At 64.4% G+C, this 57,671-nt stretch carries 50 protein-coding genes and 2 pseudogenes (1 of these 52 running past the window's edge); 21 read left to right on the forward strand and 31 right to left on the reverse strand.

All coding sequences use genetic code 11. From position 1 onward, the window contains the following. Positions 1–1,672: pseudogene (locus tag FJ940_RS26265) on the reverse strand (autotransporter outer membrane beta-barrel domain-containing protein); the annotation flags it as partial. A gap of 455 nt (positions 1,673–2,127) precedes the next feature. Here FJ940_RS26265 and xylB point away from each other — a divergent pair. Next, positions 2,128–3,582, forward strand: coding sequence for a xylulokinase (gene xylB, locus FJ940_RS26270; protein ID WP_140658412.1), 1,455 nt, complete (start codon positions 2,128–2,130; stop codon positions 3,580–3,582). A gap of 197 nt (positions 3,583–3,779) precedes the next feature. Here the strand turns inward: xylB and FJ940_RS26280 are convergent, their stop codons facing one another. Next, positions 3,780–4,142: a nuclear transport factor 2 family protein gene (locus tag FJ940_RS26280; RefSeq protein ID WP_140525794.1), complete on the reverse strand. Its 363-nt coding sequence runs from the start codon at positions 4,140–4,142 to the stop codon at positions 3,780–3,782. A 110-nt stretch (positions 4,143–4,252) separates the two neighbouring features. On the opposite strand from FJ940_RS26280, the gene xylA reads away from it, so the two are divergent. Next, complete coding sequence (gene xylA / locus FJ940_RS26285) at positions 4,253–5,578, forward strand: xylose isomerase (protein WP_140491093.1); 1,326 nt, start codon at positions 4,253–4,255, stop codon at positions 5,576–5,578. A 307-nt stretch (positions 5,579–5,885) separates the two neighbouring features. Next, positions 5,886–6,095 (forward strand): hypothetical protein, encoded by a 210-nt coding sequence (locus FJ940_RS26290; protein WP_140517775.1) that lies wholly within the window; start codon positions 5,886–5,888, stop codon positions 6,093–6,095. Between the two features lie 57 nt (positions 6,096–6,152). Here FJ940_RS26290 and FJ940_RS26295 read toward each other — a convergent pair whose 3' ends face one another. After that, the gene (locus FJ940_RS26295) at positions 6,153–7,133 is read right to left on the reverse strand and encodes a GlxA family transcriptional regulator (protein WP_140491100.1); all 981 of its coding nucleotides are present in this window, start codon (positions 7,131–7,133) and stop codon (positions 6,153–6,155) included. A gap of 79 nt (positions 7,134–7,212) precedes the next feature. On the opposite strand from FJ940_RS26295, the gene FJ940_RS26300 reads away from it, so the two are divergent. The 7 genes from FJ940_RS26300 to FJ940_RS26335 all read left to right on the forward strand — a co-directional run bounded on the left by FJ940_RS26300 (position 7,213) and on the right by FJ940_RS26335 (position 15,046). Continuing rightward, positions 7,213–8,130 carry a 3-keto-5-aminohexanoate cleavage protein gene (locus tag FJ940_RS26300; protein ID WP_140491102.1) on the forward strand — a complete coding sequence of 306 codons (918 nt, stop codon included), beginning with the start codon at positions 7,213–7,215 and terminating at the stop codon, positions 8,128–8,130. 15 nt (positions 8,131–8,145) lie between these two features. After that, on the forward strand, positions 8,146–8,769 hold the full coding sequence (locus FJ940_RS26305; protein WP_140491104.1) for an HD domain-containing protein: 624 nt from the start codon (positions 8,146–8,148) through the stop codon (positions 8,767–8,769). A gap of 2 nt (positions 8,770–8,771) precedes the next feature. Next, positions 8,772–9,866, forward strand: coding sequence for a carnitine 3-dehydrogenase (locus FJ940_RS26310; protein WP_140491107.1), 1,095 nt, complete (start codon positions 8,772–8,774; stop codon positions 9,864–9,866). 4 nt (positions 9,867–9,870) lie between these two features. Then, a complete protein-coding gene (locus FJ940_RS26315; RefSeq protein ID WP_140658338.1) occupies positions 9,871–11,034 on the forward strand; it encodes an acyl-CoA dehydrogenase in 1,164 nt (387 codons plus the stop codon). A gap of 3 nt (positions 11,035–11,037) precedes the next feature. Next, positions 11,038–13,116, forward strand: a complete 2,079-nt coding sequence (locus FJ940_RS26320) for an acetate--CoA ligase family protein (RefSeq protein WP_140554543.1) — start codon at positions 11,038–11,040, stop codon at positions 13,114–13,116. Then, complete coding sequence (locus FJ940_RS26325) at positions 13,109–13,891, forward strand: carnitinyl-CoA dehydratase (protein ID WP_140517770.1); 783 nt, start codon at positions 13,109–13,111, stop codon at positions 13,889–13,891. The genes FJ940_RS26320 and FJ940_RS26325 overlap by 8 nt, the downstream gene beginning before the upstream one ends. Positions 13,892–14,107: 216 nt before the next feature. Then, the gene (locus tag FJ940_RS26335; protein ID WP_140658340.1) at positions 14,108–15,046 is read left to right on the forward strand and encodes an alpha/beta hydrolase; all 939 of its coding nucleotides are present in this window, start codon (positions 14,108–14,110) and stop codon (positions 15,044–15,046) included. Positions 15,047–15,110: 64 nt separating this feature from the next. On the opposite strand, the gene FJ940_RS26340 is transcribed toward FJ940_RS26335, so the two are convergent. The 5 genes from FJ940_RS26340 to FJ940_RS26360 form a co-directional block, all read right to left on the reverse strand. Beyond that, the gene (locus FJ940_RS26340) at positions 15,111–16,769 is read right to left on the reverse strand and encodes an FAD-binding dehydrogenase (RefSeq protein WP_140658342.1); all 1,659 of its coding nucleotides are present in this window, start codon (positions 16,767–16,769) and stop codon (positions 15,111–15,113) included. Between the two features lie 59 nt (positions 16,770–16,828). After that, positions 16,829–17,815, reverse strand: coding sequence for a Gfo/Idh/MocA family oxidoreductase (locus tag FJ940_RS26345; protein ID WP_140491121.1), 987 nt, complete (start codon positions 17,813–17,815; stop codon positions 16,829–16,831). 102 nt (positions 17,816–17,917) lie between these two features. After that, on the reverse strand, positions 17,918–18,493 hold the full coding sequence (locus tag FJ940_RS26350) for a YceI family protein (RefSeq protein WP_140658344.1): 576 nt from the start codon (positions 18,491–18,493) through the stop codon (positions 17,918–17,920). Positions 18,494–18,561: 68 nt separating this feature from the next. Continuing rightward, the gene (locus tag FJ940_RS26355) at positions 18,562–19,134 is read right to left on the reverse strand and encodes a cytochrome b (RefSeq protein ID WP_140517768.1); all 573 of its coding nucleotides are present in this window, start codon (positions 19,132–19,134) and stop codon (positions 18,562–18,564) included. Between the two features lie 59 nt (positions 19,135–19,193). Then, entirely contained in the window at positions 19,194–20,084 is an 891-nt protein-coding gene (locus tag FJ940_RS26360; protein WP_140658346.1) for a LysR family transcriptional regulator, read from the reverse strand. Between the two features lie 96 nt (positions 20,085–20,180). Between FJ940_RS26360 and FJ940_RS26365 the strand changes: the two genes are divergently transcribed. After that, positions 20,181–21,176, forward strand: a complete 996-nt coding sequence (locus FJ940_RS26365) for an aldo/keto reductase (RefSeq protein ID WP_140658348.1) — start codon at positions 20,181–20,183, stop codon at positions 21,174–21,176. A 262-nt stretch (positions 21,177–21,438) separates the two neighbouring features. Here the strand turns inward: FJ940_RS26365 and FJ940_RS26375 are convergent, their stop codons facing one another. The 8 genes from FJ940_RS26375 to infC form a co-directional block, all read right to left on the reverse strand. Next, complete coding sequence (locus tag FJ940_RS26375) at positions 21,439–22,041, reverse strand: nucleotidyltransferase family protein (protein WP_140658350.1); 603 nt, start codon at positions 22,039–22,041, stop codon at positions 21,439–21,441. Between the two features lie 48 nt (positions 22,042–22,089). After that, the gene (gene pheT, locus FJ940_RS26380) at positions 22,090–24,498 is read right to left on the reverse strand and encodes a phenylalanine--tRNA ligase subunit beta (RefSeq protein WP_140658352.1); all 2,409 of its coding nucleotides are present in this window, start codon (positions 24,496–24,498) and stop codon (positions 22,090–22,092) included. Further along, a complete protein-coding gene (locus FJ940_RS26385) occupies positions 24,495–24,917 on the reverse strand; it encodes a GFA family protein (protein ID WP_140517763.1) in 423 nt (140 codons plus the stop codon). Before FJ940_RS26385 ends, pheT begins: the two co-directional genes overlap by 4 nt. Next, positions 24,914–26,011 (reverse strand): phenylalanine--tRNA ligase subunit alpha, encoded by a 1,098-nt coding sequence (gene pheS / locus FJ940_RS26390; protein ID WP_140491135.1) that lies wholly within the window; start codon positions 26,009–26,011, stop codon positions 24,914–24,916. Before pheS ends, FJ940_RS26385 begins: the two co-directional genes overlap by 4 nt. A gap of 142 nt (positions 26,012–26,153) precedes the next feature. Continuing rightward, positions 26,154–26,555 (reverse strand): 50S ribosomal protein L20, encoded by a 402-nt coding sequence (gene rplT / locus FJ940_RS26395; protein WP_006201247.1) that lies wholly within the window; start codon positions 26,553–26,555, stop codon positions 26,154–26,156. Positions 26,556–26,646: 91 nt separating this feature from the next. Then, positions 26,647–26,850, reverse strand: a complete 204-nt coding sequence (gene rpmI / locus FJ940_RS26400; RefSeq protein ID WP_006201248.1) for a 50S ribosomal protein L35 — start codon at positions 26,848–26,850, stop codon at positions 26,647–26,649. Positions 26,851–27,056: 206 nt separating this feature from the next. Beyond that, on the reverse strand, positions 27,057–27,683 hold the full coding sequence (locus FJ940_RS26405) for an isoprenylcysteine carboxylmethyltransferase family protein (RefSeq protein WP_140517762.1): 627 nt from the start codon (positions 27,681–27,683) through the stop codon (positions 27,057–27,059). A gap of 140 nt (positions 27,684–27,823) precedes the next feature. Beyond that, positions 27,824–28,360: a translation initiation factor IF-3 gene (infC, locus tag FJ940_RS26410; RefSeq protein ID WP_140491142.1), complete on the reverse strand. Its 537-nt coding sequence runs from the start codon at positions 28,358–28,360 to the stop codon at positions 27,824–27,826. A 218-nt stretch (positions 28,361–28,578) separates the two neighbouring features. Between infC and FJ940_RS26415 the strand changes: the two genes are divergently transcribed. The 4 genes from FJ940_RS26415 (at position 28,579) to FJ940_RS26430 (ending at position 31,948) form a co-directional block, all read left to right on the forward strand. Beyond that, on the forward strand, positions 28,579–29,343 hold the full coding sequence (locus FJ940_RS26415) for an alpha/beta hydrolase (protein WP_140625496.1): 765 nt from the start codon (positions 28,579–28,581) through the stop codon (positions 29,341–29,343). 2 nt (positions 29,344–29,345) lie between these two features. Then, entirely contained in the window at positions 29,346–30,488 is a 1,143-nt protein-coding gene (locus FJ940_RS26420; RefSeq protein ID WP_140554552.1) for a benzoate/H(+) symporter BenE family transporter, read from the forward strand. Positions 30,489–30,605: 117 nt separating this feature from the next. Beyond that, positions 30,606–31,088: a DUF2852 domain-containing protein gene (locus FJ940_RS26425; protein WP_140658354.1), complete on the forward strand. Its 483-nt coding sequence runs from the start codon at positions 30,606–30,608 to the stop codon at positions 31,086–31,088. A 101-nt stretch (positions 31,089–31,189) separates the two neighbouring features. Further along, the gene (locus tag FJ940_RS26430; protein WP_140491150.1) at positions 31,190–31,948 is read left to right on the forward strand and encodes a M48 family metallopeptidase; all 759 of its coding nucleotides are present in this window, start codon (positions 31,190–31,192) and stop codon (positions 31,946–31,948) included. A 101-nt stretch (positions 31,949–32,049) separates the two neighbouring features. On the opposite strand, the gene FJ940_RS26435 is transcribed toward FJ940_RS26430, so the two are convergent. Next, positions 32,050–32,268, reverse strand: coding sequence for a hypothetical protein (locus FJ940_RS26435; protein ID WP_140491152.1), 219 nt, complete (start codon positions 32,266–32,268; stop codon positions 32,050–32,052). A 111-nt stretch (positions 32,269–32,379) separates the two neighbouring features. Between FJ940_RS26435 and FJ940_RS26440 the strand changes: the two genes are divergently transcribed. The 5 genes from FJ940_RS26440 (at position 32,380) to FJ940_RS26460 (ending at position 37,715) form a co-directional block, all read left to right on the forward strand. After that, a complete protein-coding gene (locus FJ940_RS26440) occupies positions 32,380–33,039 on the forward strand; it encodes a phosphoribosylanthranilate isomerase (protein ID WP_140658356.1) in 660 nt (219 codons plus the stop codon). A gap of 87 nt (positions 33,040–33,126) precedes the next feature. Next, positions 33,127–34,377: a tryptophan synthase subunit beta gene (gene trpB, locus FJ940_RS26445; protein WP_140583015.1), complete on the forward strand. Its 1,251-nt coding sequence runs from the start codon at positions 33,127–33,129 to the stop codon at positions 34,375–34,377. A 2-nt stretch (positions 34,378–34,379) separates the two neighbouring features. After that, complete coding sequence (gene trpA, locus FJ940_RS26450) at positions 34,380–35,219, forward strand: tryptophan synthase subunit alpha (protein ID WP_140658358.1); 840 nt, start codon at positions 34,380–34,382, stop codon at positions 35,217–35,219. Between the two features lie 181 nt (positions 35,220–35,400). After that, entirely contained in the window at positions 35,401–36,327 is a 927-nt protein-coding gene (gene accD, locus FJ940_RS26455) for an acetyl-CoA carboxylase, carboxyltransferase subunit beta (RefSeq protein WP_140491161.1), read from the forward strand. 62 nt (positions 36,328–36,389) lie between these two features. After that, entirely contained in the window at positions 36,390–37,715 is a 1,326-nt protein-coding gene (locus FJ940_RS26460; RefSeq protein WP_140517758.1) for a folylpolyglutamate synthase/dihydrofolate synthase family protein, read from the forward strand. Positions 37,716–37,820: 105 nt separating this feature from the next. Here the strand turns inward: FJ940_RS26460 and FJ940_RS26465 are convergent. The 14 genes and pseudogenes from FJ940_RS26465 to FJ940_RS26535 form a co-directional block, all read right to left on the reverse strand. Beyond that, positions 37,821–38,068 (reverse strand): annotated as a pseudogene (locus tag FJ940_RS26465) (plasmid stabilization protein). Positions 38,069–38,132: 64 nt separating this feature from the next. Next, positions 38,133–38,414, reverse strand: a complete 282-nt coding sequence (locus FJ940_RS26470; protein WP_140491165.1) for a cupin domain-containing protein — start codon at positions 38,412–38,414, stop codon at positions 38,133–38,135. A 134-nt stretch (positions 38,415–38,548) separates the two neighbouring features. Then, positions 38,549–38,872, reverse strand: a complete 324-nt coding sequence (trxA, locus tag FJ940_RS26475; RefSeq protein ID WP_140491167.1) for a thioredoxin — start codon at positions 38,870–38,872, stop codon at positions 38,549–38,551. Between the two features lie 74 nt (positions 38,873–38,946). Further along, positions 38,947–42,468, reverse strand: a complete 3,522-nt coding sequence (gene addA, locus FJ940_RS26480; protein WP_140658360.1) for a double-strand break repair helicase AddA — start codon at positions 42,466–42,468, stop codon at positions 38,947–38,949. Then, a complete protein-coding gene (addB, locus tag FJ940_RS26485) occupies positions 42,465–45,599 on the reverse strand; it encodes a double-strand break repair protein AddB (protein WP_140563515.1) in 3,135 nt (1,044 codons plus the stop codon). Before addB ends, addA begins: the two co-directional genes overlap by 4 nt. Further along, positions 45,596–46,300 (reverse strand): nucleotidyltransferase family protein, encoded by a 705-nt coding sequence (locus FJ940_RS26490; protein WP_140517791.1) that lies wholly within the window; start codon positions 46,298–46,300, stop codon positions 45,596–45,598. Before FJ940_RS26490 ends, addB begins: the two co-directional genes overlap by 4 nt. Positions 46,301–46,374: 74 nt before the next feature. Beyond that, positions 46,375–47,886, reverse strand: coding sequence for a tRNA (adenosine(37)-N6)-threonylcarbamoyltransferase complex ATPase subunit type 1 TsaE (gene tsaE / locus FJ940_RS26495; RefSeq protein WP_140563517.1), 1,512 nt, complete (start codon positions 47,884–47,886; stop codon positions 46,375–46,377). An 8-nt stretch (positions 47,887–47,894) separates the two neighbouring features. Next, the gene (locus FJ940_RS26500) at positions 47,895–50,450 is read right to left on the reverse strand and encodes a PAS domain-containing sensor histidine kinase (protein WP_140658362.1); all 2,556 of its coding nucleotides are present in this window, start codon (positions 50,448–50,450) and stop codon (positions 47,895–47,897) included. 187 nt (positions 50,451–50,637) lie between these two features. Beyond that, a complete protein-coding gene (gene ahcY, locus FJ940_RS26505) occupies positions 50,638–52,038 on the reverse strand; it encodes an adenosylhomocysteinase (protein WP_140517752.1) in 1,401 nt (466 codons plus the stop codon). 173 nt (positions 52,039–52,211) lie between these two features. After that, entirely contained in the window at positions 52,212–52,508 is a 297-nt protein-coding gene (locus tag FJ940_RS26510) for an HPr family phosphocarrier protein (protein WP_140491179.1), read from the reverse strand. Then, positions 52,505–52,906, reverse strand: coding sequence for a PTS sugar transporter subunit IIA (locus tag FJ940_RS26515; protein ID WP_027032585.1), 402 nt, complete (start codon positions 52,904–52,906; stop codon positions 52,505–52,507). Before FJ940_RS26515 ends, FJ940_RS26510 begins: the two co-directional genes overlap by 4 nt. Before the next feature lie 164 nt (positions 52,907–53,070). Further along, positions 53,071–53,517 carry an HPr kinase/phosphorylase gene (locus FJ940_RS26525; protein ID WP_140658414.1) on the reverse strand — a complete coding sequence of 149 codons (447 nt, stop codon included), beginning with the start codon at positions 53,515–53,517 and terminating at the stop codon, positions 53,071–53,073. 210 nt (positions 53,518–53,727) lie between these two features. Further along, positions 53,728–55,512, reverse strand: a complete 1,785-nt coding sequence (locus FJ940_RS26530; RefSeq protein ID WP_140491185.1) for a sensor histidine kinase — start codon at positions 55,510–55,512, stop codon at positions 53,728–53,730. Between the two features lie 143 nt (positions 55,513–55,655). Next, positions 55,656–56,357: a response regulator transcription factor gene (locus FJ940_RS26535; RefSeq protein WP_010912942.1), complete on the reverse strand. Its 702-nt coding sequence runs from the start codon at positions 56,355–56,357 to the stop codon at positions 55,656–55,658. Between the two features lie 342 nt (positions 56,358–56,699). Between FJ940_RS26535 and FJ940_RS26540 the strand changes: the two genes are divergently transcribed. Then, positions 56,700–57,671: the 5' portion of a phosphoenolpyruvate carboxykinase gene (locus tag FJ940_RS26540; RefSeq protein ID WP_140658364.1), read on the forward strand. It continues 639 nt past the right edge of the window; only the first 972 of its 1,611 coding nucleotides appear in the window; its start codon is at positions 56,700–56,702; its stop codon lies beyond the right edge, outside the window.

The following is a 57,671-nucleotide window of genomic DNA, read 5'->3' on the forward strand; positions in this document are numbered from 1 at the left end:
GTGGCGGATCAGCCGCCGGTGCCGCCGGCGGGGGTGGCGGGGGCTGGAGCTCCGGATCGCCGGCCTGCACCGGCGGCGTCGGATCGACCGGCGGATTGTTGACGTCGCCTTCGGACGGCACGGGCACGTGCGGCAGTTGGGAAGGCGGCGGCGGCGGCTCGGTTGCCGGAGGTTCGGGCTCGGGCGCCGCCGTCGGTCCGATCCCCGGCGGCGCTGCGGCCGGCGATGTCGGCGTTATCAACGACGAGCGCAGATACCAGTTCTCCGCGCTGCCTGCGGTGACGCCACCCTTGAACAGATAATATTCGAAGGCGCCCGCCGCGACCGGCGCGTCGAGCGCGAAGGCGCTGGCGCTGGAGGTGGCGCCATTGACCGCCTGGACGACCATGATGCCGTCCTGCGTCGTCTCGGCACCCGTGCCGCCGACATTGACCACCCCGATGCCGGTCGAGCCGGAAGCCGTGCCGCCCGACAGCACCAGCCTGTCCGAGGCCGAGGAATCATCGCCGAGTTCCGTCTGGATGAGCAGCAGGCCGCCAAGCCCGGTGTAATTGCCCGAAATCGTCAGCCGATCCGTCGCGCCTGTACTGCCATTGGTCAGGTCGATGCGGCCGGCATTGACGACGTCCGCAAGCTGGCCCGCCGTAAAGGCCTGTATCGACGCGTTGAAGCCGCCGCCATAGAGCGTGCTTGCCGCATCGACGCTGAGCGAGCCCGTGCCGGTGCCGCTGTCTCCCAGCACCAGATTGCCGTCCAGCGTGAGTTCGGTGTCGTTGGTGGCGTCGATGCTCTCCCAGTTCTGCACCCGGCTGATGCCTTTGAGCTTGACGTTGTCGAAACTCAGCGTGTCGGTGCCGAGGCCACCATTCAGCGCGTCGGCGCCGCCCATATTGGAATTGGTCAGGTTGCTCAGCTTTGCCGTGTCGTTGTCGGCGCCGAGGTCGACGGCGCCATAGATGATGCCGCCGCCGTCCCAGACGAAACTGTCGGCGCCGAAGCTCATCAGCACGTCGCCGCCGACCGTGCCGCCGGTAATAGTCACGCTGTCATTGCCGCCGCTGACACTGATGTTGCCGCCGATCGTGCCGCCCGAAAGGATGATCGTGTCCTTGTCGAAGCCGGTGACCAGGTTGCGGTCGATGGTGCCGCCGGACATGTTGAAGTAGTTCTGGTCGAGCTTCATGTTGACGCGGCCGATGCGGCCGCCCGTCATCACCGCATGGTCGCCGTCGTCGAAGAAATCGACGATGCGTCCGTCCGTCATGGTGAAGGTGTCGAGGCCATCACCCTGGTTAAGTGAACCGATCTGGCCGCCGCTTATGTTGAAGTCGTCTATGCCCGAGCCCTGCTGCACATTGCCGATGACGGTGCCAGCGCCGATGGTGAAGAAATCGGCGCCACCGCCCTGGTCGACCGTGCCGGTGATGGTACCGGATTGCATGTTGATGCGGTCCGAACCAACGCCGAAGGTGACATTGCCGCTCACCTGGCCGGTGCCGCCGGCGGGAAAGGTGAGCGTGTTGTCGCCGTTCAGATCGTTGAGGCTGCCGCCCGAATCGCCGCTGTCGCAGATGAAGGTGTCGTTTCCGGCGGTCGGAACGAGCAGGCATGCGGCGAAGGCGGCGGAATTGGGCAGCAACGCCAGCGACGTCGCGGCAAAAACGCCAAGCATTCGAGGAAGAAACATCACCGGCATATGCCGTTTCAGAACAACTAATTTAGCGATGTCTTCCGAATCGCCATTCGGAAGCCTGTTTTCAAAGCGCCGCACCGCGTCCCTCCAAGATTCGCGATTGCAAGCCCCCACCCTACGCCGCAATGAAGACACAATTCGTTCCGTTTTACAAAGCCTAATCTGCCCGTCATGGTTGATGAACTGGAAAACGGGCCGGACAGAGCTGTGCTTTGATTGAGCCAGAATTGGTGCTTGGCGTGCGTCTCGCCAACCCTCCAAAGCGTGTTGGTGGCGGCGCGTACGCTGGCGCGGCCACACAGCCCGCCGTCGGCGTTGTTTTCGTGATGCGCGGCCGATTGTCAGAGAATTGACCCGCGGCGGATCTTGGCTTAAAAACTGCCTCGGCCAGATTTTTTCGAGTTCCGAAAAAAATAATGGCAAGGGAGGAAAACATGTATGTCGGCCTCGACCTTGGCACGTCGGGCGTCAAGGCGCTGCTGATCGATGCCGAACAGACCGTCATCGGTTCCGGCCATGGCGCGCTCGACGTTTCGCGGCCACATCCCGGCTGGTCCGAACAGGATCCAGCCCACTGGCTACGCGCCTGCGAAGACGCGATTGCCGAACTGAAGGCCTCCCATCCCTGGCAGCTCGCGGCGGTGAAAGGCATTGGCCTATCCGGTCAGATGCATGGCGCCACCTTGCTCGATGCCTCTGACAAGGTGCTGCGCCCCTGCATTCTGTGGAACGATACGCGCAGCCATGCCGAGGCAGCCGCGCTCGACGCCGATCCGCGGTTTCGCGAGCTGACCGGCAACATCGTCTTTCCCGGTTTCACCGCGCCGAAGCTCGCCTGGGTGAAGAACAACGAACCCGCCATTTTCGCCAAAGTGGCCAAGGTGCTGCTGCCCAAGGATTTCCTGCGGCTGTGGCTGACCGGCGAACATATTTCGGAAATGTCGGACTCGGCTGGCACTTCCTGGCTCGACGTTGGGAAGCGGCGCTGGTCCGCCGACCTGCTCGCGGCCACGTCGCTCGACGAAAAGCACATGCCATCCCTGGTCGAGGGTACGCAGAAGGCCGGTGGGCTGCGCGGCGAGCTGGCGTCGAAATGGGGGGTCGAAGCCGGCATCCCGATTGCCGGCGGCGCCGGCGACAATGCGGCTTCCGCCTGCGGCATGGGCACGGTCCGTGCCGGCCATGCGTTCGTGTCTCTGGGCACGTCAGGCGTGCTGTTTGCCGCCAATGCCTCCTATCTGCCCAACCCGGCAAGCGCGGTCCACACTTTCTGCCATGCGCTGCCTGACACCTGGCATCAGATGGGCGTCATCCTGTCGGCCACCGATTCGCTCAATTGGCTGTCCGAGATTACCGGCAAGGGCGCAGGCGAGTTGACATCGGAACTGGGCGATACGCTGAAGGCGCCGACCGGCGTGTCCTTCCTGCCCTATCTCTCGGGCGAGCGCACGCCACACAATGATTCCGTCATTCGCGGCTCCTTTACCGGACTGGCGCATGAATCGAGCCGCGCCGTCCTGACCCAGGCCGTGCTGGAAGGCGTGGCCTTCGCCTTTCGCGACAGCCTCGAGGCGTTGAAGACTGCGGGCACGAGCTTGATGCGTGTGACGGCGATCGGCGGCGGCTCGCGCTCGCGCTACTGGCTGAAGGCCATCGCCACCGCGCTTCAGTTGCCTGTCGACATTCCCGCCGACGGCGACTTCGGCGCCGCCTTCGGCGCCGCCCGGCTCGGCCTGATCGCAGCGACGGACGCTGATCCGCTCGATGTCTGCACGGCGCCGAGGACCGATGCAACGATCGAACCGGATGCCGGCTTGGATGGTGCATTTGCCGATGCCTACCAGCGCTACCGCGGGCTTTATCCGGCGATCAGGGCGGCAACGGCGTGAGCAAGCGCCACGCGCCCCCCTCTGCCCTGCCGGGCATCTCCCCCTCTAGGGGGAAGATCGGCAGCTTTGGCGGCTACGCTAGCCTTGCAAGGCCGGAGGTTGGCGAAGGTATAACAATCAGCCAATCTCCCCCCTTAAGGGGGAGATGGCCGGCAGGCCAGAGGGGTGCGCCTGGCGCCTACCTTAGCCGTGAAGCCTCACTGCGCCGGCACCTTGTCGAGGAAGCCGGTGATGCTCTTCAGGCGGCCGTTCTCGATGACGCCGATATCGGTGCCTTCGATGATGGACGGTGTGCCCTCCGGGCCGAGGTTCCAGGAAAAGCGGATTTTGTCGGCAAACCCGTCCGGTGTGCCTTTCAGCGAGAAGCGGAAGCCGGCAAAGCGCTGCTGCACGCCGTCGATCAGCGCCGCGACGCCTTCATGGCCGTCGCCCTGCATGATGGGATCGCGATAGCTGACGTCTTCGGTGAAAGTCGCCTTGAGCAGCGCCTGACGGCGCGCGGCGTCGCTCTCGTTCCAGGCGGTGATGTAGCTTTCGGCGATCTTGTTGAGATCGGTCATGATCTGTCTCCTTCGTTGGCTTTGACATGACCCTTTTCACCCAACGGACGAACGGAACCAATTACGCCTGAGGTAATCAGGCGGAGCCATTTCGGAGAGGAAGGAAATCCATGAGCAGCGGCTTTTTCGGCGACATCCAGAAGATCAAATATGAGGGGCCGGACTCGGCCAATCCGCTGGCTTACCGGTTCTACAACCCGGACGAGTTGGTGGCCGGCAAGCGGCTGGAAGACCATCTGCGCTTCGCCGTCGCCTACTGGCATTCCTTCGCCTGGCCGGGCGGCGATCCGTTCGGCGGCCAGACCTTCGATCGGCCGTGGTTCCCCAAGGCCGGCGGCATCGACACGATGGAACTGGCAAAACTGAAAGCAGACGTCGCCTTCGAGATGTTCTCGCTGCTCGGCGCGCCCTATTTCTGCTTCCACGATGCCGACGTGCGGCCCGAGGGCAAGGATTTTTCGGAAAGTTCCGCGCGCCTCGACGAGATCGCGGACTATTTCGCCACCAAGATGAAGCAGACTGGCGTCAAGCTCTTGTGGGGCACGGCGAACCTGTTCTCGCACCGCCGCTTCATGTCGGGCGCCGCGACAAACCCCGATCCGGATGTGTTTGCCTATGCGGCGGCGACGGTGAAGAGCTGCATCGACGTCACCAAGCGGCTGAAGGGTGAGAACTATGTGCTTTGGGGCGGACGTGAGGGCTATGAGACGCTGCTCAACACCGACCTTGCCCGCGAGCAGGAGCAGGCCGGCCGTTTCCTCAACCTCGTCGTCGACTACAAGCACAAAATCGGCTTCAAAGGCACGATCCTGATCGAGCCGAAGCCGCAGGAACCCACAAAACACCAGTACGACTACGATGTCGCGACCGTCTATGGCTTCCTCAAGCGCTTCGGCCTGGAGAAGGAGGTCAAGCTCAACATCGAGCAGGGCCACGCCATCCTCGCCGGCCATTCCTTCGAGCACGAGCTGGCGTTGGCCAATGCGCTCGGCATCTTCGGCTCGATCGACATGAACCGCAACGACTACCAGTCGGGCTGGGACACCGACCAGTTCCCCAACAATGTGCCGGAGATGGCCCTGGCCTATTACCAGGTCCTGCAGGCGGGCGGCTTCAAGACCGGCGGCACCAATTTCGACGCCAAGCTGCGCCGCCAGTCGCTCGATCCGCAGGACCTGCTGATCGGCCATATCGGCGGCATGGATGCCTGCGCGCGCGGCCTGAAGGCAGCCGCCAAGATGGTCGAAGACAAGGCGCTGTCGGCTCCACTCGCCGAGCGCTACGCAGGCTGGAACAGCGGCGAGGCCAAGGCGATGCTTGCCGGCAAGCGCACGCTGGAGGACATCGCCGAGCGCGTGGTGAAGAAGAAGATCGAACCGCAGCCGCGCTCCGGCCGTCAGGAACTGCTGGAAAACATCGTCAACCGCTACGTGTAAGGGATGAAAGGCGGGCGGCGGCTCGTTCAGCCGCCGCTCCGCTTACCCACGCCGCTTCGCGGGGAGAAGTTCCCGGCGTCGCGCTTATTTGCCTGCCGCCCTGTTCGCCATTGAACGGAAAAGGTGCCGGCGGGCGGACGAGGGTGGCGCCGAGACCGGGTGAAGGGCTTTGCGCCAGTGCGGAATCGACGACAAGGTTTTGCCCACTGACGCCCCTCAATCGCCTCTCTCTTGCCTTCAAACTGCCGTCACGAATCTCCTATAAGAAGGTGCTCGTGGCGGGAGAGGAAGAAGGAGGCGAACCGATATGCAGAACGAACGTGAAATCGACGCCCTGCTCTCAAATGGCGAGGCCGGGTCGATTATCGACCGGCTGATGGCAATGCCGCATCCGAAGGATGGTGCGCGCCGCTCCAACGAATGGGACCGCGCCGTTGCCAGCCGTTTCGAGACCCATCTGGCAAGACAGATGCGCTCGCAGATCGATAGTGGCGGCGACCGGCAGAAAGCCGCCTGATCAACCGCCTCCCACCCTCGGGTCAAGCCCGTGGGCATGCTTTGGACGACATGTACATCAACCCCGGCGTAGCCTGACCGGGGCTTCACCGAAAGCTCTTGAAAACGCCCTCGAAAATGCCGCGGCGGATGAAAATCCGGTCCGCCCGGCAATGTCGGCCATGGCCACTCTGGTGTCGATCACCAGCCGCCGCGCAGCACCCAGGCGCAGCCTGAGATAGTAGGCGCCGGGCGTCTCGCCGATCGACTTGCGGAAGATGCTCTCCAGTGTCCGTGCCGTCACCCCGGCGCGCTTTGCCACGGCGGCGACCGTCAACGGCTGGTCGACATGCGCCTCCATCAGCCGGATGGCTTGCGCCAGGCGCGGGTCATAGCCGTCGAGCCGGCCGAGCGAGACCAGGGGCTGAGCGTCGGTGGCCGCACGGGCCTGATCGTAGATGAAGACGCTGGCCACATCGAGCGCCACGGCCATGCCGAGGCGGGTGCGAACCAGGTGCAGCATCAGGTCGAAGGTGGGCGAGGCGCCGCCTGAGGTGAAGACCGGCCCGTCGATGACGTAACGGTCCGGGCGGACGTCGACGCCCGGAAAGGCCGACGAGAAATCCTCCATGTCTTCCCAGTGGGTGGTGGCGCTGCGGCCTTCGAGCAAGCCGGCCCGCGCGACCAGCCATGTACCGGCCTCGACGCCGCCGCAGGCGCGCGCCGAACGGGCGGCGCGGCGCAGGCCCGAGAGCAGAGCCGACGTCGCATAATTCTGCGTGCCGAAACCGGCGACGACGACAAGAACGTCGGTCGGTTCGGCCGCGTCGAAGCGGCCGCTGACCGCCACTGGCAGGCCGCAAGTGGTGACCGGCGCCTCGCCGGTTACGGAAACCAGCTTGAAATCGAACAATGTCTCGCCGGAGATGCGGTTGGCGGCGCGCAGCGGGTCGACCGCCGAGGCCACGCACATGATGGACGAGCCGGAAAACACCAGCATCGTCACCTTGAGCGGCAGACGCTCGGCGCGAAAGATCGTCAGTTTTTCGCCTTTAGTCATGGAAGCTTCGTAAAACGCAAAGCAGTTTTCGGCAAGTCGGGCGATGCTTGGCGCCTGTTTCGACTGGGAGGAGAGTTCCATGCCGCTTGCGATGAACCGTGAGGTTTTCATTACCTGTGCCGTGACCGGGTCCGGCGGCACGCAGGACCGCAGCCCGCATGTGCCGCGCTCGCCCAAAGAGATCGCCGATTCGGCCATCGACGCGGCCAAGGCGGGGGCGGCGATCGTGCATTGCCATGTGCGCGACCCCGAAACCGGCAAGCCCAGGCGCGACGTTCATCTCTACCGCGAGGTGACCGAGCGCATCCGCGAGGCAGACGTCGACGTGGTGCTGAACCTTACCGCCGGCATGGGTGGAGACATGGTGTTCGGCTCGCCCGAAGCGCCGCTGCCGCTCAATGAGAAGGGCACCGACATGGGCGGCGCCACCAACCGCATGGAGCATGTACGCCAGTGCCTGCCGGAGATCTGCACGTTGGACTGCGGCACAATGAACTTCGCAGAGGCCGACTATGTCATGACCAACACACCCGGCATGCTGCGCGCCATGGGCGGCATGATGACCGCGCTCGGCGTCAAGCCGGAGATCGAGGCCTTCGACACAGGCCATCTGTGGTTCGCCAAGCAGTTGGTCGAGGAACAGGTTCTGAAGCCGGATGCGCTTGTGCAGCTTTGCATGGGCGTGCCATGGGGGGCGCCTGACGACCTCAACACCTTCATGGCCATGGTCAACAACGTGCCGTCGACCTGGAGCTGGTCGGCCTTTTCGATCGGCCGCAACCAGATGGCCTATGCCGCCGCCGCAGTGCTGGCCGGCGGCAATGTCCGCGTCGGTCTCGAAGACAATCTCTGGCTCGACAAGGGCGTGCTTGCCACCAACGCGCAGCTGGTCGAACGTGCCGCCAGCATCGTCACCAATCTCGGCGCCAGGATTCTGGGGCCGGAGGAAGTGCGCAGGAAGCTCAACCTCACCAAGCGGCCGCCGATCGCGGCATAGAGAGGGGAGCTTCAGATGGCCACCGTCAAATTCACCGCAATGAAGGATGGCGACAAGGACGACTACGAATTCCTGACCGCCCATGAAATCGACTATGCCGCCAAAACCGGTGATCGGTTGCTGGAAGCCCTGGTTCAACTCGACGAGGGCCTTTCCGGCTACAAGATCACCCGGCTCGGCCATTCGCTGCAGGCGGCAACACGCGCCTGGCGCGACGGCGCCGACACCGACTGGATCGCCTGCGCGTTGCTGCACGACATCGGCGATATCTACGCACCCTACAACCACGACGAATACGCCGCGTCGATCCTGAAGCCTTTCGTGCGCGAACAATGCACCTGGGTGGTGGAGAAGCACGGCGATTTCCAGCGCCTCTACTATGCCCATCATCTTGGCGGCAACCGCCATGCGCGTGACCGCTTCGCCGGTCATGCCTATTTCGACGATTGCGACCAGTTCTGCGAGCGCTGGGACCAGTCGAGCTTCGACCCCGACTACGAGACGCTGCCGATCGAGTTCTTCAGGCCATTCGTGCTCGAAGTCTTTGTCCGCAGGGCCTACGACCCCGCCATTATCCGCGCCGGCGAGCGCGTGCCGCTCACCGATCCCGAAACAGCCAAGACAAGAACCGGAGCCTGACCATGAGCATCATCAACAAGGCGGCCGCCATCGGCGGCGGTGTCATCGGCGCAGGCTGGGTGGCGCGCCTGCTCTTGAATGGCATCGACGTGTCGATCTTCGACCCTGATCCCGAGGCCTCGCGCAAGGTCTCAGAAGTGATGAAGGGCGCGCGCCGCGCCTACAAGCAGATGGTTCCGGGCGGCCTGCCGAAAGAAGGCAGGCTGACCTTCGCCAAGACCATCGCCGAGGCGGTGGCCGATGCCGATTTCATCCAGGAGAGCGTGCCGGAACGGCTCGACCTCAAGCATAAGGTCCTGTCCGAGATCGATATCCACGCGCCGGCCAACGCCATCGTCGGCTCGTCCACATCAGGCATCAAGCCGACCGACATGCAGGTGGCGATGAAAAAACACCCGGAGCGGCTTGTCGTCGGCCACCCGTTCAACCCGGTCTATCTCCTGCCGCTGGTCGAGATCGTCGGCGGCGACCAGACATTCCCCGAGGCGGTCGAAGTCGCCAAGGAGATCTATGCCTCGATCGGCATGAAGCCTGTCGTCATCCGCAAGGAGATTGAAGCCTTCGTCGGCGACCGACTGCTGGAAGCCGCCTGGCGCGAGGCGCTGTGGCTGATCAAGGACGGCATCTGCACCGTCGAGGAACTGGACGACATCATGCGCTATGGCTTTGGCCTGCGCTGGGCGCAGATGGGTATGTTCCAGGTCTATCGCGTCGCCGGCGGCGAAGCCGGCATGCGCCACTTCATGGCGCAGTTCGGCCCCTGCCTGAAATGGCCGTGGACCAAGCTGATGGACGTACCGGAGTTCAACGACGAGCTGGTCGACCTGATCGCCACGCAGTCGGACGACCAGGCGCATGGCCTGTCGATCCGCGAACTGGAAAAGATCCGCGACGACAATCTGGTCGCCATCATGGATGCGCTCTCGAAGCAGAACAAGGGCAAGGGCTGGGGAGCCGGCGCCCTGCACAGGGACTATACGAAGCAGTTGGCCAAGCTGGCGGCGAAAAAGCCGGCCGCCTCCAAGGCGGCCGAGAAGGCGAAGGCATCGAAGCCGGTGAAGAAAGCCGAAAAACCGAAGAAAAAGAAGAAAGGCTGAGACCATGGATTTCGGTCTGTCGGAGGAACAGAAGCTCATTGTCGAGACGACGCGCGCCTTCGTCGAGAATGAGCTTTACCCGCATGAGCGCGAGGTCGAGCGCACCGGCGTGCTGCGCCGCGAACTGATCGAGGAGCTGAAGGCCAAGGCGATCGAAGCCGGTCTCTATGCCGCCAACATGCCGGCCGATGTCGGCGGCGCGGGGCTCGATACGGTGACCTGGCTGCTTTACGAGAAGGAACTCGGCCGCGCCAACTACGCGCTGCACTGGACCTGCGTCGCGCGCCCCTCCAACATCCTTTTGGCCGGCACGCCGGAGCAGCGCGAAAAATATCTGTTCCCGTGCATCCGCGGCGAGAAATGGGATTGCCTGGCGATGACCGAGCCGGGCGCCGGCTCCGATCTGCGCGGCATGAAGGCGACCGCCGTGCAGGACGGCGACGACTGGGTATTGAACGGCACCAAGCACTTCATCAGCCACGCCGATCTCGCCGACTTCGCCATCGTCTTCATGGCCTCGGGCGAAGAGGATTCGCCGCGCGGCAAAAGCAAGAAGATCACCGCCTTCTTCGTCGACAAGGGCACCAAGGGTTTCACGGTGCGCGACGGTTACCGCAACGTCTCGCATCGCGGCTACACCAACGCCATCCTCGAATTCGACGATTGCCGCCTTCCGGCAAGCCAGGTGTTGGGTGAAGTCCACAAGGGTTTCGACGTCGCCAATTCCTGGCTCGGCGCCACCCGCCTGCAGGTGGGCGCCACCTGCCTCGGCCGCGCGGAACGCGCGCTCGGCCACGCGGTCGAGTACGCCGCGCAGCGTCAGCAATTCGGCCAGCAGATCGGCAAGTTCCAGGGCGTGTCGTTCAAGCTCGCCGACATGGCAACCGAACTCAAGGCCGCGGACCTGATGGTGTTCGAAGCCGGCTGGAAGTACGATCAGGGCACCGTCACCGACCAGGACATGGCCATGGCCAAGCTGAAGGCCACAGAAATGCTGGCTTACGTCGCCGACGAAGCGATCCAGATCCATGGTGGCATGGGGCTGATGGACGACCTGCCGCTGGAGCGCATCTGGCGCGACGCCCGGGTCGAGCGCATCTGGGAAGGCACGTCGGAAATCCAGCGCCACATCATTTCGCGGGCGCTGCTGCGCCCGTTCGGGGCCTGATCCATGCACAAACTTGAACGCCTTCTGCGCCCTAAATCGATCGCCGTGTTCGGCGGCGCGCAGGCCGCCGCGGTCGTGGCACAGTCGATCAAGATGGGCTTTGCCGGCGAGATCTGGCCGGTGCACCCGAGCAAGGAAGAGGTCGCCGGCCGCAAGGCCTATCGTTCGATCGCCGATCTGCCCGGCGCGCCGGACGCCGCCTTTGTCGGCGTCAACCGACACCTGACCATCGACGTGATCAAGGCCCTGGCCGAACGCGGGGCCGGCGGGGCCGTCTGCTTTGCCGCCGGTTTCCTCGAAACCGAAGCCTATGACGCGGATGGCGAGCGCCTGCAGGCCGAACTCGTCGCCGCCGCCGGCGAGATGCCGATCATCGGGCCGAACTGTTACGGCCTGATCAACTATGCCGACGGCGCGCTTTTGTGGCCCGACCAGCATGGCGGCATAAGATTGGCCGACGGCGGCAAAGGGGTGGCCATCATTACCCAGTCGTCCAACATCGCCATCAACATGACGATGCAGAAGCGCGGCCTGCCGATCGCCTTCCTGATGACCGCCGGCAACCAGGCGCAGACCGGCCTCTCCGAAATGGCGCTCGGCCTGATCGAGGACGAGCGCGTCAGCTCGCTCGGCCTGCACATCGAGGCTTTCGATTCGGTAGCCGGCTTCGAGCGGCTGGCGGCACGGGCCAGGGAATTGAAAAAGCCGATCATCGCCATGAAGGTCGGCCGCTCCGAACAGGCCAGGCAAGCGACCGTCTCGCACACCGCGTCGCTCGCCGGCTCGGACGCAGCGTCCGGGGCCTTCCTGAAACGGCTCGGCATCGCGCGCGTCGATTCCATCCCCGCCTTCATCGAGGCGCTGAAGCTGCTGCATGTCACCGGTCCGCTGCCCGGCTACAGCCTGTCATCGATGAGCTGTTCGGGCGGCGAGGCTTCGGTCATGGCCGACAGCGCCGAAGGCCGCTGGGTCAACTTCCCGGTGCTGACGGAAGAACACCGTGCCCACGTCAAGTCGACGCTCGGGCCGCTGGTCGCGGTCGCCAATCCATTGGACTATCACACCTTCATCTGGAACAACGAGCCGGCGATGACCGCCACCTTCACCGCCATGGTGTCGGGCGGCTTCGACCTCAATATGCTGGTACTCGACTTCCCGCGCCCGGACCGCTGCTCGGTGACCGACTGGTGGGCGACGCTGCGCGCCTTCGAATCGGCGCTCAAGACCAACAAGGCACATGGCGCGATCGTCTCGTCGCTGCCCGAGAACCTGCCCGAGGAATACACCGCCGAGCTGATGGCGCGGGGCATGGTGCCGCTGTTCGGCATTTCCGAAGCGATGGATGCCGCCCAGGCGGCCGCCTTCATCGGCTGGGCCTGGCGCGAGCCGCAGGCGCAGCCGGTCGACACCTCAGCTTCCGGCGCTGCCGGCGGCGAGCATGTCACGCCTGACGAGGCGCAAGCCAAGGCGCGGCTGATCAAGGCCGGGCTGCCGGTGCCCAAGGGCGAGCGCGCCGACAGTGCCGTCGAGGCGGTGATCTCGTCCATGGCGCTCGGTTTCCCCGTGGCGCTGAAGGCCCTGGGTGTCACCCACAAATCCGAGGTCGGCGCTGTCAGGCTCAACCTCAGGGACGCCGAATCCGTCAGCACCGCCGCGCACGACCTTTTGCCGCTCGGCACCGGCCTTTATGTCGAGCGCATGGTGCGCGACGGCGTCGCCGAGCTGATCGTCGGCTTCACCCGCGATCCGATGTTCGGCGCTGTCATGACGCTGGGCACCGGCGGCGTACTGGTCGAATTGCTGCGCGACAGCGTCACCTTGATGCTGCCGGCGACCCGCGACGACATCGAGGCAGCACTTCGCGCTCTCAAACTGTTCCCGCTGCTCGAAGGCTATCGCGGTCGGCCGAAGGCCGACGTCCAAGCTGCCATCGACGCCATCGCGGGCATTGCTGCCTTCGTGCAGACGAATGCCGGCGAGATCGAGGAACTCGACATCAATCCGCTGATCGTCTGCAGCGAGGGCAAGGGCGCCTGGATCGCCGATGCGCTTTTGGTGCTGGGAGAGAACAAGAATGCCTGACGTCGTTTCGACCCGCCGTGAAGGCTCGATCCTCGAGGTCACGCTCGATCGGCCCAAGGCCAACGCCATCGACCTGAAGACCTCTCGGCTGATGGGCGAGACCTTCAAGGCGTTTCGCGACGACCCCGGCTTGCGCGTCGCCATCGTCAAGACCGCCGGCGACAAGTTCTTCTGCGCCGGCTGGGACCTGAAGGCCGCCGCCGGCGGCGACGCCGTCGACGGCGACTATGGCGTCGGCGGCTTTGCCGGGCTGCAGGAACTGCGCGACTTGAACAAGCCTGTCATCGCCTGCGTAAACGGCATGGCGGTGGGGGGCGGCTTCGAGCTGGCGCTGTCCTGCGATCTCATCTACGCCTCCGATCACTCCTCCTTCGCATTGCCCGAGATCCGCGCCGGCACGCTTGCCGACGCCGCGACCATCAAGCTGCCGAAGCGCATTCCTTATCATGTCGCCATGGACCTTTTGCTCACTGGCCGCTGGATGGACGTTGCCGAGGCGCATCGCTGGGGCCTGGTCAACGAGGTGCTGCCGAAGGAGAAGCTGGAGGACCGCGTCTGGGAGATCGCCCGCCTGCTCGCCAGCGGCCCGCCGCTTGTCTTCGCCGCGATCAAGGAAACCGCGCGGGTGGCCGAAGCGCTGACTTTCCAGGACGCGATGAACAGGGTGACGCGCCGGCAGTTGCCGACGGTCGATGCGCTGTACGGTTCCGAGGACAATATGGAAGGGTTCCGGGCTTTTGCGGAGAAGCGGGAACCGGTGTGGAAGGGGAAGTAAAGCAATGCCAGAGATGACGGCGCGAGGCACCCCCCTCTGGCCTGCCGGCCATCTCCCCCGCAAGGGGGGAGATTGGATGTCATTTCCGCTTTCGCCAATCGTCAACGCTGCAATAAGGGCGATGTCGATTGAACTGCCAATCTCCCCCCTTGCGGGGGAGATGTCCGGCAGGACAGAGGGGGGTGCCTGGGCTCGCCGTTCACAGTCGGCGCGGCCATGACCGACTACAGCAAACTCATTGATGCCGAGACCCGGGCCTTCATCGAGCGGACCAATTCCTATTACCCGCCGGATACGATCGACTACACGATTGCCGAGCAGCGCGAGATCTACGCCCGCATGTGCCGGGAGTTCTTTGCCGGCTATCCCGTGGGGGTGACAGCGGAAACCACCGCTATTGCCGCACAGGCGTGCAATATCCCGATCCGCATCTATCGCAGCGCCCCGCAGGCAGTGGCAACGGTGCTCTATTACCACGGCGGCGGGTTCATCCTTGGCGGGCTCGACAGCCATGACGACGTTTGCGCCGAGCTTTGCGGCCGCACCGGCTATGACGTCGTCTCGGTCGACTACCGGCTGGCGCCGGAGCATCTGCATCCGGCCGCGTTTGACGATGCGATGAACGCCTTCGAGTGGGCGGCAGCCACCCGCGATCATCCCGTCCTGCTCTGCGGCGACAGCGCCGGTGGCAATCTCTGCGCCGCAGTCAGCCATGCGACGCGCGGCCATGCGAAGAAACCGATCGGGCAGGTGCTGATCTATCCCGGGCTCGGCGGCGACCGTTCGCGTGGCTCCTATCTGAAGCATGCCGAAGCGCCTATGCTGACCACGCGCGACCTCGAATTCTACAAGCACATCCGTACCGGCGGCGTGGACCAGACCGGCGACATCACGCTTCAGCCGCTGGCCGACGCCGATTTCGCCAACCTGCCGCCGACCGTGCTGATCACCGCCGAGTGCGATCCGCTGTCGTCGGACGGCGAGGCCTATCGCGACCGCATCGTGGCGGGCGGCGGGCGAGCCACTTGGTTCGAGGAAAAAGGGCTTGTGCACGGCTATCTCAGGGCGAGGCACACGGTCGGCCGCGCCCGCGCCAGCTTTACCCGCATCGTCGAGGCGGTGTCGGCGCTCGGCAAAAGCGAGTGGATCTGGTGAGGGCCTCCTCGCATGACAATCGACAGAAGATGATCAACCCAGCGACTGCCAAGCCGTTCGGCGCTCAGCCTACCGAACGAGCCGCCGCCCGGCCGGCGCTGCGGCCGGAGAAGATACAGCCGCCCAGGAACGTGCCTTCGAGCGCCGCATAGCCATGCACGCCGCCGCCGCCGAAACCGGCGGCTTCGCCGACCGCATAGAGGCCCTGAACCGGCTCGCCATCGCTCCCCAGCACGCGGCTTTCGAGATCGGTCTGCAGGCCACCCAGCGTCTTGCGGGTCAGGATGTTGAGGCGAACCGCGATCAGCGGGCCGTTCGCGAGATCGAGCATCTTGTGCGGCCTGGCCGTGCGGATCAGCCGGTCGCCGAGATAGGCCCGCGCTCCGCGCAGCGCGGTGACCTGCATGTCCTTGGAGAAGGGATTGTCGAGTTGCCGGTCGCGGGCGCGGATCTCGCGCTCGACATGGGCGACGTCGAGCAGCGGTTCGCCGCCGGCCAGCTTGTTCATGCGCGCCACCAGATCGGGCAGTTCGGCCTCGATGATGAAATCCTCGCCCTTCTCCATGAACGCCTTGACCGGGCCCGGAATGCCCGACGTGGCGCGGCCGAGCACCTGGCGCCAGCTCTTGCCGGTCAGGTCCGGGTTCTGCTCGGAGCCCGAGAGCGCGAACTCCTTCTGGATGATTTTTTTGGTCAGGATGAACCAGGAATAATCGAACCCGGTGCTCGTGATGTGGCTGAGCGTGCCGAGCGTGTCGAAACCGGGGTAAAGCGGCACCGGCAGGCGCTTGCCCCTGGCGTCGAGCCACAGCGACGACGGACCGGGCAGGATGCGGATGGCATGATCGGTCCAGATCGGCGCCCAGTTCCTGATGCCCTCGACATAGTGCCACATGCGGTCGCGATTGATGACGCTGCCGCCGGCCTGTTCCGTGATCGCCAGCATGCGGCCGTCGACATGGTCGGGCACGCCGGTGATCATGCACTTCGGCGCCGCGCCCAGACGCTTCGGCCAGTTTTCCCGGACCAGCTGGTGGTTGCCGCCGATGCCGCCGGAGGCGACGATCACGGCCTGCGCATGAACCTCGAAATCACCTGATATCTCACGCGAACTCTTGTGGCCGCGCTCGACGGTGCTTGGTTGCAGGATGTCGCCGCGCACCCCGTCGATCCTCGTGCCGGTGCGGATCAATTCGTTGACGCGGTGGCGGAACTTGAAGCGGATCAGTCCCTTCTTCTCGGCTTCGCGGACGCGCAGCACGAAGGGCTCGAGCACGCCGGGACCGGTGCCCCAGGTGATGTGAAAGCGGGGCACGGAATTGCCATGGCCAATGGCATTGCCGCCGCCGCGCTCGGCCCAGCCGACCACGGGAAAGAATTTCATCCCGCGCTCCAGCAGCCAGGAGCGCTTCTCGCCGGCGGCGAAGCCGACGTAGGCCTCGGCCCATTTGCGCGGCCAGTGATCCTCCGGCCGGTCGAAAGCGGCGGTGCCCAGCCAGTCCTCGAGCGCCAGCTCGTGCGAATCGCGGATGCGCATGCGCCGCTGCTCGGGCGAATCGACGAGGAACAGACCGCCGAACGACCAGAAGGCCTGGCCGCCCAGCGACTGCTCCGGTTCCTGGTCGACGATGACGATCTTCTTGCCGGCCTCGGCCAGTTCGGCGGCGGCGACCAGCCCGGCAAGGCCGGCGCCGACAATGATGACATCCGCGTCGTCAGCCAATTTCCCCTCCCGTTAGCTGGCTACCGTATGAATCTCGAACCGGAATATATTAATGATGGTCAGACCGCCTCCCAGCCATCCTTGCCGCCGGCGCGGAAGATGGCGTCGATGACCTTCTGGTTGAGCACGGATTCCTCCAGCGTGAAGACGCGCTCCTTACCGCCCTGGGCCGCCCGCGCGAAGGTCTCGACCTCGAGCCGGTACTGCTGCGTACCGGGAAAGCGGAACACCTGCGCCTCCGTGTGGTTTTGATTGTGCAACTCGACGCGGTGGTGATCGTAGAGCCCGGCATTGAACGGCGAGAACACCTCGATGAACCCGTTCTCGCCATGGAATACCATCACCTGGCGCGCGGCCATCTGGGTCGAGAGATAGAAGGACAGTTCGAAGTCGCCGAAATCGGCGCGGATCGAGGAATAGATGTCGGTGCCGAATTTTTTGTCGCGCTCGATCGTCGCCTGCACGCGCAGCGGCTCCTTGCCGGTGGAAAAGCGCGTCGACACGGTCGGGTAGACGCCGATGTCGGGCAGCGCGCCGCCGCCAAGGTCGAGCTGGTTGCGCATGTTGTTGGGATCGACATTGTAATAGGAGAACGCGCCCTGCACATGGCGCAGCCGGCCGATGACGCCGCTGGCGATCAGGTCGCGCACCTTGATCCATTGCGGATGGTAGACGACCATGAAGGCTTCGCAGACCAACACCTTGCTGGCATCGCGCAGCTTGATCAGCGGCGGAATGTCCTTGGCGTCGAGCGCCAACGGCTTTTCGACCAGCACATGTTTTCCCGCCTGAATGGCCTTGGCCGTCCATTCGACATGCTGCGATGTCGGCAGCGGGATATAGACGCCGTCGACCTCGTTCGAGGCGAGCAACTCCTCATAGGAACCGAAAGCATGCGGCGCGCCGAAGCGATCGGCCAACCCACGGGCCTTCGACTGATCGCGGCTGGCGATTGCAGACAGCACGCCATTTTCCGCCTCCACGATCGCAGGTAAAAGCTGCTCGCGACCGATCTTGGCCGTCGATAACACACCCCATCGGAACATCAGGCTTCTCCTCTCGATTACAGGCGAGGAGGTTTGCCTGAAATCGGGGCAAAAGCCAATGCGGGGGCCAAGTTCCTCGCCCCACGAGCGGGGAGCGATGGCTCAACCCCTCTTCCCCGTCAGCCTCATGTCGAAACCGACGACGTTGGAATAGATCGGCGTGCCGACATCCATTCCGTAGCGCGACCGCAGCACCTTGCCGGTGACGTGGAACCCGATCGTGCCGGACTTCAGGCCATCGAGCTCGGCGGTGAACTTTTCCGCAAACGTCTTGCCGCGCGCCGTCAGCCGGCCGGTGACAAGCGCCGTCGTATCGCCGGTGCGGATCACGCTGGTCGAGCGGAACTGGATTTCGGGGCTGTTGGCCGCATCGAACACGGCGTCTGAACGCAGGAAAGCGTCGATGCGGCCCTGGCCGGTGCCGACGCTTTCGGGAAAAATGGTGAGGTTGACCTTCGAGCGGCTGACGTCGTCATTGTCGATGCGGATCGTGCCCTTGAAGTGAGCAAACGCACCATCGAAACCGCCGCCGCCGGCCTTGCCGATGGTGAAGCGGATCGAGGAGTCAGCCTGGCTGATCGTGTAACTGCCGGCGGCATCATCGAGGACAACTGCTGCCCAGACAGGCACGGCAAGGCAAGCGGCAAGGGCCGCCGATCCGAGGAGTCGCGCATACATGAGATTATTTCCTTCTTCGGAGGCAACGCTCTTCGCGTCCTCGCTTACAAACGAGGCCGAACCCCGTTCTATTCCCCGCCTGAGGAAGGCGTGACGATGCGTGTAAGCACATTGTCCCTCAGTCGGAAATGATGGCGCAGTGCCGCCGTGACATGCAGCGCCACAAGTGCTGCGCCGGCATAGGCAAGGTACCAGTGCGCTGCCGCCCAAAAACTCTCGGCGGCATCGGATTCCGCAAGCGGCAGGTTGGGCATCACGAACAGGTTGAACGGCATGCTTGGAATTTCCAGCGTCGAGACCGAAACCAGCGCCCAGCCGGACAGAGGCAAAGCGATCTGGAAGGCATAGAGCGCCAGGTGAGCGAGCGGCGCCGCCCGGCGCTCCAGGGATCCGACCGAGGATGGCAAGGCCGGCGCGGCATTGCCGAGCCGCCAGGCGATGCGCAGGATGATCAGGCCGAGCAGCAGGAAGCCCAGCGATTTGTGCAGCTGGATGAGCTCGAAAGCCGTGCGCTGGCTGCTGATGCGGACCATCGCGAAACCGAGCGCGAACTGGCCGATGAAGGCAAGGCCGATCAGCCAATGAAGCAGGATTGCCGCCCAACCGTAGCGGGTCGGGGTATTTATGATCGAAGCTCGCATGGAAGGTGAACGAATGTCGCGTCGGCTTTCTTCCACCCTCCCACAAGGGAGAGGGCAGCCTATCCGCTCACCCTGAAGAAATCGATGAAGGCCCTGAGCGCAGGCCGCATCTGGCGGCGACTCGGATAGTAGACGAAGAAACCCTCGAAGGACGGACACCAATCCTCCAGCACGCGGATCAGCCGGCCATCGCGGAGCGGCTCGCGGACATAATCCTCGAAGACGAAGGCAAGCCCGGCCCCGTCGACCGCCGCCTGGGCGATCAGATGGTCTTCGTCGAGAATCAATGGTCCTTGCGCGGCAATCTCGATCTCCTCGCCATCCCTGGCGAATTCCCAGCGGTAGAGGATGCCGCTGGAGAAGCGGAAGCGGATGCAGCGATGGTCGGACAGGTCACGCGGGTGGCGAGGCCTCGGCATGGTGTCGAAATAGGAGGGCGAGCCGACCACGGCGCCGCGGATATCGGGCCCGATGCGCAGCGCGATCATGTCGCGCTGCAGGCTTTCGCCAAGCCGCACGCCGGCGTCGAAACCGCCTTCCACGACGTCGGTGAAGCGGTCCTCGATGACGATCTCCAGCACGATATCGGGGTAAGCCGCGGCAAAGGCGCCGAGCCGCGGGGTCAGCACCAGATGGGCTGCCGTGCGCGGCACGCTGAGCCGCAGATTGCCGAACGGCCGGTCGCGCGCCTCGACCGCCGTCTCCAGTGCCAGGTCGATCTCCGACAGCGCCGGCCGCAATCGTTCCAGCAACCGCGCGCCCTCTTCGGTCGGGGCAACGCTGCGGGTGCTGCGTGCCAACAGCCGCACGCCAAGCCGCGCCTCAAGGCTGGACACGGCATGGCTGACCGCCGACGGCGCGATCGCCAGTTCCCTGGCCGCGCCGCGAAAGCTGCCGCATTGGGCAACAGTTGCCAGCACCGCAAGCTGTGAAAGATGTGCTCGGTTCATTGATCTATTTTCTAGAACGCCCCGTGCACAGATCAGCCGATTATCGAACATAAGGCAAGGCGCTATTTCCTGGGCATCGCAACAAGGAGACGCGTGATGAAAACCCGCAAACTCGGTACTGAACTGGAAGTTTTCCCGGTCGGCCTCGGCTGCATGGGCATGAGCTTTGGCTATGGGGGCCAGCCGGAAGCCGAGGCGATCGCCACCTTGCGCCGCGCCGTCGAGATCGGCGTCAATTTCTTCGACACGGCAGAGGTCTACGGGCCCTACGAGAACGAGATCCTGCTCGGCAAGGCGCTGAAGCCGGTGCGCGATCAGGTGACGATCGCAACCAAGTTCGGCTTCAAAATCCTGGAGGAAGGCACCGGCACCGATCGCATGGCGGGCGTCGACAGCCGCCCCGAACACGTCAAGGCCGTCGCAGAGGCGTCACTGAAGCGGCTGGGCACCGACGTGATCGATCTCTATTACCAGCACCGCGTCGACCCGAACGTGCCGATCGAGGACACGGTCGGCGCCATGGCCGAGCTGGTGCGCGAGGGCAAGGTGCGCGCGCTCGGCCTTTCGGAAGCGAGTGCCGCCACCATCCGCCGGGCGCATGCCGTGCATCCGATCGCGGCCGTCCAGAGCGAATATTCGCTGTGGAGCCGTAACCCGGAAGACGAGGTGTTCGCCGTCTGCCGCGAACTCGGCATCGGTTTCGTTCCCTATAGCCCGCTCGGCCGTGGCCTCTTGACCGGCACGATCGCCAAGCCCGAAACGCTTGATGACGACGACTGGCGCCGCACCTTGCCGCGCTTTCAGGCCGACGCCATGGAAGCCAATGCCAAGGTCGTGGCCACGCTGGAAAAACTGGCGACCGAAAAGGGAGTGACCTCGGCACAGCTGGCGCTCGCCTGGGTACTGCACCAGGACGATTTCATTGTCCCCATCCCGGGCGCCCGAAAGATCCGCCATCTCGAGCAGAACACGGCGGCGGCTGATATCGAGCTGAGTGCCGCAGAGGTACAGACCATCGGCGATGCACTGTCGCCTGATAAGGTCATGGGCAAGCGCTACACAGAGGAGCTGCTGGCGCTGGTGAATGGGTGATTGGCAATCCCAAGAGAACCGAAAAGGGGTGCTCCTGCCCCCCTTTTCGATGCCGCGCGGCATAAAAGATTGCCAGACGCCCGCGTGAAACACCCCCCTCTGTCCTACCGGACATCTCCCCCGCAAGGGGGGAGATTGGCAGCTTCGCTGTCTCGTCTACCTTATGCCGTCTGTAATTCGCGAAAGCGGATCAGAGCCGATCTCCCCCCTTGCGGGGGAGATGGCCGGCAGGCCAGAGGGGGGTGTCTCGCACCCGCATTTCCTACCATGGCACGACCGTAACCTCCGGCCAGTTCTCCCGCGCCCGCTGGCCCTTCGCCTCATGCGTCCGCTGATTGTCCATCGCTCGGTTCGGCGTGATGCGGAACGAGAAGACGTCGTCGAGACCGAACGGCGCCAGCAGTTCCAGTTGACAATCCGCGTCGTATCGCACCCCGACCGCATGTGTCTTCGACGCAAAAAACCGGACCGACTCGCTCGAACTCGTGTAGCGCGGACAGGGCCGCCCGAACTTCTGCGGGTACCACAAATGCACCCGCGCTTGGTTGCGCACCTCGACCGGCAGGGGCAGCCCCTGGAAATGCTTCGCCGCCCGGCGGATGACGGCGTCCTCGGCCTCGTAGGACAGGTCGCTATCGTCGAAATAGAACAGGTCGACATCCTTGATGCCATAACCCGACGGCTTCCCCGTCAGATGGTTCCAGACCGAGTTATAGAGCACGCCGGAGACCGCCAGCCAGTCCGGAAGATCGAGCGTGCGGGCACATACCAGCGCTTGGCGCACGAGCGCATCCGACAGCAGGATGTCGAGAAACGCAGCGCGTTGTGCTTCGAACGGGAGCCCGGAATAGTGCAAATGGTCCATCGCCCTTTGGAGGGCGATTCGCCGTGCTCCCGCAATCCCGGAAAGAGGCTATGCCCTGAGCACGCCTCCGGTCTGCTTGCCGACATTCTCGACGATGCGCCTGGCCAACGCCTCGAAATCCTCGTCGGTCAGCGTCTTCTCGACCGGCTGGATCGACACTTCGATGGCGATGGACTTCTTGCCCTCGCCGAGCGCCGCGCCTTCGAAAACATCAAAGACCGAGACGCCGGTGACCAGCTTCTTGTCCGCGGCGAGCGCCGCGCGTACCAGCGTGCCGGCCTCGACCGCCTTGTCGACGACGAAGGCGAAGTCGCGCTTCACCGCCTGGAAGGCGGAGAGATCCAGCCTGGGCTTGGTTTTCGTCGGCTTTGCCTTGGGCTCGGGCACGGCATCGACATACACTTCGAAGCCGCAGAGCGGGCCGGAGACGTCGAGCCCTTCCAGCGTTTTTGGATGAAATTCACCGAACGTGCCGAGCACCGTCTTCGGTCCGAGCTTGATCGTTCCGGAACGACCAGGATGGTACCAGGACGGGCCGCCGGCCTCGATCTGCAGCCGCTCGACCGGCGCGCCGCAGGCTTCGAGTGCGGCGATGGCATCAGCCTTGGCGTCGAACACGCCGACCGGACCGGAATTGCCAGCCCAGTTGCGGCCGGAACCGTCGAGCTTGGCGGTGCCGCGCCGCACGCCGGCGGCAACGCGCCGTTGCTGGTCGGCGCCGTCGCCCTCATAGGTGCCGGAGACCTCGAACAACGCCACGTCGCCAATGCCCTTGTCGGCATTGCGCTGGGCGGCTGCGATCAGGCCGGGCAGCAGCGAGGGCCGCATGTCGGACATGTCGGCGGCGATCGGGTTGGCGAGCTTGAGCGAAGCCTGCCCGCCGCCGAATAGTTCGGCGTGCCTGGCGGGGATGAACGACCAGGTGACTGCCTCCATCATGCCGCGCACGGCCAGCGCCCGCTTGGCCGCGCGGGTGCGGATCTGCAGCGTCGTCAGGATCTTGCCGTTGACCGCGTCATGCGCGCCGAGCGGCTGCGAAGCGATGTTGTCGACGCCGTGGATGCGCATCACCTCCTCGACCAGGTCGGCCTTGCCGTCGACATCGGGACGCCAGGACGGCACGGCGATTTCGACGACATCGCCCGAACCCTCAGGCTTGAAGCCGAGGCGCGTGAGAATATCGAGGCTTTCCGCCGTCGGCACTTCTATGCCGGTCAGCCGCTTCACTTCCGACAGCGGGAAGGAGACGATCTTGGGCTGATGGCCGGCATAGCCGGCCACCTCGATTTCCGTCGGCGTGCCGCCGCAGAAATCAAGCACCAGCCGGGTCGCAAGCTCAACGCCCGGCACCATGAATTCGGGGTCGACCCCGCGCTCGAAACGATAGCGGGCATCGGTGATGATGCCGAGCGCGCGCCCGGTGCGGGCCGTGGTGATCGGGTCCCAGAGTGCGGATTCGATCAGCACGTCGGTCGTGTTCTCGTCGCAGCCGGAACGCTCGCCGCCCATGATGCCGGCGATCGATTCCACGCCATTGTCATCGGCGATGACGCACATCTCCGGCGTCAACGTGTATTCGCGGCCGTCGAGCGCCAGTACCTTTTCGCCATCCCTGGCGCGACGCACGACAAGATTGCCGGCGACCTTGCCGGCATCGAAGACATGCAGCGGCCTGCCACGATCGAAGGTGACGTAGTTGGTGATATCGACCAGCGCGCTGATGGGCCTCAGCCCAATGGCGATCAGCCGCTGCTGGAGCCATTTCGGGGACGGGCCGTTCTTGACGCCGCTGACCAGATTGAGCGCGAAGCCGGGGCAGAGTTCCGGCGCTTCGATCGTCACCTTGACGGGGCACATTCCATTGCCGACATGCGGCATGATCGCGCCGCCGACGAGGCGGCCGAGACCGCTCGCCGCGAGATCCCGGGCGATGCCGTAAACGCTGGTGGCATCAGGCCGGTTTGGCGTCAGATTGATCTCGATGACCGGATCGTCGAGATGCGCGTAAGCGGCGAAGCTGGTGCCGACCGGCGCATCTTCGGGCAGGTCGATGATGCCGTTGTGCTCGTCGGAAAGTTCCAGCTCGCGCTCGGAACACATCATGCCGTGGCTTTCGACGCCCCTGATCTTGCCAACCGTCAGCGTCACATCGATGCCGGGCACATAAGTGCCGGGCGCGGCGAAGGCGCCGATCATGCCCGCCCGCGCATTGGGTGCGCCACAGACGACCTGCACCGGCGGCTTGCCGTCGCCGGTGTCGACGGTCAGCACCCGCAGCCGGTCGGCGTCGGGATGCTGCACCGCCGTCAGCACCCTGGCGATGACGAAGGGCTTCAGGCTCGCCTTGTCGTCGACATGCTCGACCTCGAGGCCGATCGAGGTCAGCCGCTCGACGATCTCGCCGAGCGAGGCGTCGGTCTCGAGATGATCCTTGAGCCAGGAGAGGGTGAATTTCATGATGCTGTTCCGTCTGGTCTTTTGACGCTTGTTTTCAGATGTCTCGGCAGGTCGTCGGACATGTGCAGGAAGGGAAGCTGCTCGCTGAGATAGGCATGCAGCGTCGGCTTGAAATCGGCCGGAATGTCCATGGCGCCGAGCATGAAATAGATGTCGTCCTCCAGCCGCTCGTCGACATAGGCGATGGGTGAGCCGCAGACGCCGCAGAACGAGCGCGTCACCGGCCCGTTCTCGAACATCTTCAGCGCCTTGCCGGTGAACGCGACCTGGCCGGCAGGGAAGCCGACAAAGGCCGACACCGGCGCGCCGGTCGCCCGCCGGCAATCGCCGCAATGACAATAACTGACGTGGTGCGGTTCGACTGACGCCTCGAACCGCACGGCGCCGCAGCGGCAGCCGCCGGCGTGGGGCGCTGTCATGCGCTCAGGCCTCCGAACAGCGTCGGCATGTCGAGCGGCCGGAAGCCGTAATGCGACAGCCAGCGCACATCGGCGTCGAAGAAGGCGCGCAGGTCCGGCATGCCGTATTTCAGCATGGCGATGCGGTCGATGCCCATGCCCCAGGCAAAGCCCTGATATTCATCGGGATCGAGCCCGCCAGCGCGCAGAACGTTGGGGTGCACCATGCCGCAGCCAAGGATCTCCATCCAGTCCGAGCCTTCGCCGAAGCGCACCTCGCCTGGCCGCGAGCGGTCGCACTGGATATCGACCTCGAGGCTTGGCTCGGTGAACGGGAAGAAGGACGGCCGGAAGCGCATCTTGACCGACGGCACCTCGAAAAAGGCCTTGCAGAACTCTTCCAGCACCCACTTCATGTTGGCGACGTTGGCCGATTTGTCGATCACCAGCCCTTCGACCTGATGGAACATCGGTGAGTGGGTGGCGTCGGAATCCTGCCGGTAGGTCTTGCCCGGAATGACGATGCGGATCGGCGGCTTCTGCTTCTCCATGGTGCGGATCTGCACCGGCGAGGTGTGGGTGCGCAGAAGCTTGCGCTCGCCCTTCTCGTCCGGCTGGAAGAAGAAGGTGTCATGCATCTCGCGCGCCGGATGGCCTTCCGGGAAATTCAGCGCGGTGAAATTGTAATAGTCGGTCTCGATGTCGGGCCCTTCGGCGATGGCGAAGCCGAGATCGCCGAAGATCGCCGCGATCTCGTCGATGACCTGGCTGATCGGATGAATGCGGCCGCGCTCGGCCGGCGACTGCCGCACCGGCAGCGTCACGTCGACCTTCTCCGCGGCGAGGCGGGCAGTGATGGCAACATCCCTGAGTTCCGCCTTGCGCGCGGTGAGCGCATCGGTGACGCGGTTCTTGAGGCCGTTGATGGCGGGGCCTTTGACCTGGCGCTCCTCAGCGCTCATCGAGCCGAGCGTCTTCAGCATTTCCGAGATCGACCCCTTCTTGCCAAGGGCTGCCACGCGCACGGCTTCTATCGCGGCCTCGTCAGCAGCCGACGCTATGTCGGCGAGCAGCGAAGCTTCCAGGCTTTCAAGATTTCCAGCGGTGGCGTTCACGGCGAAACTCTCTCGATCGGGCAACCCACCATCACCGGGCGTGTCACCAATTTGGTTACATCAGGCATAAGAAAAACCCGCGCCAGCCGTGCCAGCGCGGGTTCCCCAAATCAGAATTTCGAATGCTTGGGAAGCGCTGGTCTTAGGCGACAGCGCTTTCAAAAGCATTCGGGGTGGTGTTCTTGAGGTACTCAAGAGCAACCTTGGCCTTGGCCACGAGCGCGGCGAAAGCCTGCGGCTCGTGGATGGCCATATCCGACAGGATCTTGCGATCGATCTCGATGCCAGCCTTGTTGAGGCCGTCGATGAAACGGCCATAGGTCAGGCCGTGCTCGTGCGTCGCGGCGTTGATGCGCTGGATCCACAGCGCGCGGAACGAGCGCTTGCGGTTCTTGCGGTCGCGATAGGCGTATTGCAGCGACTTTTCCACCGCCTGCTTGGCGATGCGGATGGTGTTCTTGCGGCGGCCGTAGAAGCCTTTCGCGGCTTTCAGGACCTTCTTGTGCTTGGCGTGCGAGGTGACGCCTCTTTTTACGCGTGCCATGTCATGATCTCCTTAAAAGCAATTCCAGGAAAAGTGCCTTGCGGTTTTCCGTTCGGAATTGCGTAAAACAAATTCGTGTCCGGCCGAATGCTCAGAGGCCGTTCGGCAGAAAATTCTTGATGACCTTCTTGCCATCCGGTTCAGCCAGAACCATCGTGCCGCGGGCATTTCGAATGAACTTGTTGGAACGCTTGATCATGCCGTGACGCTTGCCGGCCGCAGCCGACAGGACTTTACCCGTACCGGTGATCTTGAACCGCTTCTTGGCGGCCGATTTGGTCTTCATCTTGGGCATTTTGCTACTCCGTATTGTGGCGCACCATCGCGCTTCTTGTTCGCTTCGGGCCGACCAAAGCCCGAAAAGCAAATGAAACCGCCACGGCATGCCCTGCCGGGCGGTTTTCTTGGAACGGCGGTCCTATACGTCAAAGCAGGCGACTGTGCAACACCTACCGCGCCGCGCGTTTCCCCGAACGCCCGGATGCGGCGCCCGGTCCTTCATCAGGGGAGCGTAAACAACACCGGCAACATACCCGACTGCTGGGCGCCGTCGATCAGTTCGAAGGCCGGCAGCGCGATGAGGAACACCAGGCCGTCGAGAAGCGTGGTCAACAGCAGGCGCGGCTTGAAGCTGCCGGTGTCGCCTTCCTGGTAGAGGGAAAGCTTCGGAAAGAATCGCGGCACTCTTGCCAGATAGGCCTGATAGGGCTCGCCGAGCGTTTCCTTAAGGAATTTCTCCTCGCGCAGGATGACGATATGGAAGGCGCCCGCACACAGGACAGCGAACAGAATGATGCCGGAGAACGAGCCGATCTGCGCGCCGACGCCGGCCGCGGCCACAGTCGAGAACACATAGAGCGGGTTGCGGGTGATCGAATAAGGCCCGCCCGTCACAACTTCGGAAGATTTGCGCCCACCTATGTAGAGCGTCGACCAAAGGCGACCGCAGATACCTAGGAAAATCAGCAGCACGCCGAACATCTCGATCGTTTCATGCATCGCCGTATCAGGCGGAAAGCTCGATTGCCCGAACAGCAGGGCTGCGAACAGCACCACCACAAGCACGGCAAGCACCAGCCTGCGCGTGCGCTGGTAGCTACCCAGCCCGTATTTGAGTTTTTTGTCCAAGGGAGGAATCCGATCGTCGAGAACTTAGCCGGCGACCGCAGCTATGGCCGAGAAATGGGCGTCCCGCCGATCGCCGGGACGCCCTGTAGCACAATTCAGGCGGAATTGGAGCGCGTCGGTCGCGCTAACCTTATCGTGATCTAGCGCGGCGCCAGCACCATCATCATCTGGCGGCCTTCGAGCTTCGGCTCCGCTTCCACCTTGGCGATGGTAGCCACTTCCTCACGCACCTTGTTCAGAAGCTGCATGCCGAGCTCCATATGCGCCATCTCGCGGCCACGGAAGCGCAATGTCAGCTTGACCTTGTCGCCTTCCTCGAAGAAGCGGCGCACCGCCTTCATCTTGGTCTCGTAGTCGTGGCTGTCGATGTTCGGGCGCATCTTGATCTCCTTGATCTCGATGACCTTCTGGTTCTTGCGCGCCTCGGCCGCCTTCTTCTGGTTGGCGTATTTCAACTTGCCGAGATCGAGGATTTTTACGACGGGCGGCTGCGCGTTGGGCGATATCTCGACGAGATCGAGCCCTGCCTCTTCGGCGAGCAGCAATGCGTCGTTGATGGAAACATCGCCACGGTTCTGGCCTTCGGCGTCGATAAGCTGGACCCGGGGAACCCGGATGTCACGATTGGAGCGCGGCCCATCCTTGGTCGGCGCCGCTGCTTTGAAAGGTCTGCGAATGGTCGTGGTCTCCTTGGCCGTTTCGTTCTGGATTTGCAGGTGTTGATATGTGGACGCGCCAATGTGGTGAGCGCGCGGGCGGAGTCAATAGCACAGCATTGACAGAAAATCACCTGATCGCTGCCTGCGGCAAACAAAGAAAGATCGCGAGCACTTTTCGCCACACCACTGGCTGTGTCACAAGACCCTGCGCCGAAAGTCGGCGTGAGGAAAAAGCCATGACTGCCCCTGTCTTTCTGGATGTCGACGGATCGAGCATCGCGGTGCGCCATATTGCGGGCGCGACGCCTGGCGTCGTCTGGCTCGGCGGCTACAAGTCGGACATGCTGGGCACGAAGGCTGAAGCGCTTTCGGACTGGGCGGCAAAAGAAGGCCGCGCCTTCCTGCGCCATGACTATTCCGGACACGGCGAATCCGGCGGCGCCTTTGCCGACGGCACGATCTCGAAATGGCTTTCGCAAAGCCTGGCCGTGTTCCGGCATTTCACCAGCGGCAGCCAGATCCTGGTCGGCTCGTCGATGGGCGCCTGGATCGCCCTGCGCATGGTGCAGGAATTGCGCAAGGCAGGCGACGCAAGCGTCGTCGGTCTGGTGCTTCTAGCACCGGCGCCGGATTTTACCGCAGAACTGGTCGAACCGGTGCTGACCAAAGCGCAGAAGCGCGACCTTGCCAAAAAAGGCTTCTTCGAGGAGCCGTCGGACTATTCCACCGAGCCCTACATCTACACGCGCGCGCTGATCGAGGATGGGCGCGACAACCTGGTCATGACAGGCCCGCTCGACACGCACTGCCCCGTACACGTCTTGCAGGGCCTGGCCGATCGGGACGTGCCGTCGAGCCATGCGCTGAGGCTGGTCAGCCTGCTGCCGGCCGACGATGTCACGCTGTCGCTGATCCCGGACGGCGACCACCGGCTGTCGCGGCCGCAGGATCTCGACATGCTGGTGCGGGCGGTCGGCGACATGGCCGCGCGGGGCAAGTGACGATGCGCCTTTCCATCCCGATCTCAGCCTTCGTCGCGGCCATCGTCGGCTTCGGCGGCACGCTGGCCATCGTCATTGCCGCCGCCCACGCGGTCGAGGCCACGCAAATTCAGACCGCGAGTTGGGTGACCACGATCTGCCTGGCCATGGCGGTCGAAAGCCTGTGGCTGTCCTGGCGAACGAAAATGCCCATCATCACCGCATGGTCGACGCCGGGCCTGGCGCTGATGGCGGCGTCGAGCGGTTTTTCGATCGGCGAGGCCGTCGCCGCCTTCATCGTCACCGGCATTCTTTTGGTCGCCACCGGGCTGTTCCGGCCGCTGACGAAACTGATCTCGGGGATACCGCCCTCGGTCGCTTCAGGAATGCTGGCCGGCATTGTCGTCACCTTCGCGCTCAATGCGGTCAAAACTGTTCCCGCCGATCCCTGGCTGATCCTGCCGTTGATCGCCGCCTTCTTCGTCATCCGCCTGTTCAATCCGGCGCTGTCGGTGCTGGCAGTGCTGGTCGGCGGCGGTCTCGCCGCGTTTCTCACCGGCCGCGTCGGCGGTTTGCCCACTCCTGAACTGTCGACGCTCACTCTGATCGCGCCTGTGTTCACCGCCAAGGCGATAATCGGCCTGGCAGTACCGCTCTACCTGGTCACCATGGCTTCGCAGAACCTGTCGGGCCTCGCCGTGCTGCGCGCCGCCGGCTACCACCCGGAACCCGGTCCGCTGATCGGCATCACCGGCCTGTTTTCGCTGCTTTCGGCGCCGTTCGGCGGCTCGACCACCAATCTGGCGGCAATTTCGGCGGCTATCTGCACCGGGCCCGACGTTCATCCAGACCCCACCGAGCGCTGGAAGACAGGGCCGTTCTATGCCCTTGCCTACCTGATCTTCGCGATTTTCGGCGCCTCCCTGGTGGCGATCTTCGCCGTCCTGCCGCAGAGCCTGATCGTGCTGGTTGCGGGTCTTGCGCTGATGGCCTCGCTGGCCAACGCGCTGGCGATCGCGCTCAAGGACGAAAGCGAGCGCATGGCCGCCACCGTCACTTTTGTCGTCACCGCCTCCGGGCTGACCTTGTTCGGCGTCGGCGCCGCATTCTGGGGACTGATTGCCGGGCTGGTCGTGCTTTTCCTCGATATGCTCAAAAAGCGATAATCATTTCAGCAGCTTGTCCGGTTTTAGCCGACATTGTCTTGAATCGCCGTTTTTGCCTTCCCATTTCGATTCCACGCAGCCGGTCCTGGCTGTCTCCAACCGAAGGAATGGGAGAAAATGAACACATCCGCATTGATCCGCCCGGCCTGGACGCCGGCAACCATCGCGTTGATGGTGATCGGCTTCATGGTGTTCTGGCCGCTCGGCTTTGCCATGCTCGCCTACGTCATCTGGGGCGACCGGCTCGAGGGCTTCAAGCGTGACGTCAACCGCGCGACCGACGGCATCTTCGCCGGCTGCCGCCGCGGTTCCGACAAAGCCGCGCGCTGGGGCCACGGCTCCGCCCGGACCGGCAACGTCGCGTTTGACGACTGGCGCGAAAAGGAGCTTGAACGCCTGGCCGAGGAACGCCGCAAACTCGACGACATGTTGACCGAGTTCGACGACTACGCGCGCGAATTGCGTCGCGCCAAGGACCAGGACGAGTTCGATCGCTTCATGGCGAACCGCAACAAGTCGACCGCTCCGGCCAAGAGCGGCCCGAGCACCGGCACGTCCCCCACCAAGCGTGGCAAAGGCTCGAACCTGCTTGACGACTGAGGCCGAGCGACAGGCCCGATCGTGAAAAAAACGGCGTCGCGCGAGCGGCGCCGTTTCTTTTTTGTTCTATTCGTTTTTCTCGAATCGCGTATCGTCCGGCCATGACCCTCGGATTCTTCCGCAATCTGACAAAGCCCAAGCCCACGCCTGTCGTGGAGCGAGAATACTGCGTTGCCGGCCGCACGCTGCCGCTCAAGATCGTCGAGAGCGCCAGGGCGCGGCGTCTGACGCTGCGCATCGATTCCAGCGGCCAGGGCCTGCGTATCACCGTGCCGCCGGGCCTGCGCCGCGGCGAGGTGGAGCGGTTCCTCGATCGTCATCAGGACTGGCTGGAGCAGCGGCTGGCCAAGGTGCCGACACGGCCGCAGGTACGGCCAGGCATCAAGATACCAATCCGCGGCGTGCCGCACCGCATCGTGCATGAGCCGTCAAGGCGCGGCACCGTCACCGTGTCGCGCGACGAACGCGGCCCGCTGCTGATCGTGCATGGCGAGCGCATCCACCTGCCGCGCCGCATCGCCGATTTTTTGAAGCGCGAGGCCAAGAAGGAGATCGAGAAGCTGGTGGCCAGGCACACCGAAGCGCTTGGCAAGCGCGCCAAGGCGATCCGCTACAAGGATACGTCCAGCCGCTGGGGCTCGTGCACCTCCGAAGGCAATTTGTCCTTTTCCTGGCGCATCATGATGGCGCCGCCGCCCGTCATCAACTACCTCGTCGCGCATGAAGTAGCGCATCTGAAAGAGATGAACCACGGCCCGAAATTCTGGAAATTGTGCGAAAAGCTCTGCCCCGACACCGACCGCTGCAAGGACTGGCTGAAGCGCAATGGCGGGGCCTTGCAGGCGATCGTTTTCGAGTAGCGCAATGAAGCGTCGTACGGCGCCAGAAAATAAGCTTTTCCGCGGTGATGCTTCACACCTCCGGTCCCGCCAGCGTCTACGTTCTTACTGGGCGCACGAACTCAATCGTCATTCGCGGCGTTCAACTCTTCAGGCCGCAGCCCCTCTTCGCTATGATGCGGCCACGGTAAAAAATTCCGATCGAAGGCGTCGGTGTCGAAATAATCGAGCGCCCGATGCGCCTCGGCGCCGTTGAAGGCGGCCTTGTCCATCAAATGCGCGATCACCTCGCGCGCCTGCGCGATCTTCTGCCTGAGTTCGGCAACGGTTCTGTCAGTCATGATGTTCTCCCGCCTTGCATGCTTTCCCATGATAGGTAGCGCCTTTGGCCCTGCCGGCAAACAACATGCTTTTTCTCGACTCTGCCTCGATTTCATGTCAATTCCCGCGCCATGGCACTCGACGTCAAAATCTGCGGCTTGAAGACCGACCAGGCAATGGCCGCGGCGCTGGCCGGCGGCGCCAGCCATGTCGGCTTCATTTTCTTTGCCAAGAGCCCGCGTTACATCGAACCGGCTGCAGCCGGGCGGTTGCGCGAAGCGGCGCGCGGCAAGGCTTTGGCGGTTGCCGTTACCGTCGACGCCAACGACACCTTCCTGGACGACATCATCGACAGCATGCGCCCGGACATGCTGCAGCTGCACGGCTCGGAAACGCCCGAACGGGTGGCCGAACTGAAAGCCCGCTATGACCTGCCGGTCATGAAGGCGCTGCCGCTCAGCGAAGCCGCCGATCTCGAGCGCATCAAACCGTTCGTCGGGGTCGCGGACCGGTTCCTGTTCGACGCCAAGCCGCCGAAGGGCTCCGAGTTGCCGGGCGGCAATGGCGTTGCGTTCGACTGGCGCATCCTGACCGGCCTTGACGCCGGGCTCGATTACATGCTTTCCGGTGGGCTCAACGCCGCCAATATCGGCGATGCCCTTCGGCTTGCCAGCCCGCCCGGAATAGATATTTCCTCAGGCGTGGAAAGCGCGCCGGGCGTCAAGGATCCGGCGCTGATCGAGCAGTTTTTCCGGGCCGTCAAGGCAGCGCGAGACGACCGCGCCGCCTGACCGGCTCAAACCCGAGCATGTCCCGAAAGTGGAAAACGGTTTTCGACAGGACATGCTTAAGAAAATCGAGATGCCAGGAGATCGGCGATGAACAAGCCGGCGACACTCAATTCCTTCCGCACCGGACCCGACGAACAGGGCATGTTTGGCATTTTCGGCGGTCGTTTCGTGGCCGAAACGCTGATGCCGCTGATCCTCGACCTCGAACGGCACTGGAACGAGGTCAAGAACGATCCGGATTTCAGGGCCGAGCTCACCGATCTTTCGACCCATTATGCGGGGCGGCCGTCGAAGCTTTATTTCGCCGAAGGACTGACCAGGCATCTTCGTGAGGTTTCCTCGGCGAAGGGCATCGGGGGCGGCGCAAAGGTTTATTTCAAGCGCGAGGACCTGAACCATACCGGTTCGCACAAGATCAACAATTGCCTCGGCCAGATCCTGCTGGCCAAGCGCATGGGCAAGACGCGCATCATCGCCGAGACCGGGGCCGGCCAGCACGGCGTGGCATCGGCCACGGTCGCGGCCCGTTTTGGGTTTCCCTGCGTCGTCTATATGGGCGCGACCGACGTTGCCCGCCAGAGCCCCAACGTGTTCCGCATGAAGCTGCTCGGCGCCGAAGTGCGGCCGGTGACCGCTGGCCATGGCACGCTGAAGGACGCCATGAACGAGGCGCTGCGCGACTGGGTGACCAATGTCGAGGACACTTATTACCTGATCGGCACCGCCGCCGGCCCGCACCCCTATCCAGAGCTGGTGCGCGACTTCCAGTCGGTGATCGGTTCGGAGGCGCGCGCTCAGATCCTCGAGCAGGAAGGCCGGTTGCCCGACACCATCATCGCCGCCGTCGGCGGCGGCTCCAACGCCATCGGCCTGTTCCATCCGTTCCTCGACGACAAGGATGTCCGCATCATCGGCATCGAGGCTGGCGGGCGTGGCCTCGACGGCGTCGAGCACTGCGCCTCGATGAACGCCGGCGCGCCGGGCGTGCTGCATGGCAACCGCACCTATCTCCTGCAAAATGCCGACGGCCAGATCATGGACGGCCATTCGATCTCGGCCGGCCTCGATTACCCCGGCGTCGGCCCGGAGCATTCCTGGCTGCGCGACTCTGGCCGCGTCGAATATGTGCCGATCCTCGACGACGAGGCGCTGGAGGCCTTCAAGCTGACCACACGCGTCGAAGGCATCATCCCGGCGCTCGAATCGGCGCACGCCATCGCCCATGCGGTGAAGATCGTGCCCGCCATGGACAAGGACCAGATCGTCATCGTCAACCTGTCCGGCCGCGGCGACAAGGACGTGCATACGGTGGCTTCGATGCTGGGCATGGAGATCTGATCATGGTGACCCGCATCGATCGCCGCATGGCAAAGCTCAAGAACGAAGGCCGCCCGGCGCTCGTCACCTATTTCATGGGCGGCGACCCGGACTATCAGACCTCGCTGTCGATCATGAAGGCGCTGCCAATGGCCGGCGCGGACATCATCGAACTCGGCATGCCGTTCTCCGATCCGATGGCCGATGGCCCGGCGATCCAGGCCGCGGGCTTGCGGGCGCTTAGAGGCGGCCAGACGCTGGTCAAGACGCTCAAGATGGCGGCTGACTTCCGCACCGGCGACAATGAGACGCCGATCGTTTTGATGGGCTACTACAATCCCATCTACGTCTACGGCGTCGACCGCTTTCTCAAGGACGCACTGGCCAGCGGCATAGACGGGCTGATCATCGTCGACCTGCCGCCTGAGATGGACGAGGAACTGTGCATCCCGGCGCTGAAAGCCGGCATTAACTTCATCCGGCTGGCGACACCGACCACCGACGACAAGCGCCTGCCCAAGGTGCTGCAGAACACGTCCGGCTTCGTCTATTACGTGTCGATGACCGGCATCACCGGTTCCGCGCTGGCCGACACCGGCAAGGTGGCTGCGGCGGTCAAGCGCATCAAGGGCCATACCGATCTGCCGGTCTGCGTCGGCTTCGGCGTCAAGACCGCCGAACAGGCGCGCGTCATCGGCGCCAATGCCGACGGCGTCGTCGTCGGTACCGCGATCGTCAATGCGGTCGCCAATGTGCTGGGGCCGAAGGGCGAAAAGACCGCCGACCCGGCCGAGGCCGTCGCCACGCTGGTCAGCGGCCTCGCGCAGGGCGTGCGGTCGGCCCGCCTTGCTGCCGCCGAATAGTTTTCCTACCTCAGGTCTTGTGCACGTCGCCATCCCGGGCGGCATGCGCTGGATCGGTTTGCCGTTTCACGGAAACGCCGAACCGCTCTATCTTTTTGCTTTATCGCAATTCCGGTCGGAAAACCGGTTCACACTTTTCCTGGAATTGCTCTAACTCTTCGTCAGGACAGGAGCCGAAGCGATGAACTGGATCACCAACTACGTTCGCCCGAAGATCAATTCGATGCTCGGCCGGCGCACCGACATGCCCGAGAACCTGTGGATCAAGGATCCCGAGACCGGGGAGATGGTGTTCCACAAGGATCTGGAATCCAACCAGTTCGTCATCCCGTCTTCGGGCCATCACATGAAGATCTCGGCCAAGGAGCGGCTGAAATACTTCCTCGACGACGGCAAATACGAACAGCTCGAAAATCCCAAGGTCATGCTGGACCCGCTGAAGTTCCGCGACGAGAAGCGCTACACCGACCGGTTGAAGGACGCCAAGGCCAAGACCGGCCTGGAAGATGCCATCGTCAACGCGCTGGGCACCGTAGAAGGCCTGCCGGTGGTGGTGACGGTGCAGGATTTTGCCTTCATGGGGGGTTCGCTCGGCATGGCCGCGGGCGACGCCATCGTTCATGCCTTCGAGGTGGCCGTGCAGCGCAAGCGGCCGCTGATCCTGTTTGCCGCTTCCGGCGGCGCGCGCATGCAGGAAGGCATCCTGTCGCTGATGCAATTGCCGCGCACCACGGTCGGCGTCGACCGGCTGAAGGAAGCCGGCCTTCCCTACATCGTCGTGCTGACCAATCCGACGACCGGCGGCGTCACTGCCTCCTACGCCATGCTGGGCGACGTGCATATAGCCGAGCCCGGCGCACTGATCGGCTTCGCCGGACCGCGTGTCATCGAGCAGACCATCCGGGAAAAACTGCCGGACGGCTTCCAGCGCTCCGAATATCTGATGGAGCACGGCATGGTCGACATGGTGGTGTCGCGACTGGAGATGCGCCGGACCATCGCGCGGCTCTTGAAGATGCTGCTCAAGATGCCGGAAGAGCACAAGCCCCTGGAGCCGGAAATCCTGCCGCCGGCGGTGGTCGCGACGGAAGCACGGCCGCAGGCCTGACGCGACACTCTTTGCCGCGAACCGCGATTGCGCGCGATCCATCGCGCGCTTAGGACTCCTACATGACCACGCTTGCCGCCGACCGTGAAATCGAAGCGCTGATGGCGCTTCACCCGAAAGGCTTCGACCTTTCGCTCGACCGCATTTCACGGCTGCTGGAGCGGCTGGGCAATCCTCAGGACTTGCTGCCGCCGGTGATCCACATCGCCGGTACCAACGGCAAGGGCTCCTGCGCCGCCTTCTCGCGGGCGCTTCTGGAAGCGTCCGGCCGGCTCGTGCACGTGCACACCTCGCCGCATCTGGTCAGCTGGCACGAGCGCTACCGGCTGGCGGCCGATGGCGGCGGCAGGTTGGTCGAGGACGATATCTTCGCCGAGGCCATCGCCCGCGTCGCCAAGGCCAATGGCGGCGAGAAGATCACCGTTTTCGAGATCCTCACCGCCGTCACCTTCATCCTGTTTTCGGAGCATCCGGCCGATGCCGCCATCGTCGAGGTCGGTCTCGGCGGCCGCTTCGACGCCACCAATGTCATCGCCAGGCCGGCTGTCTCGGTGATCATGCCGGTGTCGATGGACCACGAAGCCTATCTCGGCGACCGCGTCGAACTGATCGCGGCCGAGAAGGCCGGCATCATCAAGCGCGGCTGCCCGGTGGTCATCGGGGCGCAGGAAACCGAGGCGGCGCAGCAGGTGCTGATCGAAACCGCCGAGCGGCTCGGCTGCCCGACCCTGATCTATGGACAGGATTTCCTCGCCTTCGAGGAGAACGGCCGCATGGTCTATCAGGACGATGATGGCTTGATGGATCTGCCGCCGCCGCGGCTGCCCGGGCGCCACCAGTTCGCCAACGCGGCCGCCGCGATCGCCGCCGTCAAGGCAGCCGGCTTCGAGATCAGCCACCGTGCCGCCGAGAAGGCGATGACCACTGTCGCCTGGCCGGGGCGGATGCAGAAGCTGTCGCAAGGCAGGCTGACGGAACTGGCGCCGAAGGGCGCCGACATCTGGCTCGACGGCGGCCACAATCCGGGCGCCGGCGTGGTCGTCGCCGAGGCGCTGGCCGAACAGGAAGAGAAGAACCCCAGGCCGCTTTTTCTCATCTCCGGCATGATCAACACCAAGGACCAGAGCGGCTATTTCCGCGCCTTCAATGGCCTCGCCCGGCACGTCTATACCGTGCCGGTGAGCCTGAGCGACGCCAGCGTGCCGAACGACGAACTGGCGGCCCGCGCCACGGAGGCCGGGCTTACGGCCGAGCCGGTGAGTTCCGTCGCCAGCGCGCTGATGTTGCTGCGCGACACCTGGGACGGCCCGCCGCCGCGCATCCTGATCGGCGGTTCGCTCTATCTGGCTGGAGCGGTGTTGGCGGAGAACGGCACGCCGCCGACGTAACGCATCCAGTATCTGCGCCTAACTAACCGGTCCAAGCCGCCGCTCAGAAGTCCCAACGCGAGATCATATCAGGCCGGTGGTGCCAGGTCGTTGGTACGGCGAAAATCAAACTTCAGGTCCTGTATGAGCCTGACGGCCTTCTCGGACGATTTTCTCCAGATCGATGTCGGTGCCACTGCTTGCGCCAGGTGGGCATAGAATGTGGGCGCGGGTTCGCGACCTGCTTCACGAATCTCGTAGGATTCAAGCGCTCGCTCGACGACATCTGCTATCGAGCGATTTTCGCGACGAGCAAGTCTATGAGCCAGGTCGCGTGCTTTTGCGCTACGGACCGAGAGCTGAGGTTCGGCCATCTCAAACTCCGTTGTTGGAAGACATATATACCGGTTTCCGCTGCGGTATTCGAGGCGAACGCCGCTATTTCAGCTCGATCTCAATGAAGGCATATTCGCCGTCATTGGCGCTGATGACGTCGTGCTCGACGCCTTCCCTGCGGAAATAGGGCGCGCCTTTCTTCATTTCGGCGAAGGATTCGCCGTCCTTGGTCAGAAGCTTTACCTTGCCGTCCATCAGCGGCACGACAACATAGTCGTGGCCATGGCGGTGCCAGCCGGTGTTGTCGCCCGGCTGAAAGCGGTATTCCGTGACGATGACGCGCTCATTGTCGATGAAGACGGTGGCCTTGGCGGATCCGGTCATTTTTCCTCTCCCTGCATCTGCTTCCAGCAGAAGACATGGAGGCCCCGGACGTCAGGGCCAGAGCGGGCGACCAATGACGCCAACAAAAAGCCCGGCGCGATCGGCCGGGCTTGATGTCAGGAATTTCGGATTGATCAGGCGAGATTACCGTTGATCCAGTGCGACAGCGCGGTCTTGGGCGCGGCGCCAACCTTCACATCGGCTCTTTCGCCGCCCTTGAAGATCATCAGCGTCGGGATCGAGCGCACGCCGAATTCCGCTGCCAGTTCGGGATTCTCGTCGATGTTGAGCTTGGCGATCTTCACCTTGCTGCCGAGCTCATTGGCGATGTCTTCCAGCGCCGGCGCGATCATCTTGCAGGGACCGCACCATTCCGCCCAGAAATCCACCACGACCGGCTCCTTGGCGTCGAGCACAGCGGTCTGGAAATTGTTCTTGTCGACCTTGACGGTAGCCATGCGGAAATCCTTTCGAAATTTTTCGTCGCACCAAATGTGGTGGTTGCCGCGCCCTTCTTCAAGCAGTTCTTGTGTCACGCTCGCGTGAGTCGGGCAAGAGCGTCATCCATGGCCCGAGCCGGTAGTTCGATCAGCCGCGGCGCCTCCGTGAACAGCAAGGCCGCCGTGACTTCGCGGCCGGGATAGAGCGGCCGCAGCAAGGCGCGATAGAGCGCGAGCTGCAGCAGATAGGCGGGCGGAACCTCGCCCAGCGAGGCGGGCGCCGGCCGATTGGTCTTGTAATCGATGATGGATACGCGGTCCGGCGTCACCGCCAACCTGTCGATCTTGCCGGAAATCGAGCGTTTCGTGCCCTTGACGTCGAGGCTGCCCATGACCGCCACTTCGGCGCGCGAAGAGGGTCCGAAAAGCGGCGCGAAACGCGGATCGGCAAGGATCGCCATCACCGAGGCGACCGCCTTTTCGCACTCGCCGGCCGGCCATTGCGCGCCGGCGCGGGCGAGATAGCGTTCGGCTGCGCCCTGGCGTTCGTTTTGCGCCACGCCGGGCAGCATCTGCAGCAGTTTGTGAAGCGCCAGGCCTCGCATGACGGCGAAGCCGGGTTCGGCGTCGCCATCCAGCACTGGCGAGCCGGTGTCGATGACGCTTTCCTTGCCCTCGTCGATCAGGGCGGAGGCTCCGGATGGCGACAGCGGGCGCGGCAGGTCCTCGTATGGCGGCAGCGGCTTGAACAAGATTTCGGGCGGCGGCTCGAAGTCCCGCGTCTGCCTGGCTTCGCTCTCGGCGACCGGTGCAAACGGCGGCAATCCGGTCACCTGGAAGCGATGCACTGAGACGCCGCCGCCGGCCGGATGCGGATACTCGGCACTCTCCGGCGCCCCGACCAGGGCACGGCTGACGAGCGAATGCCAGGTGCCGGTGTTCGGTGCGCGCTTGCCGTGATAACCGCAAACGATCAGCCTGTCCTCGGCCCGGGTCATGCCGACATAGAGCAGCCGCCGGTACTCGTCATCGGCGAGATCACGCGCCCTTGCCGCGGCAGCCTTCGAAATGGCGTTGGCGACGTCGCTGGCCGAACGCCAGAGAAAGCCCTTGCCGCTCCAGTTCAGCCCGGAACCCTCGAACGGCATCAGGCGCGGCAGGTGCTGATCGCTGAACGGAGCCGAACCGCCATCGACCAGGAAGACGACAGGCGCCTCGAGCCCCTTGGCTGCATGCACGGTCATGACGCGGACCTCGTCGCGGGTCTGGTCCATCTCGCGCTTGATTTCTGGGCCGGCGCTCTCCAGCGTCGACAGGAAGGCTTCCAGCCCGGGCAAGCCGGTCCGCTCCTCGGCAAGGCAGAAACTCAGGAATTCGTCGAGAATGTCCCCGGCTTCCGGCCCGAGCCGCGCAACCATCTTGCGGCGCACGCCACCGCGTGCCAGCAGGCCGGCATAGAATTCGAACACCGGCTTGAAGACGGCCTCGTTGGCCCAGATGTCGAGTTGAGCGGCGACCGCCGCGAGCGCTTCGCTTTGGCTGGCATGCTGGCGCAGGGACTCGGCCAGCGACAGGCCGGATGGTCTTTGCGCGGCCAGTGTGAAAAGCATCTCTTCCGAGAGATCGAAGATCGGGCTCCGCAGCACGGCGGCGAGCGACAGATCGTCCTGCGGCTGGATCAGGAAATGGCCGAGCGCGATCAGGTCCTTGACCGCGATGTGGCCGGGCAGGCTCAACCGGTCCGCGCCGGCGACCGGGATGTCACGACGTTTCAGGGCACGCGTCAGTGCATGAACGAAGCGATCGCGCTTGCGCACCAGCACCAGCACGTCGCCAGGGCGCAGCCTCTTGCCGCGGCCTTCGATGACCTCGCCATTGCCGATCCAGCCGGCAATGGTGGCGGCGACGTTTTCGGCAACCCGAACCGCCGGCGCGCGGGCATGGTCGACTGCCTGGGTCCAGTCGTCCGGCTCGTCGACGACATCGGCGCCGATGGATGGCCAGACCTCGACATAGCCCGGTGCATCGGTGCGTATCGCCTTGTGGCTCAGCGGGTCGGGGTCATGGCTGATGCCGCGCCGCACGACCGGATCGGCGAAGACACGGTCGACAGCGGCCAGAACATCGTCGGTCGAGCGGAACGACCAGGTGAGCTTCAGATCGGCGAAGGGCGCATCGGCGTCGCGCACCTTGCTTGCGAACAGGAGCCTGCTGTCGGCGAAGGAATCCGGCGCCGCTCCCTGGAAGGAATAGATCGACTGTTTTTCGTCACCGACAGCGAAGATCGTCCGATGCGCGGTGTCGCGGGCGCCGATGCCGGCGAAGAATTCCTCGGCCAGCCGCTTCACCACCTCCCACTGGTCGGGGCTGGTGTCCTGCGCCTCGTCGAGCAGGATGTGGTCGATGCCCTGGTCGAGCTTGTATTGCACCCACGGGCCGGCATCGGGCCTGGCCAGGAGACTGACGGTGCGGGTGATCAGGTCGTTGAAGTCGAGGAACCCGCGGCCACGCTTCAACTGCTCGTAGCGGGCGACCAGCCAGTCGGCCAGCGTCAGCGCGGCGCGCGTGCCCTCCAGCATTCGGAACAGGGCGAGCCGGTCGACCGTCTCGACGATTGCGGTGGTCGCCGAGAGATAGCGCTCCGCCAGGTCCGGCAGCCGGTCGAGCAGCGCCTTTTTGAATGCATTGGCTGGATCGTAGACGTCGCCGTCGGCCTTCAGGAAAGCCCGCGAAAGCAGCTGCAGGCGGCGCACGGGGTCGGTTTCCGCGAAAGCCAGGCGCGCATGAGGCAAGATGTTGTTGAGCACCGTCCTGGCGTCGGCGGCCTCCGCCGCCTGGGCGAAGCCGGCAAAATAATCCGGCAGGAAGCCGGGCAGCGGCCAGATGGCGGTCGCTATGCCTTCGGCGGTCTGGCCGGGGCGGAATTGGAATTCGTCGAACAGCGTCTGGAAGTTCGGGCCGCCTCGATCGATTTCACCGATGAAGGCGCCCAGTTCGTCGCGCTTGCGGACGATCTCACCCAGCAAAGCGTCGAGCCCGGCCTCGCCACCGCGCTCGAGCACGGCGGCGAAAGCTTCGGCGAGGTCCGGCCGATCCGCCGCGCTGCCCGAAATCATTTCACGGCGCGCGGCGGCGAACAACGATGCCTCCATCTGCGGGTCGAGCATCTCGAAATGCGCGGGGATGTTGGCTTCCAGCGGGAACTGGTGCAGCACCGATTCGCAGAAGGCATGAATGGTCTGGATCTTCAGGCCGCCGGGCGTTTCCAGCGCCTCGGCAAACAGGCGGCGGGCGCGGCGCATGGTTTCGCGGTCGGGCCGGCGGCCATCGAGCGCCTCGACCCTCACCGCCAGTTCGGCATCGCCGAGCGCGGTCCATTCCGACAGGGTCGAGAACACCCGGTTCGACATGTTGGCGGCGGCGGCACGCGTATAGGTCAGGCACAGTATCTTCGACGGATCGGTGCCGCGAAGCAGGAGGCGGATGACGCGCTGGGCCAGCACATGGGTCTTGCCGGACCCGGCATTGGCCGACACCCAGGCGGAATTCCTCGGATCCGAGGCGCTGGCCTGCCTGGAGGCGGTTTCGCCGGGGATGGGATAGGCTTTCTTCATGCCTCCCCTCCCTCGTCATCCGCATCGCCGCCCGCCGACCATTCGAGCACGCGGGCGAGATGGTCGTAGTTGCCGTCGGTCTCGCCTTCGCGGAACGGCAGTGCCCGCGACAGGTAGCCGGCCGCCGGATCGGCATAGTGGATGAGCAATTTCTCCAGCCGCGCCCAGGCCTCCTCGGCGAGGTCCGTGGCGGTGCGTGGCTGCCGGTTGTATTCGAGGATCGATTCCTCGAAGACCTCGCCATTCGGCTTCAGCCTGACAAAAGCCAATTGCGAGGGCTCGCGCGCGCCGAGTTCCTGGAAAGCGCCGCGCCTGAGCAACGCGCCCTCCAGGGCCAGTTGCGGCGACAGCAGCGTGTGCGCCTGCGCCTTGGAAGGCGAGGAGCCGGTCTTGTAGTCCAATATGTCGGCCATGCCGCCATGGAGAAGATCGACCCGGTCGGCATAGCCCGACAGGGTGATCCCGGATTGGCCGACCACGGTCTTGGCCGCTCGCGCCTCGGCGTGGCGCCGGGCCACGGCCCCAGCGCGGCCGCGTTCCCATTCGATGATGCTGGCGGCGAGCTTTTCGAAACGCGGCCACCAGACCGCCTCGACATCGGCGGGAAGTGCTGCCTCGGCGAAGCAGGTTCGGCCGGCGGCGAGCAGGCCGGCCAGCGCATCGGGAGCACGCGGATCGGCCACGCTGCCCGAGAACAGATGCAGGATGGCGTGGAACAGCGTGCCGCGCTCGGCCGCACCCGGGTCGCGGATGACCGGGTCGAGCGGCAGCAGGCCGAGGATGCGCCTGGCATAGATGGCGTAGGGATCGCGACGCAGCGTCTCGATCTCGGTGACCGAGAAATGGGTTGGACGCAGCGCGACCGGCGGCTTCGGCTGCGGGCGCGGCGCGAAATCCCGCCGCGGGCCGGTATCGAGCGCGCGCGCCCAGGCGATGAGCTCGTCGCCGCGTTCGGCAAGCCTGGCTGCCTGGTCCTTGCCGATATAAGTGAGAATGCGCTGCAGCCAGCGCGAGGGCACGGCGGGCGCGTCACCGGCGCGTGCGGAGCGCGACAGCACCACCTTCGCCGCCCCCATGGCCATCTGGAAATCATGCGCGGCAAGCCCAATGCGCCGTTCGGGCGGCTCCAGGTCGATGCCGGTCTTCATCAGCCGCGACATGAAGCGATCGCTTTCGGGTTTGCGCGGCCACACGCCTTCGTTCATGCCGCCGATGACCAGCGTGTCGACATTCTGCAAGCGGGCTTCCAGCGCCCCCCAGATGGCGATGTTCCTGTCTGTGCCTTGCGCCGGCTTGACCGTCTCGGGCGCGATCAGCGCCGCCATGACATCTGGCCATTCGTCGGCGGCAAACGACAGCGGCACGGACGCCGCGACCAGTCCACGCAACAGGTCGGCCAGTTTCTCGCCGGCATCGCCGGCATAGAGTGCGCCAAGCCCGCCATCGGCCGCACGGCCGAGATTTTCCAACACCACGACGCTGGCCCCGACCAGCGCGACAAGACCGGCGTCGGCCTGGCCGCGAAAGGCGGCAAGCGGCGCCAGCGCTTCGTTGAGACGTCCGAGCAAATTCCGCGCGCCTTCGATGGCGCGCACGGTCAGCCGGGCAAACCAGAAAGGCCGCCTGCTGTCGGCGCCGAGGTCAACCAGGCGGGCTTCGAACAGGTCCGGCAGCGACGCGATGTCGGGGCGGCCGGTGCCGCCGCGCAGCGCCACCAGCTCGATCAGTTCCGCCGCATGGCGAACGCTCGTCCGGTCCAGGCCAACGGCAAGCAGGGGATGCTTGAGCAACGACAGCAGGCCGACGGGGTCACCGGGGCGGAACACCGCCTGCAACGCCAGCCCAAGCAGGCCGGCGGCGGGCGTGTTGGAAAGCGGCACACCGCCGGAATCGTCGGCGACGACGCCGAAGCGGGCGAGTTCGACCGAGACGCGGCGCGCCAGCGCCCGGTCGCCGGTAACGAGAGCCGCCCTTTGGCCGGGCTGCTCGACGGCGCGCTTGAGCGCAACGGCGATCGCCACGGCTTCATCGCGTTCGCTGGCCGCTTCCAGCAGGCTCACGCCGGAGAACGCCTGCTCGATGTCGGAGGCGGAAAAGCCGCTGCGCGTCTCGGCCCACAATTCGGTGGTCTCGGCCGGCCGCAGCGCTTCGCCCACGAGGGCGGCGCGAAGCGCGAGTTCATGTCCGGCCGCGCCTATCTCCTCGACATCGCCGCGCAGCACCCCGATGGTGCCGATCAGCTTGGCGAGGCCGTATTGCGGATGGCCGAGCACGGCCGGACGTGCGCCCGGCGCCGTGATGGCCTGGAAGGACGGCTCATCCATCGTCCGGTCGAGGCCTGGCAGCACGATGGCTCCGCCCGCCAAGCGGGCGATGGCGGCCAGCAGCTCTGCCGTGGCGGGGATGGAGCCGGTGGAACCGGCGGCGATAACCGGCCCGGCGGGCGGATTGCGCCGCAACCGCGCCGCTTCCAGCCGGAGCAGGGCGCTGCGATGCGCGGCCGGGTTGGAGAGGTTCCGTTCCCCAAGGAATTTCGGCCAGGCTTCGGTGACGATGCCGAGGAAATCGAGCGTGACCTGCCACCATCCCGCGAGATTGCCGCTCACCAGATCGGCGAGCCGCGTCCAGTCCGTGCCTTCCGTCTCGATCTCATCCATAAGCCGGGCGAGATCGCGCGCCAGCCAGATCGCATCGGCGGCGGAGGCCGGAATGACGATCTCCTCGTCGAAAAGCGCCGCCACATGCGCCGGCAGCCGGCGTTTCCAGGCACGCACCAACGGCGCCAGCAGCAACAGGCGTTCGGTCGCCGCGATCGGCGGCGCGAGGTCGATGGCCGCCGACGCTTCCGTCTCGAACGCGGCCTCGTCCTCATCGAACTCGCCGAGCGGCCGGATGACCGGCAGAATCGCCGAACCGCCGCCGCCCCTCGCCGACAGGCTGTCGACGAAGACGCCACGCAAGGCGCGCGCGGCGCGGCGCGTCGGCACATAGATGATGACATCGGCCAAAGCGAGCGGGTCGCCATCGAAGCGAAAGCCCGGAACAAGACGCCCGGCCAGCAGCGCCTCGGCAAGCGTCGGCAGAAACGGCGCACCGGGCGGAATGGAGAAAACGCGGCCCGGGCCGCTCATTGCAACTCGGCTAGCGCGTCGGCGACCGCCGCTTCCGCGCTCGCAATAGCGTCAGGCGTGCCGACGGTGATCCAATGGCCATGCATCGGCATGCCGGACAGCCGGCCGGCGGCGATCGCCTTGTCGAAGTAGGCGTTAAGCGAATGAGGTTCCGGCAGGGCACCCTTGAAGATGCGCGGATGGACGATCGCCGCCCCGGCATAGATCAGGCCCGCCGGATCGCCCTTGGAACGCCGCAGGGTGCCGTCCGGCGCCACCAGGAAATCGGTGCTGCCGCAGTGTCCGGTCGCCTGATGGAGATCCGCCAGCATCAGCAGAATATCCATTTTCGCGGCGTCCCATGCAAGGGCGAGACGGTTGAGATTGAGCGTTCCTTGGTCGATCCAGAAGGTGTCGGCGTTGAGGATGTAGAAGGGCTGTTGGCCGAGCTCCGGCAGCGCCTTGACGATGCCGCCGGCGGAATCGAGCAACCGCTCGCTCTCGTCCGAAATGACGATCCGCGGCGCATGGCGCGCGCCGAGATGGGCGACGATCTGTTCGGGAAGATAGTGCACGTTGACGACGGCCTTGCCGATGCCGGCCGCGGCGAGACTGTCGAGGCCCCAGTCGAGCAGCGTCTTGCCGGCGATCCTGACCAGCGGCTTGGGGATCGTGTCGGTGATCGGCCGCATGCGCTTGCCGAGCCCTGCGGCAAGCACTATCGCAGTTTTGGGCACGATCGCAGTTTTGGGCACGATCGCAGTTTTGGGCACGCTCGCTGCGTCCGGTATCGATGTCACGGCGTTTGCTCCTCCAGCAGACCGTGAGCGGTATAGAACTCGCGAAGGCCGGCCAAGGCAGGATGAGACAGCGCCCGGCGCAGATAGTCGCGGATACGCGGCAAGTGCTTCAGATAATAGGGCTTGCCGTCGCGTTTTTCGAGCCGGACGAAGATGCCGAGGATCTTGGAATTGCGCTGCGCCGCCATGATCGCATAGGCCTCGAGGAATGCCGCCTCGTCAAATGGGCCGGCCGCGTGGCGGGCGGCGACATAGGCATCGAGCGTGCGTTTCTCGATGCCTGGCGGGATGGTGACGCGCGCGTCCATGGCCAGCGAGGCGACGTCGTAAGCGGCGGGGCCGATCAACGCGTCCTGGATATCGACGATACCGAGCCGGTCATGGCCGGAGCGCTCAGCGCGCCAGATGATGTTCGGCGAATGAAAGTCACGCAGCATCAGCGTGTATTGGCTGTCAGCGAGCCGGTCGAGAACCGCGTTCCACTCCTTGTGGTAGCCGACGCGCAAGGCATCGCCCGCCGGAGCGCCCGTCAGCATCGGCACGTACCAATCGACCAGCAGGTCCGCCTCGATCAGCATGGCGTCGCGGTCGAAGGGCGGCACATCGTGAAACACGCCGGGCGCGGCCTCCATCCGGTGGGGCCAGGTCTTGCCATGCATCATGGCGAGCAGTTCGGCCGCCGCCTCATAGCGCCCGGCGACCGGCCTGCCATGCCCGTCCAGGAAACCTTCGGAGCCCAGATGTTCGAGCAGCAGGAATCCCTGGTCGAGATCCTGCGCATGGATTTCGGGAACGCTGACCCCGGCGGCGAGCAGCGCGCGGTCGATGGCGGCGAAGGCTGACACCGACTGGGCGGTGTGGGCGATGACGCCATAGGGCTTGCCGTCGCGCACCGGCGGGCCCAGCACCAGCCGCGGCGAGTTCATCAGCACCCTCGCGGCGTGGCCTGGAAGCGAGACAATTTCGTAGGAGCGGGCAGAGGCATCGCCGATGAAATGGCGGCGGCTGGCCTCGCCCCATCCAGCGCCTTCGAGGAAATCACGCATGGCGAGCGACCGCGCCACCCGATCGTAGGCAGCGCCTTGCCCGGACAGTCTCGCCAATCGGCCATCGCCATGCTGGACGAGTTCGATCAACACGGCGGTCCCAGGCAAATAACCCTCGGCCCGTTCCGGCCATTCGACAAGGGCCGCGCCTTGCGCCAACGCCTCGTCGAAGCCCAGTTCATCGAGCTCGGCTGCCGAGGACAGGCGGTAGAGGTCGAAATGATGGACCGGGATGCGCGTATCGTAGCTTTGCACAAGGGTGAAGGTAGGACTCGGCACGTCGAGACCGGCATCGTCGGCCACGGCCCTGATCAGCGCCCGCGCCAGCGTCGATTTGCCCGCGCCGAGATCGCCCTTCAGCGCCAGGATGTCGCCGGCGCGCAACGCCAGCGCCAGATCCTCACCCAGCCGCGCTGTCTGTGTTTCGTCGGCGAGTAAACGCTCGAGCATCAATGCGGCCATCGAGTGCGCTACTCGGCCGCGGCGCGGATGCCCGGCATGTCGGGAAAGGTGCAGATGACGGTCGTGCCCTTGTCCTTGCCGGTTTCGATGCGGACGCTGCCGCCATGCAGCTCGACGAAGCTCTTGACGATCGACAGTCCGAGCCCGGCGCCGCGCCGGCGGCCGCCATTGGCGCGCGGCTCGAAGCGGCGGAACACCGAGTCAAGCACGTCGGGCGGCATGCCGGGTCCATCGTCATGGACCGAGAATTCCACACCGTCCGCCAACTGACGGCAGGCGAGCCGGATGGCGCTGGCCTCCGGCGCGTAGTTGGCGGCGTTGCTGAGCAGGTTGTAGAGGATCTGGCGGATGCGGATTTCGTCGCCGTGGAAGGTCTTCGGCGCCGCCGCGGCATCGACCTCGAGCCTGATTGAATGCTCTTCCAGCCGGTCGGCAACCAGCTCGGCGGCGGCGGCGATCGTGCGGTCGACATGGACCTCGGAAATGTCGAGCTGCATGATGCCGGCATCGACCGTGGCGAGGTCGAGTATGTCGTTGACGATGGTCAAAAGCACCGAGGACGACGAGCCGACATGCTCGACATATTCGCGCTGCTTCTGCGTCAGCGGACCGGTGGCCGGCAGCGACAGCAGTTCGGTGAAGCCGATGATGTTGGTCAGCGGCGAGCGCAGTTCGTAGGACACGTGCTGGACGAATTCGTTCTTGAGCTGGTCAGATTTCTCCAGCGCCTCGTTCTTGTCCTTGAGCGCGCGTTCGACACGGACGCTGTCGGTAACGTCGACGAAGGTCATCATCACCTGCCCGTTGGGCAGGGGGATCACGGCGTAGCGCAGCACGGTGCCGTTGTTGAGCTCGGTCTGGCCGTGGCGGTCGCGGCGCTCGTCGTCGAAGCCGGTGATGGCGGCGACGAAGCTGCCCCACGGGCTGTCGATCGCTTGCAGGTCGCAAAGCTCACGGATTGCGGAAACATGGACATTGGGCCGGGCGGTTTCGGCGTCCAGGCCCCACAAAGTAGCAAATGCCGGGTTCGACAGGCGCAGCCTGCCGTCGGGACCGAACACCGCCACGCCTTCGGCGAGGTTGTCGAGTGTTTCGCCCTGGACCCGCACCGCGGTGCGGTAGCGGCTTTCGAGGTCCATCTTCTCGGTCAGGTTCTCGAACACCCAGGTGACGCCGCCCTTGGGCTGCGGGTTGGCGACGACGCGGATGGTCTTGCCGTCGGGCAGGTGCCACCAATGCTCCTGCGATTCCACCGCGCGGTAGGCGCCGAGCAGGCCTTCCTTCCAGCGGCGCCACTCCGGCTGCTCGGCGATCTTGCCCTCGCTGCGCAGCCGATCCAGCAGCAAAGCGTTATCGGGCGCGCTGTGCAGGAAGCCTGCATCGAGGCCCCAGAGCTTCTGGAAAGCCTGGTTGAAGAAGCGCAGCTTCTCGTCGGTGTCGAAGATCGCGACCGCCGTGTTGAGCTGGTCGAGCGTGTCGGCGTGGCTGCGCACGGTGCGCTCATATTCGCTGCGGATGGTTTCGATGGCGCTGGTGTCACAGGCAAGCCCGGCCGAACCGTCGGCGCCGGCGAAATCGGTCACCGCGAAGACGCGGCGGTCGCCCTCGATCACCGTGGAAAGCGTCTGTTCGAAGACAGGATGGGACTTGTGCTGGGCAGCGATCGCTTCGCGCGCCTGGCCGCCGAGGAATTCCTTGGCGTCGCGGACGGCCATCTCCGCGCTTTCGGCCTCGACCGCTTCGGCATAGGCCCGGTTCACCCATCTCAGGCGGCCGTCCTCGCCGCGCAGCCATGCCGGCATCTTCAGCGCCTCGAGCAGGCCGATCATCGTATCATGATCGGCGGCCAGCCGCTGGTTTTCGATCTTCAGCCGGGCCTGGCTGCGTTGCGTCTCGGAAAGGGAAACGAACCGCACCAGCACATGCGCCGCGCTCTTGCGGCCATGCACTTCCAGCGGAGCGCCGGTCTGCGTTTCGATGACGAGGTCGAAGGACACGGCTCTTTCGCGCAGCCCCGCGACGGCATGCTCGAGTGCCGCAGCCGAGCGCGGCATCAGCCAGCGGCCGAAGGCAAGGAAGGCGGCCCGCTCCTCGGGCGCGCCGCTTTCGACCGGCAGCGTGCCGATGAGCTCGGGTTTCTTGTTCTCCGAGGCCCAGACGACGACACGCTGGTCGCGCAAGTTGAGCAGCGCCTCCGAACGGCGCAGCGCCGCGTTGATGTCCGCGATGCGGCTCCTGAGCTCGACATTTTCGGCCGAGGTGCGCGCTCTCTCCCGGATCAGAACGATGGCCGACAGGAATGCCGCTCCCATCACTCCGACAAAGACGGCAAGCTGCACGACCTCGACCGTGCTCACCGATAGGCTTGCAGCCTCCGCAGCAGCAGCCTGGGCGTGGGCCACCGTGCCGGCCAAAGGCCAGCCAAGTGCGGAGCCGGCAAGGAAAAGTCCGGCGCGCGCGCGCCATGAAGGGCGCCCGCCTCGCGTGGCGGTGCCGGTAATCCTCGAATCGTCATGGCCGCCGGAAACGGCCCGTCCCGCGCAAAGCGGGTTATCCCCCGGCATGTCTTGGTCCTCTTCGCCGCCTGAATGCAAGACCGCCCTGATGCGTACGCCGGTCCTCGTCCCCGGACCGCGAATCACAACAATAGCGCCTGCTGGAATCGGCGTGAAGAATCATTCGGCGCAAAAATAAAGCCGGGCGAAAAGTCAATCGCCCGGCGTCAATATCTGGTAGTAAATTCAGCTTTGGTTAATAGCGGTAGTGTTCCGGCTTGAACGGACCCTGCGGGGTCACGCCGATATAGGCTGCCTGTTCGCCCGACAGTTCGGTCAGGCGAGCGCCGAGCTTGTCGAGATGCAGGCGCGCGACCTTCTCGTCGAGATGCTTGGGCAGCACGTAGACCTGGTTCTGGTACTGCTCGCCCTTGGTGAACAGCTCGATCTGCGCCAGCACCTGGTTGGTGAAGGACGCCGACATGACGAAGCTCGGATGGCCGGTGGCGTTGCCGAGGTTGAGCAGGCGGCCTTCCGACAGCAAGATCATGCGCTTGCCATCGGGGAAGGTGATCATGTCGACCTGAGGCTTGACGTTGGTCCATTTCAGGTTGCGCAGCGATGCCACCTGGATCTCGTTGTCGAAGTGACCGATGTTGCCGACGATCACCATGTCCTTCATCGAACGCATGTGGTCGAGGGTGACGACATCCTTGTTGCCGGTGGTGGTGATGACGATGTCGGCGGTGGGTGCGGCATCTTCGAGCGTGACGACCTCGAAGCCGTCCATCGCCGCCTGCAGGGCGCAGATCGGATCGACCTCGGTGACCTTGACGCGGGCGCCGGCGCCCTTCAGCGAGGCGGACGAGCCCTTGCCGACGTCGCCATAGCCGCAGACGACGGCGACCTTGCCGGCCATCATGGTGTCGGTGCCGCGGCGGATGCCGTCGACCAGCGATTCCTTACAGCCATATTTATTGTCGAATTTCGACTTGGTGACGGAGTCGTTGACATTGATGGCCGGGAAAGGCAGCAAGCCCTTCTTCTGCAGCTGGTAGAGCCTGTTGACGCCGGTGGTCGTCTCTTCGGTGACGCCCCGGATCGCTTCCTTCTGCTTGGTGAAGAAGCCGGGCGAAGCCTTCATGCGCTTCTTGACCTGGGCATAGAAATATTCCTCCTCCTCGCTGTGCGGATTGGACAGCACGTCCTCGCCGGCCTCGGCGCGCGCGCCGATCAGGATGTACATGGTGGCGTCGCCGCCATCATCGAGGATCATGTTGGAGGTGCCGCCGTCGGCCCACTGGAAAATCCTGTCGGTGTAGTCCCAGTACTGCTCAAGCGTCTCGCCCTTGACGGCGAAGACCGGGATGCCGGCCTCGGCGATGGCAGCAGCCGCATGGTCCTGGGTCGAGAAGATGTTGCAGGAAGCCCAGCGTATATCGGCACCGAGCGCCTTCAGCGTCTCGATCAACACCGCGGTCTGGATGGTCATGTGCAGCGAGCCGGTGATGCGCGCGCCCTTGAGCGGCTTCTTGGAGCCGAATTCCTCGCGGCAGGCCATCAGGCCCGGCATTTCGGTTTCGGCGATCTCGATTTCCTTGCGGCCCCAGCCGGCAAGCGAGATGTCGGCGACCACATAGTCCTTGCTACCCGTCATGGCAGTGCTCCGATGCGAATTGTTACGCTATTGAATTGTTTGCGGATGCGCCCGCGCCGGCAGGCGCGTCGAAGGGCGCGAATTGCCCGCCTGACTAGCAGATCGGCGTCAAGACGACAATGGGATATAAAGAAATCTTTATCCCTGCATGTCTTTCATGCGGAGGTAAGGGATCAGCATTCCTCGCCGAAGCGGGACGCCACCAGCTGCTCCAGCGCATTCATGACCTCAAGCGCTTCGGGACCGCTGGCGGTGACGCGAATCGAATAGCCCGGACTTGCCGCCAGCATCATCAGGCCCATGATCGAGGTGCCGCCGACCTTGACGCCGTCCTTCTCGACGTGGACCGACGCGTTGTAGCCGCTGGCGAGCTGCACGAACTTGGCCGAGGCGCGCGCGTGCAGGCCGCGTTGATTGACGATCGGAAATTCGCGGACGATCTGGTCCTTTTCCGACGACATCGTGCTCATTTGCTGCTCAGGAGCTGGCTGGCGACATTGATGTATTTGCGCCCCGCCGCCTGCGCCTCGTCGAGGGCCGCCGCCATGTTGTCGCCCTTGCGAATCGAGGAGAGCTTGATCAGCATCGGCAAATTCATGCCGGCGATGACTTCGGTGCGGCCGGACTCCATCACGGAAATGGCAAGGTTCGAAGGCGTGCCGCCGAACATGTCGGTCAACACGATCACGCCCGTCCCGGTGTCGACACGGGCGACGGCATCGACGATGTCGCGCCGGCGCTGCTCCATATCGTCGTCAGCCCCGATCGCCACGGTTTCGAAATTGTCTTGTGGCCCGACGACATGTTCCACGGCATGTCGGAACTCGGTGGCCAGTTGACCGTGCGTTACAAGCACGAGTCCGATCATTCTTTGGTGGCTCCCGTCATCGCCGCTTCACAGGCGCATTTTATGCTCGCCAGCCATTCCAGGCGGCGGGAGCGCTATCTTGTCGACGCGCGGCTCGTTGACAAGCCCAAAATTGCGCCGGCCCATGCCATTTTGACGCATTGCAGCAAAAAACCCCGGTCGCATCATAGAAAAGGCGCGATCGACAGATGCGCCATCACGGCGGGCAAGGCAGCGGCAATATTGCGTTCCGCCACGTCAATCCGCGGCACCAGGCAGCCGGCGATGGTGTCGTCGGCATCCTCCTGAAAGCGTGCCACTTCGCCGGCCGGCAAAAGCCTGACATGCAGATCGATGACGGCGCCCGCCTCAAACGGCACGGGTCGCGGACCACGCCCGGGCACCTCGACCAGGCCCTCGATCGCGGCGGGCGCGCGGCACACCAGCCGTCCCGCATGTGCCATGACGAAAAGCTGGTCGTCGCCGACGAGCCGTGAGAACAAGCCTCGCGGGTGGCAATGGTCAATGAGCGCCAGCGCCAGCGTCGTCTTGCCCGAACCGGATGCGCCGCTGACGAGAACGCCGCGCTCGCCGATCAGGATGGCCGTTGCGTGGATGTTTTCAGGCTGCATGAGCGTGCCCGCTTGTGTATTTCGGAAATCCTGATCCAACGCCGTCATCCCGAGGATCTGCAGGTCTTCCAATAGTGTTCGCACCATAGCCACGCTGTGCGGCGTATCCACGGGACAAGCCCGAGGATGACGGCCGTAAGGCCGCGATATCCGGGATCATTTTTGCATGAGGCATGATCTGATCCGAAAACCGGTTCCCACTTTTCGGGATCATGCTTCGGCCGGCAGCGTAACCACGAAGCGGGCGCCCTTGATCTCGCCTGGCTTGGTGCCGGGGATGTTCTCGGCGGTCAGCGTGCCGCCATGGGCCTCGACGATCTGCCTGGATATCGACAGGCCAAGGCCTGAATTCTGGCCGAACGCCTCGCCGGCGGGCCGGTCGGTGTAGAAGCGTTCGAAGATGCGATCGATGTTGTCGGCGCGGATGCCGGGACCATTGTCATCGACGGTGAGGATGTTGAACTTGCCGGTGCGCGCCAGCGACAGGATGATGTGGCCGCGCTCCTCTGGCACGAAGGAGCGGGCGTTCTCGATCAGGTTGGTGATGACCTGGCCGATGCGCAGGTCGTGGCCGACGACGAAATAGCCCTTGACGCCCTGCGGCAGCTTGGCGACCCTGAGCTCGATCTCGACCGCCTTCTTGTTGCGCGTCGTTTCACGCGAGACGGCGACGAGGTCGGTGATGAACTTCTTCAGGTCCACGGTCCCCGCGTCATCCCGCGCCAGCTCGGCGTCGAGACGGGAGGCATCCGAAATGTCGGTGATGAGACGGTCCAGCCGCCTGACGTCGTGCTGGATGATCTCCATCAGCCGGCTGCGCGAATTGTCGTTCTTGGCCAGCGGCAAGGTCTCCACCGCGCTGCGCAGCGAGGTCAGCGGGTTCTTCAATTCATGGGAAACATCGGCGGCGAAGCTCTCGATCGCCTCGATGCGCGCATAGAGCGCGTTCGTCATGTCGCGCACGGCAATCGACAGATTGCCGATCTCGTCCTGACGGTCGGAGAAATCAGGAATTTCCTCGCGGCTCTTGACGCCGCGCCGTACCCGCACGGCCGCCGCCGACAGCCGGCGCAGCGGATTGGCGATGGTGGAGGCCAGAAGCATCGACAGGATGGCGGTGACGAGCGCCGCGATGCCAAAGACGCGCAGGATCGCCTTGCGTTCGGCGGCGACGATCTTGTCGATGTCGCCGCCTTCGGTCGACAGCATCAACACGCCGAGAACGGCGCGGAAGCGCTGGATCGGCACCGCGACGGAAACGATCTGCTCGCCCTGTTCGCTGATCCGGACGATGGTCGACGGGCTGCCGGTCAGCGCCTTGACCACTTCCGGGAAGGCGGCGCCATTGCCGCCCGGCTGCTCGTGATAGACCGGCAGATCGGTGTTGCGGAAGAAGTCGAAGATGAACTTCTGGATGCGTTCGACAAGGTCGGGCTCTTCCTCGTCGACCGGCGGCAGATCGTACCGAAGGATCTGCCCGCGCGAATAGAGATGGCGCGAATCGAGCAGCAAATTGGCGTCGCGGTCGTAGATGCGGGCGCGGGTGCGGGTCGGCGAGATCAGCCGGCGCAGCACCGGGGCGACGCGCTCGGGATTGATCGGGAAATCCAGATTGTCGAGCTGGTCGGAGCCCGGTCCCAGGCTTTCGCCGGCCTGCAGCTCAAGCAGCTTTTCCGGATCGATGCTGATCGAATCGGTCTCGACCGTCGCCGAGGCGGCGATCGCGCCGGCGATGATCTCGCCCTGGGTCATCAGGCTTTCGACGCGGGCGTCGATCAGCCCGTCGCGGAAGGTGTTGAGATAGAGAATGCCGGTGACCAGGACTGCGAGGCCGGCGAGATTGAGGAAGAGGATACGCCGCGTCAGGCTGGAAAAGATGTGATGGCCGAGGAAGCGGCGCATGGGCACGGTGAGCTTCGACAGGAACGCGGGCATGATGCGCGCCGGCCGCCTTGCAACGCCCGCCGATCTGCTCCGCTGTGCTTCCACTGCCATCGAACAGCAGTTCCCTGCTTAGTATTAGTGAGTAGCGGGTAGCGAATAGAGAAATGGTTGGCTGAGATCGCGGCGATGCACGGGTGGCCGCTCGCACCATTCAAAACTGACTACCGACTATTCTCTATTGCCTACCCGCCTATTCACGCCTCGCGGAACCGGTATCCGACTCCGTAAAGGGTTTCGATCATCTCGAAGTCGTCGTCGACGGCCTTGAACTTCTTGCGCAGCCGCTTGATGTGGCTGTCGATGGTACGGTCGTCAACATAGACCTGCTCATCATAAGCCGAATCCATCAGCGCATCACGACTTTTTACGACGCCGGGGCGCTGTGCCAGCGAATGCAGGATCAGGAATTCGGTGACGGTGAGCGTCACCGGTTCGCCTTTCCAGGTGCAGGTGTGGCGTTCCTGGTCCATGACGAGCTGGCCGCGCTCGAGCGAGCGCGCCTGCTGGCTGGGCGCTTTTGCCGCGGCCTCACGGGCGCTGGCACGACGCAACACCGCGCGCACCCGCTCGACCAGCAAACGCTGCGAGAAGGGTTTGCGGATGAAGTCGTCGGCGCCCATCTTGAGGCCGAACAGCTCGTCGATCTCGTCGTCCTTGGAGGTCAGGAAGATGACCGGCAGGTCGGATTTCTGGCGCATCCGGCGCAAGAGTTCCATGCCGTCCATGCGCGGCATCTTGATGTCGAGGATGGCGAGATTCGGCGGGCGCGCCGCCAGGCCTTCCAGCGCGGACGCACCATCCGTGTAGGTTTCGACGCGATAGCCTTCCGATTCGAGGGCGATCGACACCGAGGTCAGAATGTTGCGGTCGTCATCGACAAGCGCGATTGTTGCCATTTCAAGCGGCTCCCTCATGAGCTGTCCCTTCTTTGGTAGAGAAGGGGCTTTTGCAGGACAAATTAGGTACAAAATGTGGCATAGGCCTTCGCCGCTGTCACGGGCGGCATGCCGGCGGCCACGATCGCACCTCGATATGGATTGGACGAACCAGCGCCGCCAATCCTTTGGGCAACCACGAAACTTTTTGCACATATAAACGATTTAAACAACTTTCAAAATATTTAAATCGATTAATGATTTGATATCATTCGACTTTTCTGGTTCTGACCATCTAAGCTCGCGTAGTGGGCGTGCCGGAAGGCGCCGGCAAAGATGCGGCAAATCGGAGAAGGGTCACCCATGTCGGAAGTCGGCAAACGCAATCCTGCCTGCGCGATCGATCGTATCGGTCTCAGAACCTCTGGCCTGGTGCGCTACAATTTCGGGGCGGCCGCCCTCTACGAGGAATCGATCAGGCGCGGCGAAGCGCGGCTGACAGCGCACGGCGCGCTGGTCGCCGAAACAGGCCAGCACACCGGCCGTTCGCCCAAGGACAAGTTCGTCGTCCGAGACGGCGCCACCGAGAATGACATCTGGTGGGACAACAACAAGGCGATCTCGCCGGACCAGTTCGAGACGCTGTTCGAAGAGTTCCGGGCGCACGCCGCGGACAAGGATCTCTACGTGCAGGACCTGGTGGGCGGCGCAGACCATGAGCTGAAGCTGCCCACCAGAGTCATCACCGAGTTTGCCTGGCATTCGCTGTTCATCCGTAACCTGCTGATCCGTCCGGAAGCCGCGGAGCTCGACCATTTCGTGCCCGAGATGACGATCATCGACCTGCCCTCCTTCCGCGCCGACCCCGCCCGCCACGGCACCCGCACTGAAACCGTGATCGCCGTCGACCTCACCCGCAAGATCGTCCTGATCGGCGGCACTTCCTATGCCGGCGAGATGAAGAAATCGGTGTTCACAATGCTGAACTACCTGCTGCCGGCCAAGGGCGTGATGCCGATGCACTGCTCGGCCAATGAGGGCCCTGGCGGCGACGCCGCGATTTTCTTCGGCCTGTCGGGCACCGGCAAGACGACGCTGTCGGCCGATCCGTCGCGCACGCTGATCGGCGACGACGAGCACGGCTGGGGGCCGCACGGCATCTTCAATTTCGAAGGCGGCTGCTATGCCAAGACCATCAAGCTGTCGGCGGAAGCGGAGCCTGAGATTTTCGCCACCACGCAGCGCTTCGGCACGGTGCTGGAGAACGTCGTTCTCGACGCCCATGGCGTGCCGGATTTCGACGACGGCCGGCTCACCGAGAACACGCGCTGCGCC

The organism is Mesorhizobium sp. B2-3-7 (assembly GCF_006442695.1).
In the GTDB taxonomy this organism is placed as follows: domain Bacteria; phylum Pseudomonadota; class Alphaproteobacteria; order Rhizobiales; family Rhizobiaceae; genus Mesorhizobium.

Excerpts from the sequence above, each read along its gene's own strand:
- FJ940_RS26535 (WP_010912942.1), bottom strand. The coding sequence starts at position 56,357 with ATGGCAACAATCGCGCTTGTCGATGACGACCGCAACATTCTGACCTCG.
- FJ940_RS26325 (WP_140517770.1), top strand. The coding sequence starts at position 13,109 with ATGCCTGACGTCGTTTCGACCCGCCGTGAAGGCTCGATCCTCGAGGTC.
- FJ940_RS26415 (WP_140625496.1), top strand. The coding sequence starts at position 28,579 with ATGACTGCCCCTGTCTTTCTGGATGTCGACGGATCGAGCATCGCGGTG.
- FJ940_RS26460 (WP_140517758.1), top strand. The coding sequence starts at position 36,390 with ATGACCACGCTTGCCGCCGACCGTGAAATCGAAGCGCTGATGGCGCTT.
- accD (WP_140491161.1), top strand. The coding sequence starts at position 35,401 with ATGAACTGGATCACCAACTACGTTCGCCCGAAGATCAATTCGATGCTC.
- FJ940_RS26350 (WP_140658344.1), bottom strand. The coding sequence starts at position 18,493 with ATGTATGCGCGACTCCTCGGATCGGCGGCCCTTGCCGCTTGCCTTGCC.
- FJ940_RS26440 (WP_140658356.1), top strand. The coding sequence starts at position 32,380 with ATGGCACTCGACGTCAAAATCTGCGGCTTGAAGACCGACCAGGCAATG.
- FJ940_RS26525 (WP_140658414.1), bottom strand. The coding sequence starts at position 53,517 with ATGCAGCCTGAAAACATCCACGCAACGGCCATCCTGATCGGCGAGCGC.
- FJ940_RS26375 (WP_140658350.1), bottom strand. The coding sequence starts at position 22,041 with ATGGACCATTTGCACTATTCCGGGCTCCCGTTCGAAGCACAACGCGCT.
- FJ940_RS26310 (WP_140491107.1), top strand. The coding sequence starts at position 8,772 with ATGAGCATCATCAACAAGGCGGCCGCCATCGGCGGCGGTGTCATCGGC.
- FJ940_RS26345 (WP_140491121.1), bottom strand. The coding sequence starts at position 17,815 with ATGTTCCGATGGGGTGTGTTATCGACGGCCAAGATCGGTCGCGAGCAG.
- ahcY (WP_140517752.1), bottom strand. The coding sequence starts at position 52,038 with ATGACGGGTAGCAAGGACTATGTGGTCGCCGACATCTCGCTTGCCGGC.
- FJ940_RS26385 (WP_140517763.1), bottom strand. The coding sequence starts at position 24,917 with ATGACAGCGCCCCACGCCGGCGGCTGCCGCTGCGGCGCCGTGCGGTTC.
- FJ940_RS26430 (WP_140491150.1), top strand. The coding sequence starts at position 31,190 with ATGACCCTCGGATTCTTCCGCAATCTGACAAAGCCCAAGCCCACGCCT.
- FJ940_RS26315 (WP_140658338.1), top strand. The coding sequence starts at position 9,871 with ATGGATTTCGGTCTGTCGGAGGAACAGAAGCTCATTGTCGAGACGACG.
- tsaE (WP_140563517.1), bottom strand. The coding sequence starts at position 47,886 with ATGGCCGCATTGATGCTCGAGCGTTTACTCGCCGACGAAACACAGACA.
- rpmI (WP_006201248.1), bottom strand. The coding sequence starts at position 26,850 with ATGCCCAAGATGAAGACCAAATCGGCCGCCAAGAAGCGGTTCAAGATC.
- FJ940_RS26510 (WP_140491179.1), bottom strand. The coding sequence starts at position 52,508 with ATGAGCACGATGTCGTCGGAAAAGGACCAGATCGTCCGCGAATTTCCG.
- xylB (WP_140658412.1), top strand. The coding sequence starts at position 2,128 with ATGTATGTCGGCCTCGACCTTGGCACGTCGGGCGTCAAGGCGCTGCTG.
- addA (WP_140658360.1), bottom strand. The coding sequence starts at position 42,468 with ATGAAGAAAGCCTATCCCATCCCCGGCGAAACCGCCTCCAGGCAGGCC.
- trpB (WP_140583015.1), top strand. The coding sequence starts at position 33,127 with ATGAACAAGCCGGCGACACTCAATTCCTTCCGCACCGGACCCGACGAA.
- FJ940_RS26280 (WP_140525794.1), bottom strand. The coding sequence starts at position 4,142 with ATGACCGATCTCAACAAGATCGCCGAAAGCTACATCACCGCCTGGAAC.
- FJ940_RS26515 (WP_027032585.1), bottom strand. The coding sequence starts at position 52,906 with ATGATCGGACTCGTGCTTGTAACGCACGGTCAACTGGCCACCGAGTTC.
- FJ940_RS26295 (WP_140491100.1), bottom strand. The coding sequence starts at position 7,133 with ATGACTAAAGGCGAAAAACTGACGATCTTTCGCGCCGAGCGTCTGCCG.
- xylA (WP_140491093.1), top strand. The coding sequence starts at position 4,253 with ATGAGCAGCGGCTTTTTCGGCGACATCCAGAAGATCAAATATGAGGGG.
- FJ940_RS26425 (WP_140658354.1), top strand. The coding sequence starts at position 30,606 with ATGAACACATCCGCATTGATCCGCCCGGCCTGGACGCCGGCAACCATC.
- pheT (WP_140658352.1), bottom strand. The coding sequence starts at position 24,498 with ATGAAATTCACCCTCTCCTGGCTCAAGGATCATCTCGAGACCGACGCC.
- FJ940_RS26320 (WP_140554543.1), top strand. The coding sequence starts at position 11,038 with ATGCACAAACTTGAACGCCTTCTGCGCCCTAAATCGATCGCCGTGTTC.
- FJ940_RS26290 (WP_140517775.1), top strand. The coding sequence starts at position 5,886 with ATGCAGAACGAACGTGAAATCGACGCCCTGCTCTCAAATGGCGAGGCC.
- FJ940_RS26305 (WP_140491104.1), top strand. The coding sequence starts at position 8,146 with ATGGCCACCGTCAAATTCACCGCAATGAAGGATGGCGACAAGGACGAC.
- trxA (WP_140491167.1), bottom strand. The coding sequence starts at position 38,872 with ATGGCTACCGTCAAGGTCGACAAGAACAATTTCCAGACCGCTGTGCTC.
- FJ940_RS26435 (WP_140491152.1), bottom strand. The coding sequence starts at position 32,268 with ATGACTGACAGAACCGTTGCCGAACTCAGGCAGAAGATCGCGCAGGCG.
- trpA (WP_140658358.1), top strand. The coding sequence starts at position 34,380 with ATGGTGACCCGCATCGATCGCCGCATGGCAAAGCTCAAGAACGAAGGC.
- FJ940_RS26420 (WP_140554552.1), top strand. The coding sequence starts at position 29,346 with ATGCGCCTTTCCATCCCGATCTCAGCCTTCGTCGCGGCCATCGTCGGC.
- FJ940_RS26470 (WP_140491165.1), bottom strand. The coding sequence starts at position 38,414 with ATGACCGGATCCGCCAAGGCCACCGTCTTCATCGACAATGAGCGCGTC.
- FJ940_RS26530 (WP_140491185.1), bottom strand. The coding sequence starts at position 55,512 with ATGGCAGTGGAAGCACAGCGGAGCAGATCGGCGGGCGTTGCAAGGCGG.
- FJ940_RS26500 (WP_140658362.1), bottom strand. The coding sequence starts at position 50,450 with ATGCCGGGGGATAACCCGCTTTGCGCGGGACGGGCCGTTTCCGGCGGC.
- FJ940_RS26365 (WP_140658348.1), top strand. The coding sequence starts at position 20,181 with ATGAAAACCCGCAAACTCGGTACTGAACTGGAAGTTTTCCCGGTCGGC.
- addB (WP_140563515.1), bottom strand. The coding sequence starts at position 45,599 with ATGAGCGGCCCGGGCCGCGTTTTCTCCATTCCGCCCGGTGCGCCGTTT.
- rplT (WP_006201247.1), bottom strand. The coding sequence starts at position 26,555 with ATGGCACGCGTAAAAAGAGGCGTCACCTCGCACGCCAAGCACAAGAAG.
- FJ940_RS26335 (WP_140658340.1), top strand. The coding sequence starts at position 14,108 with ATGACCGACTACAGCAAACTCATTGATGCCGAGACCCGGGCCTTCATC.
- FJ940_RS26360 (WP_140658346.1), bottom strand. The coding sequence starts at position 20,084 with ATGAACCGAGCACATCTTTCACAGCTTGCGGTGCTGGCAACTGTTGCC.
- FJ940_RS26355 (WP_140517768.1), bottom strand. The coding sequence starts at position 19,134 with ATGCGAGCTTCGATCATAAATACCCCGACCCGCTACGGTTGGGCGGCA.
- FJ940_RS26300 (WP_140491102.1), top strand. The coding sequence starts at position 7,213 with ATGCCGCTTGCGATGAACCGTGAGGTTTTCATTACCTGTGCCGTGACC.